Origin of the sequence: Shewanella algidipiscicola (genome assembly GCF_003605125.1) — a bacterium.
In the GTDB taxonomy this organism is placed as follows: Bacteria; Pseudomonadota; Gammaproteobacteria; order Enterobacterales; family Shewanellaceae; genus Shewanella; species Shewanella algidipiscicola.
The window spans coordinates 173014-226520 of the sequence record NZ_QPQT01000007.1; the positions used below are offsets into that span (position 1 = coordinate 173014).

The following is a 53507-nucleotide window of genomic DNA, read 5'->3' on the forward strand; positions in this document are numbered from 1 at the left end:
TTGACGGTAATGCAATCAAGCTGTGAGGTGGGGCACAGTTTTCTGTTTACGACTCCTTTAAGGTAATAGTTATTGGCGCACGCCAATAACTTGCCGGCTAACATCACTTATTTCATTCCTTGAGATTGGCATCATTTTTACTCATACATGGTTGATATTGTTTGTAAATCTAGTGGGTAAGATGGGGTGTTGTAGGCATAAGATAGATAATTAATGAGGTTGTTTTATGCCTAGACCCAAAAAATGTCGCCGTCTGTCATCTTGCGTACCTTGCAGCATGTTTAAGCCTAATGGTATGCCCGCGGTTGAGCTGACGAAAATACAGCTCGAGGCCGATGAATTTGAAGCGTTAAATTTAGGTGATGTGCAAAAGTTGAGTCAACTCGATGCCGCCGCCTTAATGGGGGTGTCGAGACAAACCTTTGGTAACTTATTAGCCAGTGCGCGTAAAAAAGTCGCTACGGCCATAACTCAAGGCCATGCTTTGTTACTTCCTCAACCGATAGATAGGGAACCATTATGATTATTGCATTGCCGATGAGCCGAGGCCGGCTTGCCACCCATTTTACTAAAGCGCCGTTGATTGGTTTTTTTAACCAATATCATCAGCTAATCACAACTGTAGAGAACCCCGCATTGGCTGGCGGATGTAGCGCTAAAAAAGCCCTGTTAAATCTGATCGGCGCGCAAAAAACCGCTATCGTTATCGTACAACATATTGGCGAACGTATGCTGGGTAAGTTGTTAGATGCGGGGATCAGTGTGAGCAAAGGCGATAGCTGTGACAGTATTGAGACCCTGCTTACCAATAGCTTGGATGTCAATCGACGTATGGTTGATGCATCCCAAGGACGGGCCTCACTTCATCATGCCAAGAAAGGCGGTTGCTGCGCCAGCAGCGGTGCTTGCGGTTGCGGGCAGAGCAAGCCTGATCAAGCCGCGCCATTATTGGCTCGAGTTGAGCCAATGAGTAACCTTGTGGCAAGTTATTCAAGGTTACGACCCGCAGGCAAGTAACTCTTTGTTATTGTCTATTGGCAGTTAATGCAGCGCATAAAGCTGCATTAACTCACTATCTGTCCAGCTTTAGTTTGTTATTAGACTATTTCATACTGGGTGAACCCTGCATCCATTTAATCTAGTCCAACATCTGATAGGGGCGAGCTATCGCCTCGTTAACATCCCTTATCGAAAACACCTTAGCAAAGCGGCCAAAAGCTTGCCCATAAAAATAGAGCTCTACCACTGGCAGGCTAAACACATGATACGCAGCGGCAATAGCCGGGTGTCTCTGGCAGTCGATATAAGCCCATTTCATTTGGTTAAACTCATCACGTAGCATGTCACCTATTCGCGGTTTAATGCTCTGACAAACCCCGCAATGGGGAGCGCCAAACAGTAATAGCACGGCGTTATTTTGTTGCAATAACAGCTTAAGTTCTGCGGCAGAGTGGATCTCAATTGGAGCGGACATCTTGATTGACCTTATGTATTCAAAAAGGCGATATAAGCCAGTATCGCTGGGGTAATCACCTGAAGCTAACTACCTATAAAGCGGTATTTTTATCGCATATCTTAGCGTAATTGCCCTAGGTAGATCACACTTCTCTATTTAGGAAAGTTTATCGGTTGTCGCTTGCGTCTGCTGTGGTTACACTGAAATTATAAGTTGTATTTATAATGTTTGTTTTGGTTGTCGTTATCGCCATACACACAGGTGAGTTTGATGTGAATTAGTCAGCATTTATAGCGTTAATCATGGAGTCAGAGTCACGTGAGTAAGTTTATCACTCAGTCGTTCCGCTTATGCGCCGTTATTCATGGGCAGATGTTATTAGGCTAAGTGACCTTGAATCAGTCAATTATGTTAGATGTTAAATTGGAAAAGTCATGTTGAATATCGATGATCCGCGTGAAACAGAGCAAACAGCCGCAATATGGCGTTTAGGTTTTCGGCCGTTTTTCCTAGGAGGAGCCGTGATCGCCACCTTGTACATTCCCTTATGGTTGGTGGCCTGGTTTTTACCGCAATTTAGTCTATTCCCTAGTCAATTTTGGCTTAAGGTGGTGCCATTATGGTGGCATCCCCATGAGATGCTATTTGGTTTCGCGTTGGCCATTGTCTGTGGTTTCTTGCTGACATCGGTGCAAACGTGGACCAACCAACCTAGCTTAAAAGGACGCCCACTAGCGTTGACATTCGCGTGTTGGCTGATGGCGCGGTTATTGTTGTTACTGCCTATGGCGCTGCCGCTATGGCTCCCCGCGTTATTTGATTCACTGTTTTTAGCCATCACGGCGATGACCTTATGGCGCTGTATATATAAAGTGAAGCAGTGGCATAACATCGGCTTCCCTATCATGTTATTGCTTGCTTTAGTGATTAATTTACTCAGTTACTATGCGCTCAGTGAGCGTAACTTCAGCTTAAGTCAGCAGATTTGGCAGGCGATGCTATGGTGGCTGGGGCTGTTGATCACCATAGTGGGTGGGCGTGTTATTCCCTTCTTTACGGCTATGCGAATTAAGCTGCCTAAGCCTAATCCTATCGTGATCTTAGACCGCTGCCTTATCCTGTTGATGTTGGCACTTGTGCTGCAAGCGATGGTTAAGGTCTTACCAGCTAATATCGAGCAAGGTTTGCTGGTCGTTGCCGCCTTGCTGCATTTGGTGCGCTGGTCCCGTTGGTATCCCCATAAAACCTTGGGTGAATCTTTATTATGGTCGCTGCACAGCGCTTACTTATTCTTGCCAATTACCTTGGCCGCTCTGGCGTGGAACATCGATGATGAGAATGCTTATCGTCAACTATTACACCTGTTTGCCATAGGTACACTCGCTGGCATCTGTTTGTCGATGATCTCTCGGGTGTCGTTGGGTCACACTAGTCGCAATATTTATCAGGGGCCCAATATGACTCTCGCCTTTGTAGGGCTAATCATGGCGGCGTTGCTGCGTGCGGTCCTGCCACTGTTGTGGCCGCAATATGCGCAGACTTGGCTGTGGTTGGCGGCGGGGTGTTGGACTGTCTCCTTCGGGCTGTTTGTGTGGTTTTATGTGCCGATCCTCACCCAGCCTAGGATCGATGGGCGCCCCGGGTAGGAGGCGCTGCTCAATATTTGTATTAAACGTAGTTAAAGAAGGATGATTTATAATGTTGTTTAATAAGGGTTTATTTAGCTCCACCCTAGGGCGAAACAAAGGGTTGTTATTAACGCTATTGGGTAGTGTTATGTGGATAAGCTATGGCTACGCCCAGACAGAGTCGGCCAGCCCTAAAGCGATGCAGGCTAAGTTTCCTAATCAATATATGAGTTGGGCGGCGACATCAGAGCAGGAGGAGCGAACCGATATGTTGGCCAGCTACCCCGCTGCTATTGTTTTATGGGCCGGCTCTGCATATGCCAAAGAATATCACAGCCCTCGTGGTCATCATTTTGCGGTGGCGGATGTGAGCCATACCCTACGTACTGGCGTGGCGCCAGCTGCTGGGGAAAAAGGCCTATCGGCGAGTTGCTGGACCTGCAAATCACCGGATGTGCCAAGATTAATCGATAAGCTGGGAGTTGAAGGTTTTTCGGCGCAAAACTTTACCGATCTCGGCACCGAAATGAACAGCGTGGTGTATTGTACTGATTGCCATGTTAACGGCTCTGCCGAATTAAGCTTACCACGTCCCCACGCTCAAGATGCCATGGCTAAGGTGCACCTGCCCTTTGATAAACAGGACAGCAATATGCAAGGGGCTCAAGTGTGTGGCCAATGTCATGTGACCTACTATTTCCAACCAGAGCGCAGTAATAAAGTCAATATTCCGTGGATATTTGGTAGCACAGCTGACCTTATCGAGAAGTATTATGATGCGCGTCGTTTTTATGAGTGGATCCACCCAGTATCGAAAACCCCTATTTTAAAAGCGCGCCATCCTGAATTTGAGCATTGGAGCCGCAGCCAACATGCTGAGGTTGGGGTCACCTGTATTAGCTGCCATATGCCACCGGCAAAGGACGCTACGGGGCAGGAGTTCACGAATCATCAAGTGAGTGACGCATTAGCCAATTATGAGCAAGTGTGTCAAGACTGTCATGGTAATAAATCAGCGTTAGTGGACAGCTTGCAACAGGCTAAGACGCAAATAGATGCCAAGGCTCGTGAGGTAGAAGGTTTGTTGGTGAAGGCGCATTATGAAGCTGGTGCTGCATGGGAAGCGGGGGCAAACTGGGCCATGATGAATGATGCCATCATGGCTATTCGACATTCACAATGGCGCTGGGACTTTGCCATGTCGTCACACGGCATATATGCCCATAACCCTGAAGAGGGCAACGAGTTGCTCGATAAGGCGATTGTTCAGGCTAATGAGGCACGCCGCCATTTGGCTGCAGTGTTGAAAGAGCTAGCCGTTACCCAAGTCAACTATCCTGATATATCGACGAAACAGACTGCTCAGCAGGCTGTAGGCATAGATTTAGATAAGTTGACCGAAGAGAAACAGGCGTTTATTAAACAAGAGATTGATGAGCACTGGCCAGCAGTGAGCCATCATGGTTACTCAATCGATTAATCTGAGTGCGTTATTGGCATTAATTATGGCTATGGACAATCACCCATCTGAAGCGATTAACTATGGTGACTTATGTATAGTCATTCAAGTTTATAGCCATTAAAGATGGGGGGAGCTTGCCAAGGGGGAATACCGATAAGGGCGCAATCGTGATAATGATTGCGCCTTTTTATGACCGTAATTAGGTTGATAAGGTGACGGCAAGGTCAACGTTATCCTTACCGATATACGGCTTAATATGGCGATTATTGAAAGGTATAGAGTAGGTTGAAGGTGGTGACCGTATCGGTTTGTTTCGAGCCTTCGGGCACCACTTCGGTGTACTTAACGTTCATACCTATTTTAAATGCCCAATCTTGGAATAGGGTATTTTTATAACTTAAATCTAGAGTTAAGGTATTGTTTTCTTTGCCTGCTTCGGCGGTCAGGTCGGCATTAAAACTAGTGTACTCATGGATGCGCTGCTCAAATTTGGCTGCGGTACGTAAAATGATATCACGATCGGCGGCGGGGTCGGGAATGTCATCGGTGACTGCTGGTAAATTATAACGATAACCAGGGCCAACCTCTAAACTAAGGCGGGTGTTATTGTCGCTGATCGCATCAAAACCATAGCCAGTTGAAACGGTAGAGCTGCGGGTATAACTACCGAAGCGGTCTTTAATAAAGTCGCCGCGAGCGAACACATAGCCGCTGTAAAATTTATAACTGGATTGTAACTGCAGATCGTACTTTTCCGAGGTGGTTTTTTCCGCATCGGCGGCGTAATAGGCTTTAATCACCCCTTCTTGACGGTATGCGGTTGTATCGTAAACTAATTTTGTTCGGCCATTAAAACTGCTGGAGTCGGTGTTACCTGTGTTGATTTGTAAACCTGCTTCGATTTCAGCGGAAAAATCACTGGGTGGCTCTTGGTAGTCGGGTGGAACAAGCGCCCAGGCGCTGTAAGAAAGAGTGAGTGTGACGAATAAAAGAGTTGCTCTTATCATTATTATTGTTCTTATTTTGTTTAAGTGAGCCCAGATTAGACGCTCGTCAAAACGACAGCCCAGTATCATACCGTTTCAATGCCCTGTCGGTAAAGTCCATCGGCTTAAGATATTGCTTGAATTTTGTCGGGTGTGCGGGTAATATTCCGCGGCTTAATTCAGTCACTTTAATTAGTTCCTTGCCTCTATTTGGTTTGACTGAGCCAACAACGAGGCTAGATAACCGTAAGGAGCAAAAAAATGCGTCATTATGAAATCGTATTTTTAGTTCACCCTGATCAGAGTGAACAAGTGCCAGGTATGATCGAACGTTACACGGGTATTCTTACCCAAGCTGGCGGTCAAATCCATCGTTTAGAAGATTGGGGCCGTCGTCAACTGGCTTACCCAATCATCGAATTGCATAAAGCTCACTATGTTCTTATGAACGTAGAAGCGACTGCAGAATCGGTTGAAGAGCTAGAAACAGCTTTCCGTTTCAACGACGCTGTTCTTCGTAGCATGGTTATGCGCACTAAAGGTGCCATCACTGAAGCTTCTCCAATGGCTAAAGCAAAAGACGAGCGTGATTCACGTCGTTCTAGCGAAGATCGTCCAGTTGCTGATGCAGCTGATGAATCTGAAGAAGCCGCTGAAAACACAGCAGAGTAAGTTTTTCTGTGTCCACCAATAACTTGGTGTTGTCTGGAACCATAACCCGTTCTAGAAGCTTTAAAAGCCCAGCAGGTATCGCGCATTGTGTGATTATGTTGGAACACAAATCGCAGTGTTATGAAGCTGAAATGCTCAGAAACGTATACTGTCAGATACAAGTCATATTGAGCGGCGAACGCTTTGAAAGCGTTACAGACAAACTGAAATCCGGGGTGGATATCGAGGTTCAAGGTTTTATTGCTCTGCAACAAGGGCGAAATGGCCAAAACCGTTTGGTATTACACGCTGAAAATGTCGAATTGAAAACTTAGGAGACTGTCACATGGCACGTTATTTCCGTCGTCGCAAGTTCTGCCGTTTCACTGCAGAAGGCGTTACAGAGATCGATTACAAAGATATCGCTACTCTAAAGAACTACATCACTGAAAGTGGTAAAATTGTTCCTAGCCGTATCACTGGTACAAACGCTAAATATCAACGTCAACTAGCTCGCGCCATCAAGCGTGCTCGTTATCTTTCTCTACTGCCGTACACTGATTTACATCAGTAATACCGCATTAATTTAGAGGAATATACAATGAACGTTATTTTACTTGATAAAATCGCTAACCTAGGCAACTTGGGTGACCAAGTTTCTGTAAAAGCGGGTTACGCACGTAACTACCTTTTACCAAAAGGTAAAGCTGTTGTTGCTAACGCTGCTAATACTGAAGTTTTTGAAGCACGTCGTGCTGAATTAGAAGCTAAGTTAGCTGCTGAACTAGCTGCTGCAAACGAGCGCGCTGAGAAAATCAATGCACTTGAGCCTGTTGTTATCGCTTCTAAAGCGGGTGACGAAGGTAAGCTATTCGGTTCAATTGGTAACCGTGATATCGCTGATGCAGTAACTGCTGCTGGTGTTGAACTTGCTAAGAGCGAAGTTCGTCTTCCACTAGGTGCTATCCGCACTACTGGTGAATACGAAATTGATGTTCAAGTTCACACTGAAGTGAAAGCTGTAGTTAAATTTTCTGTTGTTGCAGAAGCTTAATAACTTAGCTTAATCGCTTTAAAGAGAGCACCGCACTAACGTGATTAGGGCGGTGTTTTTTTATGCCTAAAATTAACGGTTAGCAAGCGGCTATTTAGCCTAGGCTATAAAAAACCACCCGTAGGTGGTTTTGATATGGCCTAGGCGGTTAATTACTGACGAGTGTTAGCTCATCAAGTAGATTATCGGCATGGTCCACCTCATCCATCATCCACAAGATATATCTAAAGTCGACGTGCACTGCACGTGTAATGGTTGGGTTAAAGAACCAATCTTTCGTGATCGCCTCATAGGTCGAGTCAAAATTAAGCCCTATCAGTTCACCTTTGCCGTTAAAGACCGGTGAGCCTGAGTTACCTCCCGTGGTATCGACACTGGACAGAAAGTTAACGGGCACCGAGCCGAAGCTTTCTGGCTTGTCTAGGCAAGAGAAGAGGCGGCATAACCAAGAGGCAGGGTCTTGATAAACCGACTCCACTTGGTGGCTGCCATAGCGTTTCGCTGTAATGGCATCCAATACCTTTTGCGGCGCATTAAACGGCGCCACACCAGTGTGTTTAGCCGCAAGCCCTTCTAAGCGAGTAAAGGGCTGTTTATAGAGGGCATCTCTGGATTGATAACCATCAACCATACCATAGGTGATGCGTAAGGTTCCGTTGGCATCGGGATACACAGGCCAATCATTCGCCTTGTAGTAGGCGATGACCGCTTGCATATAGTCGGGGCGGGCTTGAGACAGTTTACCGGCCAAGGTCTTTTGCGCTTGCTCTTGTGTCATATTGGTGTCGTACAAGGCAACGGCTAAGCGAATAAAGGGATCGCGACTGGTTTCAAAGGCATTAACATCGGCATTCATCCAGGCTAAACGTTTAGCCGGGTCTGTGAGTGATGTTGATGAATATAGCTTATCTAGTGTGTCGGCTAGAATAATGTCGCTGTTGTTAAGATTGAGCATCTCATCTAATGCCGCGACTCTATGTGCTTGCGCCAGATACGCGTTAAGATCCTGCAGCCATAACGTCTTATCAACGGAAACGGCAAAACGTGAGTCGATACGTTTAAGACGCGCTTTAAACATCTTCATGTCACGGGTTTGATAACCCTCTTCACGCTCTGCATCGGGCTTGGTTTGCTCTTTGGCTAAGCGGTAAAGCTGATTAGCCGCAGACAACAAGGCACTAGACTGAGCGTTGTCGAAGAAGTAGCGCCGTTGCTGCGCTGCACGTTGCTCAATCAATAAGGCTTCGAGTTGGTCAAATTTGGCTTGGTAGTGCTGATACTCACTATTGTTTGCTAGCCAGTGGCTAAAGTCATCTTCACGTGACTGTTTGATGCCCGCAATATCGGTAGCCTTGAAGCCATCGAGTAGACCGTTGTACTTTTTCATGCGGTTAGCCATAGACAATAGCGTGCCTGCATATTTGATGGCTACATCCGTATCATGTTCTCCCATGGCTTCGAGTGTATTGATACGTAGTTGATAGCGCGATGCGAGGGTAGGGTAGAGCCAGTCACTGGCAAATTTAAGTTCGCTGGTGAGGCGGTAACGGCTGGTCGAGCCCGGATAGCCTGCCGCAAATACGCCATCACCGGCTTTGACGCCATCGCGGTTAATCTTAAGGTAGCTTTTAGGGGTAAAGGGCACGTTGTCAGCTGAATATGCCGCAGGCTTACCATCTTTGCCTACATAAGCGCGCAAGAAGGTAAAATCGCCCGAATGGCGCGGGTATTCGTAGTTATCGATATCACCACCAAAGGCGCCCACGCTCTCTGGCGGGGCATAGACCAGACGCACATCACGAATGATTAACTGCTTGATAAGGTAGTATTCTAAGCCATTATGAAAACTGCGTACCGAGCAGCGATAGTTTTCATCGCTCTCACACTGCTTAATTAAGGCCTTACGATTTGCTTGGATGGTTTCAAAGCGTTTTAGCGGGTCATCACTCAAGCCCGTTTTGACCTCGGCACTGACATCGGTGACCGCCTCGGTAATATACAGGCGCTCGTTAGGACCTGCCGAGGGTTCATCGCTCATTTTTTTGGCTAAGAAGCCGGTTTCGATGTAGTTATGTTCTTTTTTACTGTTGTATTGGATAGCCTGATAAGCACAGTGGTGATTAGTCACAACTAACCCTTGGGGGGATACGAAACTGGCGGTACAATACCCGAGGCCAACGACAGCATTCATTGGATATTGGGTCAGATCGGCGAGTTGCTCTGCTGCAATGTGGATACCGCGTTCGCTAAGTTTATCGGCGATTGACGGCATCTGATAAGGTTGCCACTGCCCTTCATCGGCGATGGTGATGCCCGATGACAGCATTAAGGCTGCAACCAATGCTTTGCGCATGTTTATTCCTTAATTATTATAGATGTGTTTGTTGGATTAACTGGCGTAGGCTGCCAGTTATGGGTTTGCTTGACCCCAGTTTTATATCATATTTTGCCTAATTGTTGGAAATTTGGAGAGTAAATGGCACAGCAAGGTAGTTTTCAGGCTAAGAAAAAGCCCAGAGATTTACAACTCGACGCATTAAAGATGCCGCCACATTCGATTGAGGCCGAGCAATCTGTGCTGGGTGGCTTGATGTTGGACTCCGATGCGTGGGATAAAGTGGCTGAGGCCGTGGTAAAAGAAGATTTCTATTCCCGTTCTCACCGGATGATCTTTATGGCGATGGAGTCTTTGGTGGCTGCCGGCCAACCGATAGATTTGATCACCGTATCAGAGCAGCTCGAACTTGAAGATAGCCTTGAAGATGCCGGTGGTTTTGCCTACTTAGGTGAAATTGCTAAAAATACCCCAAGTGCAGGTAATATTTTATCTTACGCCTCCATTGTGCGTGAGCGCGCGGTGGTGCGCGAAATGATTAAAGTCGCCAACGAGATCGCCGATGCAGGCTTTAACCCCGAAGGACGAAACTCGGGCGAGCTGCTGGATTTAGCCGAGAGTAAAGTCTTTAAAATCGCCGAGCAACGCACCAATGCCAATGAGGGGCCTGAAGGCATTAAGACCATTTTGGAAAAAACGGTCGATAAAATTGAAGCCCTATACAACAACCCGCATAACGGTGTCACCGGGGTGTCGAGTGGCTTTGGCGACTTAGATAAGATGACCGCCGGTTTCCAATCGGGTGACTTGATTATCGTGGCGGCGCGTCCCTCTATGGGTAAGACCACATTTGCGATGAACCTGTGTGAGCAGGCGGCATTGAATGAAGGCAAACCGGTATTGATTTTTAGTCTCGAGATGCCTTCAGAACAGATCATGATGCGTATGTTGGCGTCGCTTGGACGTGTCGACCAAACCAAGATCCGTACCGGTCAGCTTGATGATGACGATTGGGCTCGGGTGTCGTCGACCATGGGCATTATGCTCGAGCAGGGCAAGATGTATATCGACGATGGCTCGGGGTTAACGCCAACCGAGGTGCGTAGCCGCGCGCGGCGGATTGCCAGAGAACATGGCGGCTTGTCGATGATCATGATCGATTACCTGCAATTGATGCAAGTCCCTGCTTTGTCAGACAACCGAACGCTGGAGATCGCCGAGATCTCTCGCTCGCTTAAAGCGTTGGCCAAAGAGTTGGAGATCCCGGTGATCGCCCTGTCACAGCTTAACCGCTCGTTGGAGCAACGCGCCGATAAACGCCCTGTAAACTCGGATTTGCGTGAATCGGGTTCTATTGAGCAAGATGCGGATTTGATCATGTTTATTTATCGTGATGAAGTGTATAACGACGACTCACAAGATAAAGGCACCGCAGAGATCATTATTGGTAAGCAACGTAACGGCCCCATCGGCCGGGTGCGTTTGGTGTTCCAAGGCCAATATTCGCGCTTTGATAACTATGCGGGTCCTCAATTCGAAGAAGATTAATAGCGAGCGGGGCAGGATGAAAGATGATTTATCTTGCCCCGCAAGCCGTTAATTTGCGCTATGTTGTTATAGGTTACTTGCTTCTAAAATAAGGTTATTGTTTGAAACCCTTTCCCCGTGCAGAGATCAGTGCCGCGGCGCTGAAATCGAATTTACGCCGATTACGCGAGCTCGCTCCCCACAGTAAGGTCATGGCCGTGGTTAAAGCTAATGGCTATGGTCATGGTTTATTGAATGTCGCTAATTGTCTATCCACCGCCGACGGTTTTGGCTTGGCAAGATTACAAGAGGCGCTCGAACTCAGGGCCGGTGGTGTTACGGCTAAATTGCTATTGTTAGAAGGTTTTTTTCGTCAAAGTGATCTGGATCTACTCATCACCCATGACATAGATACCGTGGTGCACCACGAGTTTCAAATCGAGATGCTCGAGCAGCAAACACTAGCCAAGCCGGTTACCGTATGGCTAAAAATTGATTCGGGTATGCACAGGCTGGGCTTTAATCTGGCCCAGTTCAACGCCATTTATGCCCGTTTAATGGCGTGCCCGCAAGTGGCCAAACCTATCCATTTGATGACCCACTTTGCCTGCGCAGATGAGCCTGATAATCCAGCTACGGCGAAGCAAGCCGAGCGTTTTAATGAGATGACCCAAGGCCTCCCAGGGTTTCGCACCTTAGCTAACTCTGCCGCAGCATTGTACTGGCAGCAAACTCAGGCCGATTGGATCCGCCCAGGTATTGCCCTTTATGGTGTCTCACCCGTTGCCAATGACTTTGGCAGTAATCATGGTTTAGTGCCTGCCATGGAGTTGATGTCGCAGCTCATTGCAGTTCGTGATCATAAGGCCGGCGATCCTGTCGGCTATGGCAGTTATTGGCATGCCAAGCAAGATACCCAATTAGGCGTGGTGGCCATTGGTTACGGTGACGGCTATCCGCGTAATGCCCCAGAGGGTACCCCAGTGTGGGTCAATGGCCGCTTAGTACCTATTGTCGGCAGAGTATCAATGGATATGCTCACGGTGGACTTAGGCATAGACGCCACTGATAAAGTTGGTGATGCAGTAATGTTGTGGGGCAAGGCGTTACCCGTTGAGGATGTTGCCGAGCATATTGGTACTATTGCCTACGAGTTAGTGACCAAGTTGACCCCGCGCGTTGCAGTGTGCATGGATTAACGACTTATTAGCGATTATTTCAATAACGATTAAGCACCTTAACGACCTCAGTCGTTAAGGTCTGTTGGCGTTAGCGTTCGAAACAGATTTCGATATAAGCGTTGCCGAATTCGCTACTAAAAGGCATAACGATTTTTTGTCCATCTGATTTATGAGCTATGGTATGCGCCTTACCCGATACCACGACTGGGGTGGCCATCTCAAAATTATAGCCCTTTTCCCCTAATAGTTTTTTTGCTCCACCCGTCACCATGTTGGTTAATTCGCCGACCAGATCGGTGATCTCCTCGTTGATATTTTGCGGCTTTTCCCCCAGCATTTTATGCATGATCTCAAGTATCAATGGCGCTTCGAAGGTGATTGATAACGACCCCTTTGTCTGCGGTCCAACCATGCCAATAAGTCCTGATACATCTCCCTTAGCGATATTATCTTGCTTTAAATTTGGCTTACCCGGCGTTAGTTTCATGTTTGCCATGGTCTCCAACACATTGAGTAGCGAGGCTAAAAAGGGGTTAATAAAGTTAACATTCATGTCGGACGATGCCTTATTTAAACAAGGATGAATTCAAGGCTATACGCCTTGGTAAAGTGGGCGTTATAACGCGGTGGTTTGACCACCTTAGCATAGGCGCACCAATACCTCGCAAGGGCTTTATCGGACTTAAGCGATTGTTTGACGCTTTTATAGGCGGCATTTCAAGCTTGTCATTAATTTGTATTTTATCTGTTGGGTAAACGTGTCAAATAGACGCTGATAGTAAGGCAAAGTCGCAAGGAGAAGCGGTCGTGACATGTTTAGAGGACATTAAAGGCAAGTTTGCTGGTTCTTTTTATGCCTCAATTGACCGCAAACCTGTGCATTCTCTAGTGGCCGAGGTAAAATGCCCAGTCATGCCCTTTACTGTGGCTTGCTAAACTAGGGGATACCGTTTTTTATGTCGTTACATATCATGCCATCAGTCATCAATCGTACTTTCAGCATTGCGCCCATGCTGGATTGGACGTATTTTATGGTTTAATGCTGGTTGTTGACTGGCGTGGGGCTCAATAGGGGGCCTGCAAGTTGTGTTTTTAAATAATGGGACCCCACCTATCATGTTGTTGAAAAGTGAATAGTGCAGTACTAAAATGTGGTTGAACGTAATTGCATTTGTATTTACGGATTTGTGCGTGTATAACGTTCGTCGATAATCGATTTGTGTTGATCTTTCACTATACTTAAAGGTAGGTTGGGTTTAAGGAAGCAGTCGATAAGGAGGAGTATCTATGAATAATAAAAAATCTAAAGAAAAAAGTAGCACCTCATCTAGTAGTGCCAAAGTTTATCAACTTAATGATAACGGCGAGTTTCGCCTTAATTTGGCAGATCGCAATAGTCGTAAGCGTATTATGAGTAAGATTAGTCGTTTCAAAGGTTTCCCTGTTACTGCTTAATATGGAGTGTTCATGGGAGCTTTTGCCGTAGCTTTTATTCTTATCTCTGGTTACTTGTACGTATCTAATTCCAAATACCAGAAATACATTACTCGAAGAGAAGATGGCCACAGGTATTACTTTCGCTGTGGCTCTTTCGGTATCCTTTTTTGTGTAGTAGGGATTTTTTTTGCGGTTGTATGTGATTATTACAATTGGCCCTCCGCTGCCCTTGCCCTTATAGATACCTCTATTGAAAAGTTGTCCGGCCCCACCTCAAAACTGACAGTTCAAGAGTATCTAAATGCTAAATTATTGGCAGGCTCAGCTTTCGCTTTACCTATTGCTTTTGCCATAGCATGGATTGAAAACTACTTTAGAGATGATGATAAATCAAGAAAGTATATTAATGATGTAAAAAGTCCTGCTCTTGAAAAGTTTCTGTTTGAATGTGGAGAAACTGTTAGTTCAGTATTGATCACTTTGGCAAGTAGAAAAGTCTATGTTGGGCTTGTACATGAGATTCCTATAGAAGCTGGAGAAGTTGAGCACTTTACTATTTTGCCCATGCTTAGTGGCTATAGAGATAAAGATAGGTTAACTGTTAAATTTACAACGAACTATTTTGTTCATTATGAAAATCAACTAGATGATGCTGGTGACCCTCGTGATGAGGGGGTCTGTTTAGATGACTTTATTGAAGTTATCCCTGTATCTGAAATGGTTCATATTGGTAGGTTTGATATTGATACGTACAAAAACTTTGGAAAACCACTGGATGGAAATGGAATACATATGTCTTCAATCCCGTGGGTAGAGCCTCCGAGCTCTCCCATAGATAGTGGAAAACCAACAGATGTGCATTTGAGTTGAAATTCAGATTAAATGGGGCTCTAGATAGGAGCCCTTTTTTGTGGGCGGTGTTTAGGTAGGGCTGATGCCTAGTGACAAGACAAGTACCAGGTATGTCATCGCTTTGACTGCTAACCATGCCTTGGGTGAGAATATTGGTTTGTTTAGGTATCTGATTAAATAGGCAAGCGCTAAGAACGTAAAGCCGCTTATCGGGTTGAAGAAAAAGCTTGTTTCACTTATCCCAACTGATAACACTAGAAAGATGAAAGTGGCCTGAACGTAATGAAACTTGCTTTTAGAATGGCGTGGGTTAGGTACTTCAATAGTGTCGGTTTTTAGCATATTACATCCTTGTAATTTATGGCTTGTCCTTAGAGTGTAGAAGTTATGTCTAACTATACCACTTGTATGTTTGGTTTGTTGAGCATCGCCCTAAGGTGATTTCAACTTGTTGGCATCTGCTTCACTTTCAGTATTTTTCGCTTTTCATCAAACTTTGGATTTCAGGAGCCTCAAGATTGATTGTTGTGCGTTTGGCTTGTATATCAATAATGATATCGGGGGAGACATGTTGGGGCTTAGTGATTTGTTTTGTGATTAATGGGACACCGTTAATTAAGTGGTGCCCCACCGAGATATAAAGTCGAACATCCGCCATTTACTTATTCGGGTATATTGTCACGCTCAATCCAAGGAAGTGTGATCTTATCTGGCGTGGTGTCAAATTTAGTGGCTAGAAACTCTTTGAGACGGTCCTCATCTACATAGCCATCAGGCATAAATTGTTCACGATTCTCACGCCATGCTTTCCAAATAGCCATTTGTTCATCGGTTAATTGCACGCCTGAGGCGCTAACGTTCCATTTCTTCCCATCGCAGTCATTACCACTGTTTCCGCAACCATCAGGTATATATGTAGCCATTGCCAACTGATTTCCTTGACCAGCAGTGAACGGTGCAACCTCGAGCCATATTTGAGCTAAGTCAGCACCAGTTTGCTTCTGAAGATCCATGGCGGCGACTTTTGCAGTTTCGGCTCTGTCAATTTGTGTTAGGGCGGACGGAGATATGATTATCCATCGTAGGCGCTTTCTGCCTGAAAAGCTGGTGTCATTCTTGTCGATTATTTGATACTCATGTGCAACAGGCTTAGTTATTGTTGAAGTTTGCTCAACAGGCTCCATAAATACGCCAAAGAGGAAGAAGAAGGCGATGGCGCCAAGACCATAGAATTTAAAAACTTGTCCGCGAGTTGCTTTGCCTGCCCAAGAGGGTTTAAGTAATCCAATCACACAAATAGCTGATGATGCTAAAAATAATAATGCTAGAACGGTATCCATTCGTTTATTTCCTTTTATATTTAAATCAAAGTGGTGCTTATATGCTCTGGGGGTATTCACTTTTTAGGTAAGCGTCCGCCGCTGGCTAAGCACTCTTTGATTGTTTCGTATGGGGTATAGTTTTTAGTGCGTTTATAAGAGCGACTGGATTTGTCGTGGCAAATATCGTTTTTGCTCTTTTTTACATTGGGTTCATTGGCATCTTCGTTGGCGAAGCTGGCAGGGGTAAATAAACATAACGTTAAGCAAACGAAAATCCATCTCATTAAAAAACTCCCTTTAATTACTTCTGTAAAAACTCGCTATTTAAAAATCATTACAGCGCCTTACCAGTAAATACGACTTTGCCGACGATGGTGCAGTTACCATTGATTTCGACAAATTTATTCGGCCAGTCGGGGTTTAGGGCTTTGAGGTATTTTTTATTGCCATCGATGATCAGCTGCTTGAAGGTGGCTTGGTTTTCATCATCCAGGCGCGCCACTACATAGCTGCCGTTCTCCACCTGTGCGTCGGGGTCAACATAAATCAAATCGCCTTCTTCAAAGCGAGGCAACATGCTTTCGCCTTCCACTTTAACGATAAACGAGTGTTGACTGCATTTGATTGGGCAAGGATAAAGCTCAACATCGAGGGGGGGTAATTCTTGTATTTCGGTCCATACCCCTGCTTGCACCATACTGATCAGCGGTAAATAGTTACCGGCACTGGCGACCACAGTCGCGTTATCCATCTCACCGACACCAAACCTTAAAAATTCAGGAGAAGTTTGTAAGGCTTCTGCTAACTGCTCAATATTTCTCGGGTTTTTAGTTAACCCAGCTTCTATTTTTTGCAATGCAGCTTGAGTTGTTAAAGCTTTTTCAGCGACTTGACGTTGACTTAAGCCAAGTTGAAGGCGTCTTTTTTTTATTCTTTCTGAAATATCCATAAATCCTCTAAAAAGATCAGTTACTTAAATAAAGCAAAAACATCCTATACAACTTTTATTCATTATTAAAACTTTTACGACTCTTTACAACTGACTTAAAGTTGTGTTTAATGACAACCAAAAGTAGTCATGCGGAGTTAAAGTTTTATGAGTGGCGTTGAAAAAGCCGTAAAAATTATCGGTGGACAAACAGCAACCGCTAATCACTTCGGTATTAGTCAAAGTCATGTTTGGAAGTGGATTAATGTTTTTAAACAAGCCCCTGCCAAATATGTAAAAAAGCTTTCTGCACTGACTAACAACGAAGTCACGGTTGATCAGCTGCTTGCAGATCATGAGAAAGCAGAAAAAAAAGAGGGGATGCAATGAATATGGCCTTTGCATTACTGGCGCGTTTTGAGTCACCGGTGGTAGCGCTTAAGGATATCAGCGACGAGTTTTTAGGGTTAACCCCTAAAACCGCAGAGCAAAAGGCCAAGGCGCAAAAATTGCCGTTCCCGACTTTTAAGCTGCGTGACTCGGAGCGCTCACCCTCGCTGGTTAATGTGCAGGATTTGGCCGCGTACATGGACAGCCAGTATGCGTTATCGCGTAAAGACTGGGACACGATTCAGCAAGCCAAGCGCTAATACAACAGCTTATAGGCACGGCAACGCAGGAGGATTTATGAGTTATCGGCAAATAAAAGGCACCACGATTGAAGTACCAGATTGGGTACAAGTACCGGCTTTTGCAGAGTTTAGTGAAGCAAAGCTGGAGAAGAGCCGCCGCGCGATTGCGTATCTACGCAGTAAGCATTTTGGGAATGGAGTTGGTAAACGAAAAACAAGATTAGCAGAAAAAACAAAGCCACAACTGCGCTAACAGTTATGGCCGATACCATTTAATGAGGACACACCAAATGATGAAACAAAGCATAGCAGCAAATATTACCCCAGCGCAAGCCATTACTAATGAGGCTAACCGCCTGATTGCCACCCTTAAGCTTGCTACACCAGCAGATAGCGAAATGGTTGAAGTGGCGCTTGAGTCACTTAAGGCGGTTGCTGAGGTTATCGCCCCTAGCTTGGCTAAAACACTTGGTATTCGCATTATTGCTATCCGTAATAACATCCACGTCAACCAAGTACAGGTGGCTTGATATGACTACACAAACAACGGCGGCCAATGGGTCGCAGTTTGAACACCCTTCTTTTGACTTAAGTAACCCACAACACCTCGCCATGCGTAAGGTGATAGCTGATCTTCACTGGAAGCATGCAGCGGCTCTACAGCGTGGAGTACTCACTACTGCAGCTCGCTATCGAGGTATGGCGAGTGGCCTAGAGAAAGCCGCCCGTTTTATTTTAAAGGATGATGATTTGAGCTGGTTTTGCTTTCGTCTGGTGTGCTCATTTGAGGATATGGAAGAGCTATATAGAAAGAGGGTGGGAGCATGAAACTAGCCCATGTCGATTTATCAGAAATCAGAGTTGTCTCGCTTTATGTGATCACCTGTTTCATGTGTGAAAAACAACTTCATCTAGCAGCGAGTGAAATTGATGCCAGCGTTGGTGACGCAGCCGCAATGGCAGCATCTCAGGGTTGGCATAGCTACGAAACCGCAGATGAAAGCTGTTCTGTTGTCTGCCCAAGCTGCATTAAAGAAACGCAGGAAAACGAAGGGGAGGATTAGGCATGTGTACGTTAGCCGCAGCAGAACGAATGTTAGCCACTGGCAAGTTTTACAGCGCCGGCATGTTAGCCGCCGAATTAGGTATTTCGGCCGCGAGTGCATCAGGCAAGCTATCTAACATTCGCTCTTCAAAAAAATATCAGTGTGTGGTGACGCCTTTACCTAACCGTAAGGTCAAGGTGATCGCCATTAATGGTAAGTCTGTTTCTAAACAATCCATGTGGGACTTGGTGTTATTTAACCGTCCATTACAAAGCGGGGTGCATGCATGAGCCCGTCGCATTTAAATCAGGGCGAAATACTCGCCGAACTTGGTTATAAGCCACGCCCCGTTTTTAACGGTCGTCATCAAGCAGGTTTGCGTAGTGACGGTTTACCTTACGCTAGCCGTAGCCAAGTAAGTGAAGCCAAGCGAGCGCAACGTGCCCGCGCTCGGCGGATTGAGGATATTGAGTTAGCCAGAGAGTTGGGCATTAGCCTGCAAGATTTGAGGGGGGAATGATGAATATTAATGAGCACTCGGATTTCAAGATTACAAAAGTAATGAAGCACTGCCCTGAGTGTGGAGAAAACACAGAGTTTCATTGCGGCCTTAGGCATTTCACTGGTGATGACGATGGGTTAATGCCAGCGCAATTCGAGGTCTGTCAAAAGTGCGGTTTCGACTTTGTAACGGATGGGATCGTTGGTTAATGGGTAGATTTATTGGGATTGACTTGGGCAGAGCCGAAGCTGAAAGAACACTAATTATTTCAAAGGGTAAAATAATGAATGACGTTGAAAATTTAGAAAAAGTTAAAGTTGCGGGCAATATTTCCGCCAGCGTGCAGGCTCAGAGCTGGTTAGATAATGGCACAGTGATTTTAGACACTGAAACCACAGGGCTTAAATGGGGCAGTGAAATTGTAGAGATCAGCATTATCGATGCCGTAAGCGGTGAGGTGTTACTCGACACTTTAGTTAAGCCTGTTGGCGTTATCCCTGACGAAGTGATTGCTATCCACGGCATTACTAACGAAATGGTGGCCGATGCGCCGTATTTTAATGAGGTGTCGTTGCGCGTGGCGGACATTATTAAAGACCGCCCAGTGGTCGCTTATAACGCCGCATTTGATAGAAATATGCTTGGTTCTGCACTGTCGAATTTTAGTGAAACAGATCCGCTTACCCATCCGCTGTTTAAGACTATGTCTAGTTATCAATTCCACTGCGCCATGTTGGCGTATGCCCAGTACAAGGGCGACTGGAACCACGGCCATGGTGATTTTAAGTGGCATTCGTTAGTCAATGCCGCCAAGCAGCAGGGCATCACGCTCGAAGGGACGGCGCACCGTGCGCTGTATGACTGCCAGCTTACCCGCGAACTGATTTTAAAGATGGCGGCTGAGTAATGGCTAAAAAGTCGCACCGTTTCGCGCATTTGTTGCAGCACTTTCGCGCTAATCGGGCGGATTTATTGATCCGCTTGAGACAGTACCAAGAAGACCCAACAGAACTAAGCCTCGCAAGATTAGCTGCGGTATTGGGCGCACTTGAGTGCCTTTACTGGCAGGCGCTTGGCTGTGACGAAGTGTTATTAGCTAAAAAAATTGCGCGTACCACCGAGGCGACAACAGCTTACACCACTGACGCTATTGGTTGTATCACTAGCATTTTTTCAGCAAAACGCTAGCCGGAGCTGCATTACCCAATGAGCGCGCGCACCTCTTCTAATCCATTTCCTTTCAAGCGGCGTTTGCAGCATTTGCCAACGCCGCTTACTGATGAGGTACTAGCTGTATTTGCTGTTGCAGCGGAGCGCTTGCCTGTTGCATCGGTGGACTTGTGGGAGGATGAGGTTGTTGACGTGCGGGAAAAGATTGATACAACTCGTTTGTATCAGCCTATTTTTGATAAACCTGCAGAGCGTTTTACTGCGGCAAAAGGCTTTGAAATGCTTGCGCCGCTGTCATTCCATGTGCGCAATAAAGTACAAAAAACCTATCAGCAACGTGTTAATCGCGGTGGCATTGTTGCTGGCTCGGCGTATTTACGCGAAACCATTCAAAAGTTAACAGTGGTTTGGCATAAGTACCCATTTCATAAAATATCGGGCATGAAGTTTGTTAAGCATTCAGCGAAGGAGCTTGATGATAATGAGGATTTGGGCCCTGAAAGCTGCGCATTAGTTGCGGCCTCGCCATTTAGTGCATTTAGATTGTTGCGCCATCGCAAATCGACTGAGCTTAAGCAGGTAGCATCACAAATGGCCGACGCTTGCATGGTGCAGATTAAGGCAATTGCAGCTGCCGACCACAGTGACATGGCTTATTTTAACGCCTATGACGCAGCTGCCGAACTCTGCAAAACATGGAGTATCGAGCCGCCATACTGGCAAGCGGCGCACGTTGACCGCATTAATGAAGCGGCTGAGTGCGCAATATTACGGATGACCTGCCCAAAATGGTGGGGCAAGAAGCTATTAAAATTGCGGGATCAGTGTTGCGAACACCTTTGCCTAGCTGTTGGCCTCATCACCCAGAAAACCCCCTTTATCAGCGATGAATGCTTTAGTGAGTGGCAGTCACAGCAAAAGACGGCTATGCAGTGGCTTGAAAGCACAATGATTGAAAATGATGATGGGGTGATCTTACCGCTGATTGAAGCGGCAATGGCGGGCAACGCTAACCCGACAAACCGTGTCACAGAGCTGATTGTGCGTAATCGCGGCTTAGAAGAAATCGCCGAGGCTGCAGGCATGATTGCGCTGGCGGTAACGCTCACTTGTCCGAGTAAATACCATTCAAATTCACATAAGTGGGATCTTGGCAACGCCAAGCGAGCACAGAAATACCTAGTTAATACTTTTGCGAAAATGCGCTCAGCATTGGGTTATCGCAATATTCCGTTTTTAGGGTTTCGTGTTGCTGAGCCGCACAAAGACTCGACGCCACATTGGCATATGGCGTGGGTGATTAAGCCTGAGCATGAAGCGGCAGTTAAGGACATTATTACCAAGTACGCCTATCAGGTTGATGGTGATGAACCTGGGGCTGCTGAGCACCGGTTAAAAATAGAGCCAATCAGAAAAGATGCTAACGGCAAAAGCGGCATTGCTGGTTACTTCATCAAGTACCTACTTAAAGGTATTCCAGGTGATCACATGCATGGCCAGCAAGAGCTTGAACTGGAGTCCGGCCAAACTATTGAGGCGGCTTCCGCCCGTGTCGCGGCGTGGGCCAGTCGATACGGCATTCGGCAATACCAGTTTTATGGTGCTGAGTCCGTGCAGATTTGGCGCGAATTGCGCCGCCTGAAAGTAGGCCCTCAATCGCCTGAGATTGAAGCGGTAAGGGCTGCAGCTTGTAGCTCGGATTGGAAAGGTTATGAAGAGGCGATGAAGCATGCACAGCTGTCACTCAATTATGAACTCACTCCCGAGGGCAACCAATACGGCGAAGTAACAAAGCGCGTGCAGGGCATCAACGGCATCGCTTTTGGTAAAAAGCGCTTAATCATCACCCGTGGCGAGCGTTGGAAGTTGCGTAAAGCTAATGAAGATGAACAGAAAGCATATAAGGAACTTAAGCAACGCCGCAAAGACCTGTTCACCGTTAATCGCGCCATGAATGCTGAAAGCCGGCTTTCAAGAAAAGAACTCAAAGACGCTATGCCAAAGTGGAGCATGGCGCTGTTGCCGTTGCCTTTTGGCTCTCCTTGGACTTGTAGGAATAACTGTACAGACCCTGTTTTGGAGGAGGTTGATAGCCGAATTATCAGGCACCTTGCGCAGGTAGGCATTACTGACCCTGCCAACATTGAGCGGTTATTGTTCGATGGTTGTCGAGTGATGGATGCTGACGGCGGGGAATGGTGGGTTGATGATGGCCAGCTGCGGAACGAACCGTATCGATATCGTGAAATTGAAGACATTCCGCTAGATGAGCTTGTCTCAGAAATGCAGTCGTGGGAAAAAACGATGGAGTATTCAGCATGAAAACACTGATTCAAGGTTGTGAAAGCGCCGAACAGTTTGAGGTATTGCTTAAGCTAACGGGCATCACCAGCGAAGATAAAAAGAATGCGCTGCGTGCTCACTTAGTTGAAGGCCTACCAGCTAAGCGCGCGTATGCCCGCTTTCATGTTACCCAGCAGCATTTTAGCCAGGCATTAATGCTGCTAAACAAAAAAGCAGGCTTGGCCATGCAGTATGCGGCGCTGCAAAAGAGCAAAGGTGAGCAGAACTTTAACGAGCTGCGACAGCTAGTCATTGAATCAAATCAAGTTGGCAGATTTGAGCCGCTATTGACGGGAGACCTTCAGAATCCGCCTATTGATGCTCCAGAATTCAGATAATAAAAACCACACTAGATAAGTAGTGTAAAAATAGAGATATAAATAAATTGGATTAGCCTGAACTCAACCTGTTAATACTCAAATCTCGATGCAATCAGATTCGACAGGTTGCTTTAACTCATTTCTTTGCGCGTTTTTCCTGCCTAAAATTAATAAAACCCATAAAATCATGTGGATATACTTATCCAAAATTAGTTAATAGGTTTGGAAAACGCGCATGCGCATTTTCCCGGATAGTGTATTTGATAAAAAGCTGATAAGTTCTTTGCATACATGTAGTTAACTGTGCGCGTTTTCACTGGTCTAATGAGGTAAACAGCGCAGCGCATAAATAAAATGTTAAATGAATAGGAGTACACTTTTGGATTGGAACGTATTTTTTAGCACTATCAGCCAAACATCTGGCGCCATAGTGGGGATTTTTGCTGCGTTTTTGATTACAAAAATAGTTTCAAATCAAGCAGAATTTTCGCAGGACAAAGCAGACGCTTCAAACTTCATATTAAAGTCTGAAGCTTTATGTGACGAGGCTAAGTCGCGATATTTTAAGTGGTATAATGAGCGAATTAGAGATCAAGAGCTCTGTGATATAGATGAAGCGTTTCACGAAAAAGGCGAATTGTTAACCTCAGCTGAATACTTAGAGAAGTATAATTTTTCATCTTTTGATGCTAAGGGAGATATTGTTCCATTATTAGAAGAAAAAGTAGCGGAGTTTCACTCTATAAGAGAAAAAGAACAGGCAGAGCGAGACAAGTTCGAAAGCAATACATTTGGCATTGCATATGCAATGCCAAAGTTGATGTATATAAAACCACTATCAGTCGTCAGTATAAATACAACGCCTGAGCGAGAAGAAATCGATAACTTATTAGTTAGAACTCTCCATCAAGTTAAAGTCAATAAGTCTCATGTCGAAAAACTTAGTTCAGGGCAAGATTCGTCTAATCTGATTAACTTTTCAATAATTTCTGTATTGCTATTGTTTTTCGCTGGTGTTGTATACCCGCTGAGTTTTCTTCCATTGGAAGTAAATGCGGAGATAAGTTTATCGATAGGGGCATTTTGGGATATTCTCTTTTCCTTAAAAGGAGTAATGCTTTCATTGATATCCGTAATTTTCTCTGGGCTAATGTTAGTATTTTTAAAGGCTAATATGAAGCTCAAGCACACTGATGATACGATTGAAAAGTTGGCTAAGTTTAGCCAATTAGAAAACTATTCAAACTATTATAAAAATTATATCGATAACACAGGTACTAATGGCCAAGAATTCATTTAACAAACTGTTCAAGAGTGATTCGCAACGCGTGGCATTTTTACTATGCGTTGCGTTCGGTGTTTAAGGTAGTATGCGGCGGCTTTTGTATTGCGTTGCTCACATCTTAACAGGGCGTTAGGTATTTTCATTGCGATCCGAGGAGTAATAAGTATGGCCATAGGAACAGTAGATACCAAAATACTTTGGGGCAGAGCTGGAGGGCGATGCTCCAAACCAGGTTGTGATGAAGATTTGACCTCATTGGTAGCATCGGGGAACTATGTAGTTGGAGAAATGGCTCATGTAATAGGCAGTAAACCTACTGCTGCTAGGGGCACTCCTGAGGGAGGTGCTGATACATATGATAACTTGATTTTGCTATGTCCAACTCACCACACTCATATAGATAAAGCACCGGAGGGTACTTATCCCGTTGAGATGCTCCATGAGTGGAAAAGAAATCATGAAGCAGAAATAAGTAGCGCAGGGAAAGCCACAAAGTTTGAGAACTTTGATAAGTTAAATATCGCTGTTGCTCGACTGCTGGCTAGCAATAAGGCTACGTTTGATGCATTTGGTCCAAAGAGTGAAGCTGCTCAATCAGATCCCAGCTCTAATGCCTATCTTGTCTGGGAGTTGCGAAGAATTGACAAAATTCTGCCTAACAATAGGAAAATATTAAACCTTATCGACGCAAATGAAGAGCTTATTGAAGATATGCAGACTATTCGGGCTATCGAAAAGTTCCGTGTACACGTAGAGTCGTATGAAAAGCACGTATATCAACGGCTCGACTCCTATCAATTATTTCCTAACGAATTTTCAGAGGTTTTCGCATAATGTCAAATGGTTCAAATTCATGGGGGGTGTCATTCAGCCGAATTGCGTGGCTAGAATCGGCTATCCAAACTCACGGTAATGTTATTCGTTACTCACGTCATGACGACATCATTATGGAGTTTGACAGGAAAGATGGCAGTTCAATTACATTGATCTGTCTTGATGAATACACTTTGGGTGAGGCTGCAGTACACCGAGTTTTGCAAGAGTTTCCAGATGTAAATTATATATCTGTAGGTGGTAATTGGAATGGGTATACGATTGAAGCGAAACAGCTTTGCCTATCCAAAAATATTGGTCTTTTCAATTCGAGCGAATTAACAGGAGCGTTGTGGAAAAATGAGTTCTGGTTATATCATCAGAAAGATGACAAGGGAAATCCAGTCTATCCATACAAAAAACAGCAACCTGTTTAGTGTGTATGGTTTTGGTTCGTTTTTTCGCAGTAGCTATGCAAACGATTGTGACTTGCTGCTTGTGGTTAAGAATGACACTGAAAACTTAGGACAACTTCATGCGGACTTGTCCAATATTTTTTATGAGCTGGGTTCAAAGTTATCTATTGATTTTGATTTAACCATTCTTACTGAACGAGAGCATAAAGCTTCCCCACTTAGAGAGCATGATCGTTTGGTAGAAATTTCAGTTCCTAAGGTACCAAATACCTAACAAACAATTTAAGTGGATTCTCAACGCGTGGCAGTTTTACTATGCGTCAGGTAAAGTGGTTACTGTGTAATGCAGCGGTTTGGCCAGTGCGTTGTTCACCACTTAATTGAGCGTTATAAGCCCATTGTTATCATGGAGTTTTAATGGATCAAAATACAATAATTGGATTAATTGGTGGAGCTTTATTAGCTTATGTTATTCCTAAACTGAGCCCTTATATTGACAAGTATTTAAAACAGGCTTTTGGATTTCTCTTAAACACAGTACTTAAGCCTCTTAAAGGCTATTTTAGAAAGAAGCAGTTAGTTAGGCTTAAAGAATTCCGTATAGCTAGAGTTAATCACTCTGCGGTGACTATGCAGGTTGTAAGGGCTCATACATATTTTCTTCTCTTCTGGGGAGTTATAGCTTTTTATCTAAATCTATTAACTGAGCCTGCATTTCCTGCCATTTTAGAGAAAAGTTTTGTCTTTGGTATGCTCTTAACCAGTCCCATATATGTGTTTGAGCTATTATGGCTATCAGCAGATCATAAAGCCAAAAAGCTAGTAAAAAGTAGAGGCCAGCTGGGTTTGCGGTAAGTGATTTAAGTTAAATAAAACAGTCTGTTATGTTGGGATTTACTCCTCGTTGTAACCAACAGTTTTTGTCCGCTTAAGCAGGCATTTATCCCTACATTTTGTAATTTGAGATACATGTTGGTAGGCATGTGTCTTAACTCATTTATCTTCTATAAATATTCTTAGGTCTGATCACACTGGTTATCATCGAACTGAAAGCCTCCAAGTAATCGTAAAACGAATCAGAAATGTCTAATGGATCTCGGGGATCGCTAAATGATCGCAATCGCGTTTTTTTGCGTTTTTTGTAACTGGGGTTCACCAGTGTAAGCAGCAAGCGCTGGCGCGGTTTTAGAGGATTGCATTACTGCGTTTTTTTCACCCGAAAAAGCGCGCAGGCGTGGCGTGGGTCTGACGGCGCGCGCTGGGTTGAAAGTGGGGGTAAACTGCAGGCAATAAAAAACCGCCCGAGGGCGGTTGATGGGAATGGGGTTCCGATAGTTACTTGGCTTCGGTTGCGACCGCCAGTTGGTAAGGCTTGAAGCGGACTATCTCTTCGCCGGCCCATTCGTTGATAGCTAGCAGTGATTGGCGAATACAATCCAGCTCGTTTGCATCAAATACCTGTGCCGCCTTGCCGGCATCACCAAAGCCGCCGGTATTGTTGGGCACTATCCCCATGAGTTGAGGCGGTACGCGGTGCGATGCCAGCTGGTCGTCACGGCTGACGTTCTTAATACTCAAAAACTCATCATTCGCGGCAACTTCTGCCACTGGGATTAATTTGATCCCGTCCTTATTGCCACCTGGTGCATGCAAAAACAAGTTGCGGAAGTTGCCAGGGCCTTTGCTGTTTCTTAGGGATTCACGCAGCTTGGCGACATCTTTCTCGTTCACTGTTGAGTCGGTGAGGTACATGATAAATCCAGCGTGACTACCGTTCTCATAGTACCGACGCCTAAACAGGGTCGCGCTTTCATTTAGCAGCGATGAGTTCATGCTAGCCACATAGTCGGGGATACCATAAACCTCTTGGTTTAGGTCAGGATCTTTTACATGAAAGATTGATGCTTCGGGAAACTCCATCTCCTCGTGAAAGTTAGGTACCCACCAATACTGATTAGGTTTAATGCCTACTCGAGTATATTTAGCCGGCGAGGCTTGATACTTCAATGCTCCGCCAAGGCGGTTCCTAATGACTTGCACATAGGCATTATCAAAAACCAAATAGTCGAGCACAATGGCAGAAAAGTCATACAGGCTGAGCTTAGGATGCGGGATAAAACAACTTTTTAGAATGTTGCGCTTTACCTGAATCGCGCTGGCATGATGCACAGAAGCACGATAAATGCGGCTAAGGCCAGTCAAAGACAGCGGCGGCTCGTAGTATTTACCGTTCGACATGGCCTCAAGATAGTCAAAAATCTCCCGTTGGCTCAGCACTGGCATAGGGTCGCCAAAGGTAAAGGTCTCAATTCGTTGCTCTTGCGGCCCTTGCTGTTGTTGCGGTTTGGCTGCCATGGTTCGAGCCTTTCTATATTTTGCCATTAGTCGTAAATCTCCAACGTCGATGTACTGGTGCCGCTGGTATCCAGTGGCTCATTGTAAAGCGCATGCATTGCCGCCCACGCGATATCGGCGTGGCTAATTTCTTCGCTGCGAGCGGATTCATAGGTAACTTGTTTGCCGCTAGCGGTCAGGGTTTTACGGATGCTCATGAATGCCTGGGCGAGGTCGGTCCAACCTGCGTCATATTCCAAGCGGCCTTTGCTGATCACGTCATAGGCCTTGATCACCATCTGACTTTTCAGCACAGGGTTGTAGAGGAATGGCGTGACCTGCGGGAAAAACTTCTTCACCAGTTGATACACTGCCTCACCAAGGCCAGTGGTATCGATACCGATAAAGGTCACGTTGTATTTATTGCAGATATCCTGAATTGCTTTGGCCTGCGCCTCAAAGTCCATCCCGTTCCAACGGTGTTTTTCTATCACACGGAACTTACCGCCTGGCACAGCAGGCGGGCAAATCACAATGCAGCCAGCGCTATCACCTTTGCCGCCTTTGTTCGGGTCGTAACCAATCCATACTTCACGGTGCGCGAGCGGTCTTGGTGCAAAGGGTTTGTAGTCTGTCCACACTTCCCACGAGTCAACCATGCAGCGCTGCATCATCACCATAGGGAACACCGACATAGTGTCGTCGATGAACTCGCACATCAGCAGGTTTGAATATTCGTCAGGACTGTACTCTAAGTGCAGTGTTTCTGGGTCGAATAAGTTGCAACCTTTGCGGATAGCATCATCGACCGTGACCACTTGCCGCCATTGGCCATCCTCACACCTGCGGCCATTTGCTAGGGCACTATGGCTCACATCAATCTCAATGCGATCGGCTTTAAGGCGGCCACGGTTAAACAATGTGCCAGTCCAAAACGGGTAGGCGTCGTGGGTAATCGATGACGGAGTCGAAATATAGGTTTGGCGCCATTTTGCATGGATAGCCATACCAGAGGCGACCTTTCGGAACTCTTGAAACTTGTGGATCCAAAAGTACTCATCCAAATACAGGTTGCCGTGGTAAGACTGAGCCGTTCTGGCATTGGTGCCCAAAAAGTACAGAATGGCGCCATTGTGCAGCACAATTGGGTCGCCTTTAAGCTCAATACCAGTGACATCCTTTACGAACTGGATGATGTACTGCTTAAACACATGGGCCTGCGCCTTACTGGCCGATAAAAATATTTGGTTACGGCCAGTATCTAGGGCATCAATAATGGCTTCATGGGCAAAAAAGTAAGTCGCGCCAATTTGTCTCGACTTGAGAATGTTGCGTATACGTTGGGTTAAGCCTGCGGTGTACCATTCCTTTTGGTAGGCAAACATCGAATCTTGGAATGCCTCAATCAGCTTTTCCAAATCATCTTCGCTAACGAAGTTCTTCACCGGTTGCTTTTTAGATCCTGCATTGCGGTTTTGTACGTTCGGATTGAGGTCTGCCTCATTGCCGCCATTGTGATAGCGAGTAATACGGGCAATTCGCTCCAGCTGCCGACCGAGTAGGTCTATCTCTTTAAAATCCTTACCGTCTTTATCCTCTTTGTTGATGAGCTGCAGCATGCGCATCTCAAGCGCAGAGTCCACCCTGTCAATGGGTTTGGCATCTTCCCAAGCGTCACGTTTTTTCCAACTCGATACCGTACTCTCAGGCAATTGCAGGTGCTGGCTAATTTCTCGGACGTGCCAACCTTGCCAAAAAAGATTTTTAGCATATTGGCGTTGATTCTTATCTGTAGAGGTTTGGGGATTCAGTTTCATGGCGCCAGTGTAAATAGCCTAATAACTAAAACCCTGTTGTTTAAGCGGTATCGGTTTCCTTATACCGCCCGAAGCCCTTGCTCATCATCGCCTTGCTCTTGACCATACAGGCAGCAGTTAACAGACCTAATTCAACCCCAAAGGGCGACAAAATGGCTAAGAAATCGAAATTTTTCCGTGTATTTACTGAAGGACATACAACCGACGGACGAGTCGTTGAGCGTCAGTGGATCACCGATATTGTAGAAACCTATAACACGGCAAAGTATGGCGCCCGTATTTGGCTTGAGCATATTCGCGGTATTACCCCCGACAGCGCATTTAAAGCCTATGGCGATGTGACTGCGGTAAAGGCTGAAGAAGTCGATGGCAAATTAACCCTGTTTGCGCAAATCGAGCCAACAGACGAACTGATCGCCATGAACCAGAAAAAGCAGAAAGTGTATACCAGTGTTGAGATTGATCCCGACTTTGCCAAAACGGGCAAATGCTATCTATCAGGTTTGGCAGTAACCGATTCCCCCGCATCCCTTGGCACTGAAATGCTGGCGTTCTCCGCAACCTGCAAAGACAACCCGCTTAACTCGCGTAAGCAACGCCCCGAAAACCTATTTACTTCTGCAGTGGAAGTGGATTTTGAATTTGAAGAGGTCAGCGACGAGCCCGGGCTATTTGCCAAGGTTAAAGCGCTGTTAGGTAAAAACAAGGCAGAAGCAAAAACCGACTTTGCCGATGTGCATCAGGCCGTTGAAGAAATAGCCCAAGCCGTTGCTGATGCTGAAATGCAATTTGGTGCAAAAGTCAGCAAAGGCATGGAAGATTTGACCAAGTTGCAAACGGATTTTAATGAGCTCAGCACGCAATTCAATGCACTCAAGGGCCAGCTTGAAAAAGAAGAGCCAACAGGCCAACGACGTTCACCCGCAACCGGTGGCGACACCAATATTAAAACCGATTGCTAAGGAGCAAACATGCGCAATACCACCCGTACACTTTTTAACGGTTATCTAGGCCAAGTTGCCACGCTCAATGGCGTAGAAACAGCAACGGCCAAATTTACCGTTGAACCAACAGTCCAGCAGACGCTAGAAACGCGAATGCAAGAAAGCTCGCAATTCTTGGGGATGATTAACGTTGTACCTGTCACCGAAAAGTCAGGCGAAAAGTTAGGCCTTGGCATTAACGGTACGATTGCTGGCACGACCGATACGACTCAAAGCGATCGCCAAGCCATTGACCCAACCGATTTAGATGCGCTGGGTTATGACTGTACACAAACCAACTTCGATACGGCGCTTCGCTACGCCAAGATTGATATGTGGGCCAAGTTCCCTGATTTTCAGGCGCGCATCCGTGATGCCATTCTGAAACAGCAAGCACTCGACCGCATCATGATCGGCTTTAATGGTACCAGTCGCGCGGCAACCTCTAACCGCGCAAATAATCCATTACTGCAAGATGTAAACATCGGTTGGCTTAAAAAAATTCGCCAGCATGCACCGCAGCGCCATATGGCAGAAGTGGTTGAAGGCTCCGGTAAAATTGTTATCGGCACCGATTACGCCAACCTCGATGCTTTGGTATTCGACATGGTTAACAACATGATTGATCCATGGCATCAAGACGATACTGAGCTGGTTGTGATTTGTGGCCGTAAATTGCTGGCTGATAAGTACTTCCCGATTATCAACAAAGACAACGTCCCCACGGAAACCATGGCCGCTGACATGATTATCAGCCAAAAGCGCATTGGCGGATTAGGTGCCGTGCGTGTGCCGCATTTCCCTGCTAACGCCTTGCTGGTCACGCGCCTAGATAACTTAAGCCTGTACTGGCAAGAAGGCGCTCGCCGTCGCAGTGTGATCGATAACCCTAAACGCGACCAAATTGAAAACTACGAATCATCAAACGATGCCTATGTAGTTGAAGATTACGGCTGCACAGCGTTTGCCGAAAACATTGAGATGGGAGCATAGCCATGACATCACCCGCCCATAAACGCTTTCATGGCGTGTTAGCCGCAGCGCGGGGAACGGATTCCCCCTTAAGCGCTCGCTCCGAAAACACCTACGAACTCATGCTTATGCAGCTTACCGAGCATCGCCGCATCTTAAAAACAGTGCAGGCGCTCGCACGTAAGCAGCAGGCCAAATCGCAGTTCTTGCCTGAATACGATGCCTATATTGATGGCACCATTAAGGGCGATAGTGGCGTGCAGGATGAAGTGTTCGTGACTGTGCTGCTGTGGCATATCGATGTCGGCAATATCGACCGCGCGATTGAACTAGCTGCATATGCGCTTAAGCATGATCTGGTTATGCCAGACCGCTTTGAGCGCAATCTGGCTTGTACCATTGCCGAAGAAGTTGCCGAAACCGCCGCGCGCGTGATTGAAACCGAAACACCGATAGCCAGTTCGCAGCTAAACGCTGTGCTTGAGCTTACGGCCGAGAGCGACATGTACGACGAAGCGCGCGCTAAGCTGCTGCGTCAAATGGGGCAAGCATTTGAAGCGGAAGGCGAGTTAACCGCTGCGCTCGACGCCTATCAAAAAGCATTAGCCCTAAACGATAAAGTGGGTGTGAAGAAGTTTATCGAGAAAGTCACTCGTGATCTTAAGAACGCCGACAAACAAACAACCGAAAGCACTGAGCCCTCTGAATCACAAGGCAGTGCTGGTTAACCGAGCGACCCTCGCAACCCGTGCGGCGCTGGCCAAGTAGCGTTATCCAATTTCACTACTTAAGCCAGCCCACCGCACAACCTAGCCGCAAGCAGGTAAACATGAGTTTTATCGCCCCAGCCACTAGCGCAGCACCAAGCACGATTACCAACAGCCCGTTTTGGCCTGATTTTCAGTTAGCGACATTGCGCGATGCCATGCGCCTTGATGGCACAGTGACAAACGCACGACTTGAGCACGCAGTCATCAATGCAGCACTGCAGACAAACAGTGATCTCAAGGATTGGCGTATCGGGCAGCAAATCTTGGGCTTTGACGGTTTAGAACAGGTGCCAGCCGAGCAAATCAACGGCCAGAGCATCTATTTGCAATTGTATTTACGCGCGGTGTACTGCCTCACCAAAGCCAATCTTATTGAGCGTTATAGCGATTTTGAGAGCACGGCCAAGGGGCTAAAGGCGGGTGAAGTGCTCGGCGATAGCGTTGACGATCTTCGCCGTGATGCACGCTTTGCTATTCGCGACATCTTAGGCGAAAGCCATGTCACGGTGGAACTCATTTAATGAGTAGCTTGCAGGCAGTGCGCAGCATCGAGGGCGATACAGTCGATAAGATTTGTTATCGATACCTTGGGGTAACGGCGGAGATCACTGAGCAAGTGCTAGACGCTAACCCGCAGCTTGCTGCCATTGGCCCTATATTGCCAAACGGTACGCTGGTACTTCTTCCTGTGCAGGTGGCCGCGCCGACACAGCCAAACTTTATTCAACTATGGGATTAATGATGAGCGAGCCAATTTCAGCGACATCAGCCACATCAGCAGTCGTCACCGCCAGCGTGCTGACATTAGTGCCAGGGGCTGAACCTGCAGTCATGATCGGCGCGTTTACCGGTGCAGTGTTGTTCATTATTTCGAATGACGCCGCGGGGAATTACCAGCGTATCGGACTGTTTATTGTGTCATTTTTGGGCGGCGTACTGTGCGCCAATTGGGCAGCCAATGCCTTGAGTGCATTACTGCCAGATGCCTTGCAGGTTAATGTGGGTATGGCGGCACTCATTTCATCCGCCTGTGTTGTGCGCATGCTGCAGTATTTTATGAAACTCACCAATAACCCAGAAAGTTGGCTTAATGCCCTGCGCGGGCTTAAGGGGAAATGATGCTAATCATTAATGCCGTTATTTGTAGCTTAATTGTGTTGCGCCTGGCTTTGTTCGTACGAACAGGGCGGCATCGCATATTCATCAGTATTTGTGCTTACTTGATCACTGTTGCCGCAGGTATTGAGGTCATCCACACAGTGTATGGCATCGCCACAGTGCCGAGTTATGCGGAGGTATTTCTAAAAGCCACGCTCTGCATTGCCATTTTCCAAACGCGGGGCAATGTTGCGCATCTTCTGCAACCAAACTCGAAAAAAGTTGGTAGCAGGCTAGTGCGCATTCCCCGTGCACAAACATTAAAAACCAAACATAGGTAATCGAGATGACTCTAAGAAAAGGCAGCAATGGCACGGCAGTGCGTGATTTACAACAACGGCTCAATGCCGCTGGTGCGTCATTAACGGTAGATGGTTGGTTTGGTGATGCAACCCAAAAGGCCATCGCGCAATTTCAAGATAAGCATGACTTACCGAGAACCGGCTACGCTGGCGTAAGAACGTTAGCGCTCCTCGCTGGAGAAAGCCGTAACAAGTTCATTCAAAGCTCACAATTATTGGCAGCAGCTAGCCTGCTTGGCGTCTCGTTTTCTGCAATGGCCAGCGTGGCAGAAGTGGAATCCAACGGCTTTGGTTTTTTTGCCTGTGGTAGACCAAGTATTTTATTTGAACGGCATGTATTTTATCGTGAAGTGTTGGAGCAAGATGCAGCAGCAGCGGCAGAGCTGGCAACGAAGTACCCGAATATTTGCAACCCAGCCCGTGGCGGTTATACCGGCGGCAGTGGTGAGTACCAGCGTTTTGCGATTGCGTACCAGTTTAATCCAGAGGCGGCGATTTGTGCCTGTAGTTGGGGCATGTTTCAGATAATGGGCTTTCATTGGCAAGCCTTGGGCTATCCATCGCCGCAGGCCTTCAAGCAAGCCATGGACATGTCAGAGGGTGAACAGCTCAATGCCTTGGTTAAGTTTATCGAAGCAGATCCTGTGTTGCATAAGGCACTCAAAGCGCGTAAGTGGGCAGAGTTTGCCAAGCGCTACAATGGCCCCGCCTATAAAGAAAATGACTACGACATTAAATTAGCGCGCAAGTATCAGCAGTTTACTGCCGCGAGCAAGTCGCAAGGCGCTGAAAATGTTGTCGCTGCTTAGCCGGTTTATCCAGCCATTTGCAGGCTATTTAATTGTCGCCGCCATCGGGATTGCGTTCACTATGGCAGGCGTGATTTATCTGCAGCAAGAGCGGCTTAGTCAGTTGCAGCAGACGCAGGGCGTAATGCTGCAATCGCTGACTCAAACGTCGCAGTCTTATTTTGACTTAAAGCAGATATCGGCAGAAAACCAGCAGGCGCAGGCGCTTTTACGTGAGCAACTTGCCAGTGTAAATAACACTAGTCGGTTCAGAAGAACCAAAATCGAGGAGTTAAAACGTGAACTTAGCGATGTTAAAGCCTGGGCTGATACTGTCCTGCCTGATGCTATTAGCCGGTTGCACCAGCGCCCCGCCATTAGTGGCAGTGCAGAGTACCGTCGTTGGTTGTCCACTCGTGATCCCTTGCCTGTTGCCGGCGAGCAACCCAATAAGCAATCAAGGGATAAGCAGTGAGCTAGATACCTGCGAAACGGCTTGGCATGACTGCGCCGCACAAATCGATATGATTATCGAGTGCCAAACTAAACAAGAAGCTAAACAGAAAGTTAAGCAGCAAGCTAAAGCCTTAAGCCAAGCGGAAGGTCATCACCATGAATAAGCCGGCGCAGCTGCGTGAGCTGTTATCTAGCCACGTTCCCCACTTACAACAAAACCCTGATTGCCTGCACGTATTCATCGAGAACGGCAACATCATCGCCACCGGTGCGGGGCAAAACCTGAGTTTTGAGTATCAATTCAACTGCGTATTAATCGTGACGGACTACGCCGCCCATGCTGATACGCTTATCGTGCCTATTTTAGGTTGGCTGGCCACACAGCAACCAGAGCTGTTATTGAATCCAGACAAGCGCGAGACAGGTTTTAAGTTCAAAGCCGAAATCATTAATCACACCACTGCCGACATCGAAATTGTGCTGGCATTAACAGAGCGAGTAAAAGTTGTTGCGGGTGAGGGGATGCAGCTTGAAGTGACACACTTACCAGAGCCCGTTTTCAATGACGAAGCGATTGATTGGACGCTTTACACCAATGGGATTGAAGTACCATGGCCACCGACGATTTAACCCAGTTAAATGAACTGTTTGACGGGCTAATACAACAATTATCCCCTGCCGCGCGTAAGCAATTAAGCCGCGATATTTCAAGACGCTTACGAGCAAGCCAGGCGCAGCGGATTAAACAAAACAAAGCACCAGATGGCAGCGCATTTGAGGCGAGAAAGCCGCAGCCTATATGGGCGAAAAGGCTTGGGGCTATTAAAAAGAAGCTGATGTTTCAGAAAATCATCAGGCAAAAATACTTAAAACCTGAGTATTCAGCATTAGCAGCCAGTGTTGGGTTTACGGGGTTTATTTCCCGCGTAGCGACCGAGCATCAATACGGGCTTAGGGGAAGGATAAACGAGCGGATATCGGCACAATACCCGCAGCGTGAGTTGTTGGGGTTCACGGTTGAAGAGCAGGACATGATAGAAGAGGCTATTGTTAGGCATTTAGCGACGATGGTCTAAATCTCTCCACCAACTAATATCTCAAACAGCTTTTGGACATTTTCGAGTTAAAGCCTTAACTCTAACCTGTCAGTTTCGGATAAAAATTTCTATGAGATAACGCCCTGTTAAGGTGTGAGCAACGCAACATAAAAGCCACCGCATACCACCTTAAACACTAAAAGCAACGCATAGTAAAAATGTCACGCGTTGCGAATCACTCTTAAACAGTTAGATGAGAGCTGTCGCTGCCATTTTCCTAGCTTGTCGCTCGAGTTCTGAGTTAGTCAATCGCGATAATAACTGCACATAATTAAGTACTTTTGAGTCGGTACAAGTAAAGTCCAATAACAGCTCAATTAGGATATTGCGTAAAAATTTTGCTGAATCAAGATAAACTTTTAAACAATGAACTTTTGCTGGGTTTTGTAAGATTTCTCCAACATCAACGTGAGCAACCAACTTGTGTCTAAAACTCAACGCTATCTTGTGATATTGAGCCCACTCATCTTCTGTGATATCGCAAGCGTTACATATATTTGCTCTCATTGTCGACAGGGAAAGAGAGTTAATGTTTTTCCAGTGCGTGTCCTCTTTATGAGCACCAAAAACCTGACACCAACGTAATATAGAAACAAATACAGCATTATTTCTTGTTTGTGCCCAATAAGAATTGAATAGAATATTACCCTCTGACGACTCTATTCGTTCTGGAACATTATTAAGTTCATCGTGCATTGAAAGGTTTATAACTATGTCTCTACAACATAATTCCATAACTTTTATCAACTCAAACTGTTCTCTATCCATAATGCTACCACTCAAGTCAATGTTCTCATCTAACAGCTTATTATTGAGACCTTGCAAGGTTCGCTACCTTGTAAGGTAGGAGGCCAAGCATGTATAGACACACTAGTAAGACTCAAAAAAATTATCGTAAATCATACAGTAAAGTAAATGCTGCTTAAGCACAATACGATCAGGGTGATGTATTAGCTCAACTCATTCCTGAGCTTCGTAGAGTTATTGACATTACCGATTTCGACAATGGTGTATCAACTACGCACACGTTAGAGTTATATAAAACCAATCGTATTGACTGCTATAGAGTAATAGTCGATGGCAAGCTTTGGAAAGAGCGTATTGGGTGGAGCAACATTCTTGCAGGCATTAGAAAAGCACTACCAAGATTATCTAGAGAATGGTAAGCCTCTAGAACAGTAGGCACTTTGTAGCATTACTAAAATTAGGTCAACAGCCCAATATCAAGCAGAGCTAGTTCAGCCATACGAAACAAGGAAAGGGGCAGAAAAGATTTTAAACTTATATCTTGCGCTATAACTTCCCACATACCACCCAAAGCCTTTGCGGCTCGCCATACAACTGGCAACCATAGCCGCATGAACACTGCTGCAGCTATTGCTGAACTCACACGCCGTATCGATAACCTTTTACGTATTGGCACCGTTGCCGAAGTAAAGGGCGATTCGTGCCGCGTAAAAACCGGTGAGTTACTTACCCAGTTTCGCCCCTTTTTCACCCGCCGTGCCGGCAAGGCAAAAACCAGTTGGCGCCCTACAGTAGGCGAGCAAGTGATGCTGCTATCGCTTAGCGGCGATCTAACAAATGCTTACATTCTGCCCGCGCTTTATAGCGATGAAAACCCAGAGCCTGACGATAACAACAATCGTGAACGCACTGTTTATCCAGACGGCGCGGTGATTGAGTACGACCCAGATACCAGCGCGCTTAAAGTTACCGGTATCAAAACCGCCACTGTACAGGCGAGCGAGCGGGTGACTATCGATTGCCCCAACTCGGTCTTTACGGGCAACTTACAGGTTAAGAAAAAGCTCACCGTAGATCAGGGCGCCAAGGTCTCGGGCGCGATTGAACACAACGGCAAAATGACGAACTCAGGCGGCGTAAGCATCGATGGCATTAACTTTGGTACCCATAAACATGGTGGTGTCGATACTGGCCCAGGCACATCCGGAGGCCCTCAATGACCTCAAATAAAAACTGGCAAGGCATGAGCCGTTTTGATGGACGCGGTTTAAGCGAGTCGCAGCATATTAGCCAAAGTATCCAGGATATTTTAACCACCCCACTGGGGTCGCGGGTGATGCGTCGTGACTACGGTAGCGCCATTTTTGAACTCATCGACCAACCCCAAAGCGCCGCGGTAAAGCTGCAGATTATGGCGGCGGCAGTTATCGCGCTAACCCGTTGGGAACCGCGTATTCGCATCACTGAGATAGAAGTTATTGCCGGCGACCTTAACGGAAAAATGCAATTTAACTTGCTGACAGACCGCATCGATATCCAGCGGCAACAAGCGTTTGAGGCGACCTATGGCTGAGCTCATTGACCTTTCTAAAGTCCCAGTTCCTGACATTATCCAGCCGTTGAGCTTTGAGCAGCGCTTTGCGGCGCTTAAGCAAATATTGGTCGGCATTGATCAAGGTTATCAAGCTGTGCTGGCACTGGAATCTGACCCTATTACCAAATTACTGCAGGTGTTCGCTTACCGTGAAATGCACTTGGTTGCGCAAATGAATGATGCGACTCGCGGTAATATTTTGGCCTCATCAACGGGGAATGACCTGATTGCGTTAGGCTCGCGTTATGACCTCACACCATTAGTGATCCAAGCGGGAGACGCAACTGCAGTGCCGCCTATCCCAGAAATTATTGAGGATGAGCAATCCTTTAAACGTCGCGTACAAATGGCATTTGATGGACTGAACACCGCCGGCAGTATTGATGGTTATGTTTTCTTTGCGTTGGGCGCCGATGGCCGCGTGGCCGATGCTAACGCTGTCAGCCCTGAACCCTGCGACATGGTGGTGACTGTTTTATCTATCGAGGGCGATGGTGTGGCAAGTGCCGATTTACTCATAAAGGTACGCGCTACATTTGGCTTGAGTGCGGATGGGTTATCCCAATCAAATACGCCATCCAAGGTCAGGCCGCAGGGCGACAGAGTTACCATTCAATCAGCCGAGATCATTAATTATAACGTTGAGGCTCAATTACAGATATTGCCAGGGCCAGATGCGCAGGTTGTGTTAGCTGCTGCGAATAAAGCATTGGCCATCTATCAAAAAGAGCAGCGGCGTTTAGGTGCGGCTCACACTCGTTCGGGTATTTACCGCGCCTTGCATCAGCCTGGTGTGAGTAACGTAAAACTGATTAGCCCATTAGAAGATATTGCTGTACTCGCTCACCAAGCGGCATTTTGCAGCGCTAGCAATATCACCATTGGGGAGGGCTAATGAGCTCCTCATTGTTACCTCCAAATGCGTCAACACTTGAGCGTGATATCGAACAAGTGATCGCCAGCTCACTGGATTTACCCTTGTCGATTGCTGATTTGTGGGACCCGTTTCGTTGTCCGTTGTCATTACTGCCTTGGCTCGCATGGGCCTACTCAGTCGATCAGTGGGAAGACAGTTGGCCTGAAAGCGTTAAGCGCCAGGTTGTTAACGATGCTTTCGATATTCATCGCCACAAAGGCACGCCATATGCGGTGCAACGGGCACTTAATAGCTTAGGCATTAAGACCAATATCCTCGAATGGTGGGAAAGCGCTGGCAGCAATGTGCGCGGCACCATGAAAGTGCTCGCGTTAGTTAACGACAATATCACTGACGAAAATGAAGGATTGATAACCGCAAAAATGCTCGCCATGGTGACAGAGGCCATTCGAACCTCAAAGCGTGGCTCGATCCATTTTGATGTTGAGCTTGGTATCTCATTTGAAGAGTCACTTTCAATTGCTGCGGGCATTAGCCCTAGTGTGGGCATATCTGATATCGATGCCGATTCTAATGGCGTTCGCCCTGATGGTGTTATTGCCTTAGCTGGCATATTTGGCATCGAGCATCGTATTGACTGCATCGATACCAATTACCAGTTATCTCCTGTGCTACCTGACGAATTGTTATTTACCCACAAGCTTGCGGCGGTGTCGCATCAACTAATCATCTCTGAACACGAATTAACGGGAGTTGTGTAATGGCACTAACACTGCAATTTACTGAAGCTGGCCTTGCCGCTTGCTTGTCAGCAAAAGACAAAGGGCTGAGAGCCGAGATCACTCACATGGCGTTTGGCTCAAACGCCTATACGCCCTCTAAAACCCAAACCAGCTTGAGCGCTGAAAAAGAGCGCATTGCCATTTCTGACTATCAAGATGGTGGCAAAAGCCTACGGATGGCTGGCGTATTTGATGGCGCACTAGAGTACGCCATCAAAGAGATAGGGTTTTACATTGGCACGACTTTGCTTGGCGTATACAGCGCACCAAATAAGACACTGGGCTACCGAACCCCAGCTGTAAAAGTCGTGCAGTGGTTTACGTTAAATATTGAGGCGCTGCCAACAGACAGCATCACAGTGGTAGTGGGCGCTGAAAACCTTAACCTGATTTTAGACAAAGAGTTTATCGCGGGCTGTACGGCATTTTTACAAAATGCGGCGGCAGTAATTAAAAATGCTCACTGGAACATGCAACTCAGTGAGCGCATTAGACAACTAGAGGGATAATTATGAGCTCGATTGCTGAAGAAATTGCGGGGCTAAAAGTCGCGTCCGCAACACAAACTGCCGCATCACAGGCGTTATCGCAAGAAGTCGCTGGCAAGATGGCGGCTATCGATAAAAAAACCAATGACTCCATTGCTAAGGTCGAATCAACCTACGATCAAAAAGCGGCCGGACTGACCATTATCGCCACCGACGGCTACAAAAAAGCTATCGAGCACAATTCTGGCGGTCGCAATACCGTGGTGTATGACGCTCAGGGTAATCCTAACATTATGTGCGTTATCCCACGCTTCAATATTGAAGACCTAGGGCTGGTTGACTTAAACCTTGGCACAGGGGTTCACCCTGCGTTCCAAACTAACGGCGTACCCCGCGGCGAGATATTAATCGGCAAATATTTAGCCTCAACAGCCAATGGTGGCAGTGCCGTTATTGGTGGCGTACAGCCGCGCACATCCGTTAACTACGATGTAGCAAAAGAGCTGTGCACACGCAAAGGCGCAAATTGGCACATGATGTCAGTGCACGAGTGGGCAGCTATTGCGCTATGGTCCCTCGCTAATGGAACCGTACCGCGCGGCAACACAAACTACGGTCGCTCGCACGAGAAGAAATGGGAAACCGCACGTCGCTCCGATAATGGTGCACCAGGGGACGTGAGCGGCACGGGTAGAACGGACACGGGCAAAGGGCCATCTACTTGGAATCATGACCATACCAATTTTGGCGTGTGTGATTTAGTGGGCAACGTTTGGGAATGGTTAGATCAATTTAAGCTAGACGATGGCCAGGTTATTACCACGCTGGACAATAACCCTGCCGTGGCGGAAGCCAACTGGCATAAACACGCTGCCTATTTTGATTCACCTACCGATGACCAAACTGGCACGGGCAGCGCTGGCGCGCCAATTCTCAGTAATGCAGTGACTAAGCGCAACGGTCCGATGAATGACGATTCAAGCGATTACCCATATCTAACCGCCTCGCACTTTGCTGCAATCACTAAAGCAGTGAGCTACGTGCCTAACGAGCTATTGCGCAAGCTGTTAATTGAATCGGCCACTACGGCTACCGTTGGTGGTTACATTGGCGCGAGAAACTACGGCGACCGGTTCCCTGTCCGCGGTGGCGACTGGAGCTACGGCGCGAACGCCGGGCTGGGTGCGCTCAACTTGGGCCATCCGCGCTCGGGTGCGAGCAGCTACATCGGTTTCCGTCCAGCTTTCTTTGTGTAGTGAAGCCTGAATCTTTGTGTGCTGCACTTATTTTTCGAGAAGGCGCAGCGGTTCACTCACGATTGGCGGCAGATTGACCGCCTTACTTATTGAAAATAAACGGCCAAGCCGTTCAGGAGAAACAGCAATGAATGAAAAATTCACCTATTTATTTAACGGCGTATCGCACACTGATGTGTCGCGTGAATACATGAACAACTTAGGCATGAGCACTGAGCAGGTTAATTCTGTGCTCGCTCAGCGTGACTTTGAATTGTCACAAAACATCGAAAAACGTAAGGCTGCGTATCGAGAAGAGTCAGACCCGCTTTATATGGAGTGGCAATACGACCAAGCGCCAGAAAGCGAGCAACATTGGCGCGATAAAGTGGTCGAGATCAAGCAGCGCTATCCTGTCGCTACTGATGAATGATCAGAGGTTTTTAGGTCAATAAGCGACTCTTACCACTCAAACAGCTAGCACCGCTCCGGTGTGCTCTGCAAGCTTAGCCCTGCTTAGTTTTGCAAAACCCACAGCACCGGAGCTTATTATGGATTATCACCACGGGGTCCGCGTCATTGAAGTCAATGATGGCACCCGAACCATTCGCACAGTATCAACCTCTGTCATCGGCATTGTCTGCACCGCCAGCGATGCCGATGCAACGCTATTCCCGCTAAACACCCCAGTATTGCTAACCAATGTCATGCAAGCCATTGGTAAAGCTGGCACCTTAGGCACATTAAAGCCCACGCTAGAAGGCATTGCTGATCAAGTCAATACGCTCACTGTCGTGGTGCGTGTTGAACAGGGCGCGGATGAAACCGCCACAACGGCGAACATTATTGGCACCGTAACGCCATTGGGGCAATACACTGGCCTCAAAGCACTACTGGCGGCCCAGTCTTTGTTGGGCGTTAAGCCGCGCATTCTTGGCGTGCCTGGATTAGACACTTTACCCGTTGCCACAGCGCTTGCAGCAACCGCCAAAAAACTGCGCGCCTTTGCCTATATCAGCGCCTACGGCTGCGCCACCAAAGAAGAAGCCGTGGCTTACCGTGAAAACTTTGGCGACCGTGAAGTGATGGTCATTTGGCCTGAGTTTGTTGCGTTTGATACCGTTGCGGCTGCCAGTGTTAACGCGACAGCGACCGCTCGCGCATTAGGTCTGCGCGCGCGTATCGACAAAGAAGTCGGTTGGCACAAAACGCTATCGAACGTCACGGTTAGCGGCGTTACTGGTTTAAGTCAGCCGGTGTTCTGGGACTTACAAGATCCTTCTACCGATGCAGGCTACCTAAACAGTAATGACATCACTACGCTGATTAACCAATCAGGTTTCCGTTTTTGGGGCTCACGCACTTGCTCAGAAGATCCCTTATTCCAGTTTGAAAACTACACCCGCACCGCCCAAGTGTTGGCTGACACCATTGCCGATGCGCACATGTGGGCCGTCGATAAACCGATAACTCCTACATTGGTTAAAGATATTATCGAAGGTATTAACGCCAAGTTCCGCGAGTTAAAAGGCCTAGGTTACATTGTTGACGGCCAAGCCTGGTACAGCGAAGACGTTAACGACGTCAGCACGATTAAGGCTGGCAAGTTGTATATCGATTACGACTACACCCCAGTGCCTCCGCTGGAAGATTTAACCTTCCGTCAAAAAATTACCGACCGCTATTTAGTCGACTTCGCGTCCGCAGTTGCAGCGGCCTAAGGATACCCCATGGCTTTACCAAGAAAACTCAAGCACCTAAACCTATTCGGTGATGGTGACAACTGGATTGGTTTGGCGGAGGAGTTTACCCCCGCCAAACTCACTCGCAAATTTGAGAAATATCGCGGTGGCGGCATGCCAGGATCCGTAGATATTGATATGGGGCTAGATGATGACGCCTTAGGTGTCGAATTCACCTTAGGCGGCTATGAATCAGAGCTGGTTAAGAAGATGTCAACCAGTAAGATTGACGGCCTAATGCTACGCTTTCTGGGTTCCATTCAGCGCGATGATACAGGCGAAACTGAGTCGGTAGAAATCGTTTGCCGTGGTCGTTACAAAGAACTCGACCGTGGCACTTTCAAAATGGGGGATAACACCCAAACCAAAGTCAGCATGACCTGTACTTATTACAAAGAAGTCGCAAACGGTGAGGTGCTGTGTGAAATCGATATCATCAACATGATTGAAATCGGGGCAGATGGTGTCGACCGTATGGCAGAGCATCGTAAAGCCATTGGTTTATAACGCTAACCACAAACCTTAGCCCGCATCGGAGAGCCGTTTGCGGGCATTCTTTAATTAGGCGGCACTGGGCGTCCTGCCCTCTAGCCGCATACCGGCCATCCTAGCCATAACAGAGGGTCTAACAATGTCAGTCAATATTACCCATAAAAAAGTAACACTCGATCAAGCAATCACACGCGGTAAAGAGTCCGTTACCGAGGTCACTTTACGCAAGCCTAAGGCTGGCGAATTGCGCGGATTATCGCTATCTGATCTGCTCAATCTTGACGTTAACGCTATCTCGACAGTGCTGCCTCGTATCAGTTCGCCAATGATCACCAAAGATGAAGTACTCAACATGGACCCTGCTGACTTAGTGCAGATTGGTGGAGAAATTAGTAATTTTTTGGTGCCGAAGAAGTTACAGATGGACAGTCAGAGCGAGAGCGACAGTCAAGCATCCCTGAGTGCATAGATGACACCATGGCGGATATTGCCATTATCTTTCATTGGCCGCTATCCGAGATGGCGGCAATGGACATCGATGAGCTTCTAGGCTGGCACGATAAAGCGCTGGATAGATGGGAAAGGATTAACAAGGTTTCGCATGACTAAAAAATTAGAGATGCGCGTGTTATTGGCGGCAGTGGATAAGATCACTGGGCCATTAAAAAAGATGCGCCAAGCCAGCGGCATAACCGCCACTCAATTAAAAGAGACGCAAGACCGAGTTAAGTCTCTTAATAAACAGTCAGCTCAAATCGATGGCTATCGTAAGGTGAGCCGCAGCCTTGGTATTACCGCCAATGATTTGGCCAAGGCACAAAAGGAAGTGAAACGCCTAGCGCTTGAGATGCGGAGCAGTCAGGCGCCAGCTAAAGCGCTGGTTAAAGAGTATGAGCAAGCTAGGGCGGCAACGGTCAGGCTGAATACTCAGCATAAAAACTTAACCATTAGCCAGCACCGGCAGCGTGAAGCGCTCCGCTCTGCGGGGATTGATACCCGCAATCTTTCGCAGCACCAACGCACGTTGACTGCTGATCTTTCTCAGGCTAACAAACAACTTGACCAACAAAAGCGCCGCCTACAACAGGTTTCGGCGCAACAGAAAAAGCTATCCGCAGCACAAGCCTCTTATCACAAAACCAAAATACTTCAGGGCAACATGGCAGGTGCGGGCGCAACATCTGCAGCTTCAGGTGCAGCCGCGCTCTATGCTGGCTCGCAGGTGTTACAACCAGGTCTAGATTTTACCGCCGCACAATCCAAAGTTCAGGCATTAACTAGGCTAGATAAGAACGACCCGCAACTTATCGCGCTGCGCAAACAAGCGCGCGAACTTGGCGCCTCAACCAGCTTTACCGCGAACGATGTATCACAGGGGCAGTCATTCTTAGCTATGGCGGGCTTTGATGCTAAGTCAATTAAACAAGCCATGCCTGGCATGCTCAATTTAGCCAAGGCCAACGATACTGATCTCGGGGCGACAGCAGATATAGCCTCAAACATATTGTCCGGCTTTGGTTTAGGTGCAGATCAAATGAATCATCTTGGGGATGTGCTTACCGCAACCACAACCCGCGCCAACGTTGACTTAACCATGCTGGGTGAAACGATGAAATACGTTGCACCTGCCGCGCGTGATTTAGGTGTGAGTGTAGAAGAAGCCGCCGCTATGTCAGGGTTACTCGGTAACATTGGTATTCAAGCGAGCCAAGGCGGCACGGTAATGCGCGCCATGCTCAACCGTTTGGCAGGGCAAACTGGCCCTGCCGCAGCAGCCATTGAGCAGTTAGGACTAAAGACCAAGGACAGTGCCGGCAATCTGCGTGCAATTCCCGACATCTTGGCTGATGTGGTCAAGGCCACTAAGACGATGGGTAACGCTGACCGTGCCGCAATACTTAAAACCATCTTTGGCGAAGAAGCCGGCACAGGGGTCAGCGAGCTAATTAAGCAGCAGGGCGATGGCGCCATCACCTCATTTGCTAATGTATTGCGCAATTCAGCGGGTGAGAACGCGCGAGTGGCCAAGACCATGGCAGATAATGCCAAGGGTGATATCGATACCCTTAAATCTGCGTGGGAAGATGTCGGTATCGAAATATTCGAAGGTAACAACGGAGGTATTCGCAGTTTTATCCAGCAAATCACCGGAGTTGTTAATGGCATCGGTAATTGGATGAGGGCGAATCCTGAGTTAACGGGCACGCTATTTAAAGCGGCTGCAGCTATGGCTATTGTCGCGGCTGTCGGCGGTTCGATCACCATCATGCTTGCGGGCATCTTAGGCCCGATGGCCATGCTTAAATACAGCACATCGATACTTGGCATTAAGTCATTGCCGCTGATGGGGGGCGCACTCACTAAGTTGGGTGGTGCATTTAAGTGGGTTATTGGTGGATTAAGGGCGTTATCTTTGGCGCTGGTGTCTACGCCAATTGGTTGGGTGATCTTAGGTATTACTGCGTTAGTCGCTGCTGGGTATTTACTGGTTACTCACTGGGACACGGTTAAGGCGTGGATGGTTGGATTCTGGCAGACAATCACCTCATTGGTCGATAGCGGTATTATTGCTGTTACTAACCTATTTAATGGCTTACCAGAGCCCATTAAAGCTGTGCTTTCTGGCATATGGGAAACCATGAAAGCCGTTTTTTCATGGTCGCCACTCGGGCTGATTGTGAACAATTTCAGCGAAGTCATCACGTTCTTTACTGGATTGCCAGCTAAATTTAACAGCCTGGGCGAGATGACGATGGACGGCTTGGTTAAGGGGATCACTGGCAAGCTGACCGAGGTAAAAGAAACCATCACCAATGTGGCCAGCAATGCAATTGGTTGGTTTAAAGATGTGCTCGGTATTGCTTCACCCAGTAAAGTGTTTGCGGTAATGGGCGATCAAACTATGCAAGGGCTAACAGTAGGCATTAGCCGAACTCAGCAGGAGCCGTTAGCCGAAGTAAATAAACTCAGCAAACAAATGGCAGGCACTGCTTTTGCGCTGGGCATCTCGCCACTTCCAGCCACCGCGATGCCAAATTTGCAGGCAATCTCAGACCAAACCCGTACTATCAGAGACGAATACCAAGGCGCTGATTATTCGGTACCAGATGCAATTCGTTTGGTAAAAGAGGGCGAGCTACCCGCCAGAAAAGCTAAGGATGGCGATAGTGATACCGAATTAACATCTAAAACAACGACAGATAGGCTCAGCAGAGGCAGCGACACTGCGCTGCGTCAAACTCTATTGTCACAACCTACTCACATCGATGCAGGAATACACGCGCCTATTACCATCCATGCCACCGCCAATATGGATGCGCAGGATATAGCGCGATTAGTCAGTATTGAACTAGATAAACGTGAACGTTCCCAACAAGCACGTTTACGCACCAGCTTGAAGGATCTCTATTAATATGAGCATGATGACACTCGGTTTTTTTGTATTTAGCCGGCTAACTGTGCCATACCAAACATCACAGCATGACATGGTATGGCGTCACCCTACCAATAGCCGCGTTGGCGCTAGACCATCGGCACAGTTCTTGGGGGTTGGGGACGAAACGTTAACGCTTGCAGGTGTGTTATTGCCGGAGATAACAGGTAGTGAGCAGAGCCTTGAAACATTACAAAAAATGGCGGATACAGGTAAAGCCTATCCCTTAATTGAAGGGCGCGGCACTGTTACAGGCTTTTTTGTGATCGAAAAAATCAGCAAAGGTCGTAGTGAATTTTTTAATGATGGTGCAGCCAGGCGAATTGAGTTTACTGTCGAACTTAAGCGTGTAGATGAAAAAAATACCAACTTAATAGCGAATGAAAAACTCATTGGTATCGGAGCAAGTAAGCTTGCAAGAGGCCTAGTATGACGGCGGTACTTAAACAACTCACATCAAGTGACCAACCAACACCAGACTATCAAATATTGGTCAATGGCAAAGACATCAGTCCCAAAGTGAAAGCGAGGCTTATGTCGCTGCGTCTCATCGATAATCGCGGTTTTGAGGCCGACAGTATTGAAGTGCAGCTCGATGATTCAGACAGTGAGCTGGCGATGCCACCAAAGGGCGCAACCATGCAAGTACGTATTGGCTGGAAGGGTAGTACATTGGTAGATAAAGGCTCCTACACCATTGACGAACTGGAGCACAGCGGTCCGCCAGATGTCCTAACTATTCGCGGAAAATCAGCAGACATGAGAGGTACACTGCAGCAAAATCGCGAGCAAAGCTTTCACCAACAAAGCGTGAAAAGCATTATCGATATCATCGCAGCAAGACATCAGCTTAAGAGTAAACTCAGCGAAAACTTATTTACAGAGATTATCGATCACATAGACCAAGCCAACGAATCCGATGCCAACTTTTTAAGCCGCCTAGCCGAGCAGTTTGATGCAATTGCAACGGTAAAGAACGGCAACCTGTTATTTTTACAAGCAGGCTTAGCCCACACCGCCAGCGGATTAGCGCTAGATAGTGTAAACATAACTCGACAATCTGGCGACAGCCATCAATTTGGCGTAGCCGATCGCGATGCTTACTCAGGCGTTGTGGCCTATTGGCAAAACGATAAAAGCGCCAAGCGACAAACCGTTAAAGCTAAAAAGCCAACCGAAGCGAAACCGAGTGATGTAAAAGTCATTGTGGGGGAAAAGGAGATCATGGTTGGCAGTAACGATAACGTCAAAACCTTGCGGCATATCTACGCCAACAAGCAGAACGCCGAGCGCGCAGCGCGTGCCATGTGGGACAAGCTACAACGCGGCGTGGCTACTTTCTCCATCACCTTAGCTATGGGCAGGCCTGAGTTATTCCCGGAGCTGCCGGTTAGCGTCAGTGGTTTTAAACCGCAAATCGACAACAGCGCCTGGCTACTCACCCGTGTCGAGCACAACATCACCGACACGGGTTACACCACAGGGATAGAACTAGAAGTTAAGAATAGTGAAGTGGCCGAGGTGGAATCATAAAATTTGGAATAGTGCCAACGCTAGACATGAACATCTTCTCAGCGATAATCACTATCCCAAATTTTATTTATTAACTAAATGGGGAATTCTTGTTCAGACATTTCTGGATATAAATTTTGTAGTCGAGCTCGTTCTATAGCGATTAACTGTACTTGTTCAAAATCTCGTTCGTGGTAAAAAACATGCTCATAACGAGGGCTTATTTCCGTATGCATTAAGTGCCCATAACCACGTTCTTCCAACATCTGATATAACTTTTTCGCTGTAGGCCTAGGGATTGTACTGTTCCAATATCTACCATTAGATTCAAGTGCTTCTATAGCGGTATCTAAGTAAACTCTTTTTACTGTATTTTCTAGTTCGACGTCTTCATTTCTCATAATGTAGTCCTATGGAATATTTTTGAATTTAAGCGAAACAATATCAGTTATGGAAGATAAAAATCTAAAAATAGATGCAATGTCTTGTGTATATAACCATATGCTCACCATTTAGAATGGTTGCACGCAGTGACTATCTGCAATACGGATAAGGAGACAACCATGACCTCACATAAACCAAGTCAAATCACTTACAGAGGGATTGCGTAATGGGTTGCGGTGCAGGCATGACCTGCCCACATTGTGACAGCCGCGCATTACAACGTCGAACTCGTGCTATCACACCGCTCACCCGTGAGAAAACCTATCGCTGCAATAACGACGAATGCGGTCACATATTTGTTAGTATTGAAGAAATCCAGCGCACTGTAGTAGCTCCGCGCATTCGTCGCGAAGGGATAAATCTGCAAATGAGTAGAATATCCAAGCCACAAGTCGAGCCAAGCCGCACAGAAGCTAGTTCCGCTCAGCGATAATCAATAGTAAAACCAAAACAAAAAGCCCACATCAAAGTGGGCTTTTTGTTATTCCTTAAACTTGTCATGCAACTTATGCGGAAACAGTTGAGTGTATACTTGCCATAGGATGTTTAAGTTTCTATGGCCTGTGACTTGAGCAACTTCTTCGATAGAGTAACCTTTTTCAAATAATCGGCTAGCACCTTCTCGACGCAAGTCATGATATCGCAGATCTTCAATGCCCAATTCGTTACGAACTCGCTGAAAACCTGCAGTTACAGATCTCGGGTTGTAGGGGAAAATCAAGTCATCATTTTTAGGTTGGTTTTTTGCGATATCAAATGATCCTGCGAGCAAAGGCACGATCATGTGATTGCCCTCTTTTTTTCTTGGGTCTTTTCTATCTCGGACTAAAACAGTTTTATGATCTTCGTTTAAGTCTTCCCAGCGTAATTTGCAAACCTCACCGATCCGCATGCAGGTTAAAATACTAAAGTCCAAAATATCGAGATAAGGTATCCTGGTTTTTCCATTGGGCCTAAAGTCCATCCTTGTTTGAAGACCACCTCTTAATTTCTCAAGTTCATTCTCTGTTGGTCGTCGTGTTCGTTTCTGGCTTTTTCCTACTAAGTTCATTTCAATAAGAACGGGCACAGCATCTTCGAAAATTTGGTGGTTGGCAGAAATATCCCAAACGGGCAGAGCCTTTTTCATAACGCTACGAAGATAGGCAATATCATGGTAGATAGTTGAAGGGCCTGCACCCGCTGCGCGTCGATTTTTACAATGTTCAATCAGATCACTGGTTTTGAGGGCGTCACTTTTTACCTTACTGATATCACAGTCCATAAGCATTTTAATGACATAGCGTTTAGTTCGGCCTGTCTTGCCCCATAAGTCGTGATCTTCAAAGTACAAATTTAACAGGGCCCCAAGGGACACCACTTTATGTTTGTTGAGTGCCCCATGATGTTCAATGGCATCACAACGAGTTTTACCCCAAGTGCGAGCAACTTCTTTTTTACTGAATGTTTTCGACTCACGATGTATAATTTCGCCGGATTCTTTGACGCGCACAGTACACCGGTAACTAAACTCGCCGCTTGCCTTTGCTCGTTTCTCTATTGTAAAAGATGCCATAATCAGTGAATTTCGCTAAATCGTCCTACCCCATTGTGGGGCCTATATGGGACACCATACAACGAAATTCAACGAAATTACAGACAATTCAGAGCAACTCGGAACAAATGATTGTATCAAATAAATCAGGCTGTAAGCCAGTAATGTCAATGAAACCGCTAAATAGAACCTTCTCCATTGCACCCATGCTTGATTGGACTGATAGGCATTACCGCTACTTTGCTCGCATCATGTCTGCTCAAGCTTTGCTGTATACCGAGATGGTGACGACAGGAGCGATTATCCATGGCAAGGGTGATTATTTAGCGTATAACGAAGAGGAGCACCCGCTTGCGCTGCAACTTGGTGGGTCGAATGCGTCTGACTTAGCCACCTGTGCCAAACTGGCTGAGCAGCGTGGTTATGATGAGATTAATCTCAATGTCGGTTGCCCGTCAGATAGAGTACAAAATGGCCGTTTTGGTGCCTGCCTTATGGCCGAACCTAAGTTGGTGGCCGAATGTGTCGATGCGATGCGCAGTGTAGTAGATATCCCCGTTACGGTTAAAACCCGTATCGGTATCGATGAGTTAGACAGTTATGAGTTTTTGACTGAGTTTATCGACACCGTTAGCGCCGCAGGCTGTGATACTTTTATCATTCATGCTCGAAAAGCTTGGCTGCAAGGCTTGAGTCCCAAAGAAAACCGTGAGATCCCTGAGCTAGATTATCAACGTGTGTATCGTTTAAAGCGCGATTATTCCGCGCTGAATATCTCCATTAATGGTGGCGTTAAAACCTTAGATGAATGTGCTGAGCATCTTAAACACTTAGACGGTGTAATGGTGGGGCGTGAAGCCTATCAAAACCCTTATATTCTGGCCGAAGTTGATCAACGCTTATGTGGTAGCGATAAGCCTGTGTTGAGCCGAGATGCCGTGCTAGAAAAGATGCTCCCCTATATCGAAAAACACTTACAAGCGGGAGGGCGCTTAAACCATATCACTCGGCATATTACTGGGCTATATCAAGGTGAAGTGGGCTCTCGCGCGTGGCGTCGTTATGTGAGTGAAAATGCCCATAAGCCTGGCGCGGGCATCGAAGTGATCCATCAGGCCAGAGCCAGCATGGAGGCTGTGTAAATTAGTACTCCCAATGTTATTGGATAACATCAAGGTTTAATCCATTTTCACCCTGTTATGCCCAGCGTAAGCCTTCACCTTGGTGAAGGCTTTTCTATGGTGTGGGCGCCGATCAGGGTGTTCAGCATAGAGAGTAGTAAAAATGACTACTGCCTAGTGAAACTCGCTAACTCCTTTCATTTCGCTTAATCCTTGTTTGTTATTTTGGATAATTCTATCTTCAATCTTTTGCATTTAATTCAAACGCTTAGCTTGTTGTTACTGAGTTGGCACGCCACTTGTATTGTCTTAATTATCACCATTAAATAGCAAAGGATAAGACCATGAACAAGTTCACTAGAATGTCATTAGTCGCTGCCACATTTATCGGGATCAGTTTTTCTGCAACCGCAGAGGATTTTATACCAAATGACATTAGCGCCACTTTGGAGCGTCAGTTAGCGGCGCAAATGCAAGATGCAATAACTCTAGTAAAACAAGAGCTAACTTTGTCACTGCAGGCGCAGTTGTCGGAGTCACTGTTCGATAGCGGTTTTGAGTCATCAAACCCGATTGAAGAGCCTGCAACGTCAGATCAACATGCAGTGATAGCCAGTGTGAGCCAAAAGGACTGAGCAGATGTATTTTTGGGAGCTGGCATTGATTTTATTGTTACCTGTCTTGGGTTTTGTGATTTGTGCGGCACTGGTATGCACAGTAAGAAGCCTGACGGGAAGTTAACTGCTCAATACCTTAATAGGAGTCACCGATGAAGATTGATGATCTAACTGACACCCTGAAGCGGCCTAGTAGCTTGATTTGTGGGGTCGCCGCAACCATGGCCGATAAATTTGCTTGGTCGTGCCTGTGGACTCGGGTGGTGTGGACGGTGGCAGTAGTAATGAATCCGGCCATGTTCTTAGTGATTTATTTTGCGCTGGCATTGGTATTGCCTAGACGAAAATCGCCTTATTAACCACATAGGCCGTGATTGATAGGTCATAGCAAGTGTTAAAGCAGATGATAATGATATTTATTGAGAGGATACTATGATGAAACTGAGATTAACTAGTACACAGAGCCCAGCCGCTATTGCCGTGGAATTAGGTGTGGTCATTGTGATTAGCCTGCTTATTTTCACCTTAGCGCTTTAGATTAAGCCTTGGATATTAAGTGAGTTAGAGCATATTTTAATGAGAGGGTGGGAATATTAGCATTTAACATGAACGCTAATATCGCAGTGACTCCTGTTACAGCGCAAGAGAGTTGATAGTAAGCCATGCGGTGGCAAAGGGCACAGATACTAGCTGACCTTGAACTTGGGTACAAAGAGGTTCGCATAAAACGCATCCAAAGTGCATTGTATGGTTTGGATTATCTAAACTGCATTGAAGTCGGGTGAGGTATTACCTAGTGATGTTGCCGGCTTAGAGCGACTAAACCGACGCTATGTCATGACTCACTTATGCTGTTACTTATTCAA

General features: G+C 46.6%; 70 protein-coding genes and 1 pseudogene (1 of these 71 running past the window's edge). 58 read left to right on the forward strand and 13 right to left on the reverse strand.

Features of this window, described 5'->3' with window-relative positions; all coding sequences use genetic code 11:
- Positions 1-226 precede the first annotated feature (226 nt).
- Together DVO77_RS09465 and DVO77_RS09470 are read left to right on the forward strand one after the other, a co-directional pair.
- On the forward strand, positions 227-523 hold the full coding sequence (locus tag DVO77_RS09465; RefSeq protein ID WP_110457141.1) for a DUF134 domain-containing protein: 297 nt from the start codon (positions 227-229) through the stop codon (positions 521-523).
- Complete coding sequence (locus tag DVO77_RS09470) at positions 520-1017, forward strand: NifB/NifX family molybdenum-iron cluster-binding protein (RefSeq protein ID WP_110457142.1); 498 nt, start codon at positions 520-522, stop codon at positions 1015-1017. The genes DVO77_RS09465 and DVO77_RS09470 overlap by 4 nt, the downstream gene beginning before the upstream one ends.
- 121 nt (positions 1018-1138) lie before the next feature.
- On the opposite strand, the gene DVO77_RS09475 is transcribed toward DVO77_RS09470, so the two are convergent.
- Positions 1139-1474, reverse strand: coding sequence for a thioredoxin family protein (locus tag DVO77_RS09475; RefSeq protein WP_110457143.1), 336 nt, complete (start codon positions 1472-1474; stop codon positions 1139-1141).
- 416 nt (positions 1475-1890) lie between these two features.
- Here DVO77_RS09475 and DVO77_RS09480 point away from each other — a divergent pair, with 416 nt between their 5' ends.
- Complete coding sequence (locus tag DVO77_RS09480) at positions 1891-3102, forward strand: NnrS family protein (protein ID WP_119978156.1); 1212 nt, start codon at positions 1891-1893, stop codon at positions 3100-3102.
- A gap of 130 nt (positions 3103-3232) precedes the next feature.
- Positions 3233-4564, forward strand: coding sequence for an ammonia-forming cytochrome c nitrite reductase subunit c552 (locus DVO77_RS09485; protein ID WP_249038148.1), 1332 nt, complete (start codon positions 3233-3235; stop codon positions 4562-4564).
- A gap of 245 nt (positions 4565-4809) precedes the next feature.
- On the opposite strand, the gene DVO77_RS09490 is transcribed toward DVO77_RS09485, so the two are convergent.
- Complete coding sequence (locus DVO77_RS09490) at positions 4810-5553, reverse strand: DUF481 domain-containing protein (RefSeq protein ID WP_110457146.1); 744 nt, start codon at positions 5551-5553, stop codon at positions 4810-4812.
- Between the two features lie 240 nt (positions 5554-5793).
- Between DVO77_RS09490 and rpsF the strand changes: the two genes are divergently transcribed.
- From rpsF to rplI, 4 genes are read left to right on the forward strand one after another with little or no spacing between them, the layout of a single operon-like run.
- Positions 5794-6204 carry a 30S ribosomal protein S6 gene (gene rpsF / locus DVO77_RS09495; RefSeq protein ID WP_110457147.1) on the forward strand — a complete coding sequence of 137 codons (411 nt, stop codon included), beginning with the start codon at positions 5794-5796 and terminating at the stop codon, positions 6202-6204.
- Between the two features lie 8 nt (positions 6205-6212).
- Positions 6213-6518: a primosomal replication protein N gene (priB, locus tag DVO77_RS09500; RefSeq protein WP_110457148.1), complete on the forward strand. Its 306-nt coding sequence runs from the start codon at positions 6213-6215 to the stop codon at positions 6516-6518.
- A gap of 11 nt (positions 6519-6529) precedes the next feature.
- Positions 6530-6757, forward strand: coding sequence for a 30S ribosomal protein S18 (rpsR, locus tag DVO77_RS09505; RefSeq protein ID WP_011867078.1), 228 nt, complete (start codon positions 6530-6532; stop codon positions 6755-6757).
- A gap of 27 nt (positions 6758-6784) precedes the next feature.
- Entirely contained in the window at positions 6785-7237 is a 453-nt protein-coding gene (gene rplI / locus DVO77_RS09510; protein ID WP_119978158.1) for a 50S ribosomal protein L9, read from the forward strand.
- A gap of 148 nt (positions 7238-7385) precedes the next feature.
- Here rplI and DVO77_RS09515 read toward each other — a convergent pair whose 3' ends face one another.
- A complete protein-coding gene (locus DVO77_RS09515) occupies positions 7386-9590 on the reverse strand; it encodes a S46 family peptidase (protein ID WP_119978159.1) in 2205 nt (734 codons plus the stop codon).
- A 123-nt stretch (positions 9591-9713) separates the two neighbouring features.
- On the opposite strand from DVO77_RS09515, the gene dnaB reads away from it, so the two are divergent.
- Positions 9714-11120 carry a replicative DNA helicase gene (gene dnaB / locus DVO77_RS09520; RefSeq protein ID WP_110457153.1) on the forward strand — a complete coding sequence of 469 codons (1407 nt, stop codon included), beginning with the start codon at positions 9714-9716 and terminating at the stop codon, positions 11118-11120.
- 101 nt (positions 11121-11221) lie between these two features.
- Positions 11222-12298, forward strand: a complete 1077-nt coding sequence (gene alr / locus DVO77_RS09525) for an alanine racemase (protein ID WP_119978160.1) — start codon at positions 11222-11224, stop codon at positions 12296-12298.
- Positions 12299-12368: 70 nt separating this feature from the next.
- Here the strand turns inward: alr and DVO77_RS09530 are convergent, their stop codons facing one another.
- On the reverse strand, positions 12369-12833 hold the full coding sequence (locus DVO77_RS09530) for a chemotaxis protein CheX (protein WP_119978161.1): 465 nt from the start codon (positions 12831-12833) through the stop codon (positions 12369-12371).
- Positions 12834-13567: 734 nt separating this feature from the next.
- Here DVO77_RS09530 and DVO77_RS19020 point away from each other — a divergent pair.
- Positions 13568-13735, forward strand: coding sequence for a hypothetical protein (locus DVO77_RS19020; RefSeq protein WP_162924174.1), 168 nt, complete (start codon positions 13568-13570; stop codon positions 13733-13735).
- A gap of 12 nt (positions 13736-13747) precedes the next feature.
- Complete coding sequence (locus tag DVO77_RS09540) at positions 13748-14587, forward strand: hypothetical protein (protein WP_119978163.1); 840 nt, start codon at positions 13748-13750, stop codon at positions 14585-14587.
- A gap of 644 nt (positions 14588-15231) precedes the next feature.
- On the opposite strand, the gene DVO77_RS09555 is transcribed toward DVO77_RS09540, so the two are convergent.
- The 3 genes from DVO77_RS09555 to DVO77_RS09565 are packed head-to-tail and all read right to left on the reverse strand — an operon-like array spanning position 15232 to position 16840.
- Positions 15232-15909: a DUF4875 domain-containing protein gene (locus DVO77_RS09555; protein WP_119978166.1), complete on the reverse strand. Its 678-nt coding sequence runs from the start codon at positions 15907-15909 to the stop codon at positions 15232-15234.
- A 56-nt stretch (positions 15910-15965) separates the two neighbouring features.
- Entirely contained in the window at positions 15966-16175 is a 210-nt protein-coding gene (locus tag DVO77_RS09560; protein WP_119978167.1) for a hypothetical protein, read from the reverse strand.
- A 50-nt stretch (positions 16176-16225) separates the two neighbouring features.
- The gene (locus DVO77_RS09565) at positions 16226-16840 is read right to left on the reverse strand and encodes a LexA family protein (RefSeq protein ID WP_119978168.1); all 615 of its coding nucleotides are present in this window, start codon (positions 16838-16840) and stop codon (positions 16226-16228) included.
- Between the two features lie 147 nt (positions 16841-16987).
- Here DVO77_RS09565 and DVO77_RS09570 point away from each other — a divergent pair, with 147 nt between their 5' ends.
- The 16 genes from DVO77_RS09570 (at position 16988) to DVO77_RS09660 (ending at position 26201) form a co-directional block, all read left to right on the forward strand.
- Positions 16988-17209 (forward strand): YdaS family helix-turn-helix protein, encoded by a 222-nt coding sequence (locus DVO77_RS09570; protein WP_119978169.1) that lies wholly within the window; start codon positions 16988-16990, stop codon positions 17207-17209.
- Positions 17206-17469: a pyocin activator PrtN family protein gene (locus tag DVO77_RS09575; RefSeq protein ID WP_119978170.1), complete on the forward strand. Its 264-nt coding sequence runs from the start codon at positions 17206-17208 to the stop codon at positions 17467-17469. The genes DVO77_RS09570 and DVO77_RS09575 overlap by 4 nt, the downstream gene beginning before the upstream one ends.
- 37 nt (positions 17470-17506) lie before the next feature.
- Complete coding sequence (locus DVO77_RS09580; protein ID WP_119978171.1) at positions 17507-17704, forward strand: hypothetical protein; 198 nt, start codon at positions 17507-17509, stop codon at positions 17702-17704.
- Positions 17705-17741: 37 nt separating this feature from the next.
- Positions 17742-17981, forward strand: coding sequence for a hypothetical protein (locus DVO77_RS09585; RefSeq protein WP_119978172.1), 240 nt, complete (start codon positions 17742-17744; stop codon positions 17979-17981).
- A gap of 1 nt (position 17982) precedes the next feature.
- A complete protein-coding gene (locus tag DVO77_RS09590) occupies positions 17983-18279 on the forward strand; it encodes a hypothetical protein (protein WP_119978173.1) in 297 nt (98 codons plus the stop codon).
- A complete protein-coding gene (locus DVO77_RS09595; RefSeq protein ID WP_119978174.1) occupies positions 18276-18515 on the forward strand; it encodes a hypothetical protein in 240 nt (79 codons plus the stop codon). Before DVO77_RS09590 ends, DVO77_RS09595 begins: the two co-directional genes overlap by 4 nt.
- 2 nt (positions 18516-18517) lie before the next feature.
- Positions 18518-18787 (forward strand): hypothetical protein, encoded by a 270-nt coding sequence (locus DVO77_RS09600; RefSeq protein ID WP_119978175.1) that lies wholly within the window; start codon positions 18518-18520, stop codon positions 18785-18787.
- Entirely contained in the window at positions 18784-19017 is a 234-nt protein-coding gene (locus DVO77_RS09605; protein WP_119978176.1) for a hypothetical protein, read from the forward strand. Before DVO77_RS09600 ends, DVO77_RS09605 begins: the two co-directional genes overlap by 4 nt.
- A gap of 265 nt (positions 19018-19282) precedes the next feature.
- The gene (locus DVO77_RS09615) at positions 19283-19906 is read left to right on the forward strand and encodes a 3'-5' exonuclease (RefSeq protein ID WP_119978240.1); all 624 of its coding nucleotides are present in this window, start codon (positions 19283-19285) and stop codon (positions 19904-19906) included.
- Positions 19906-20187 (forward strand): hypothetical protein, encoded by a 282-nt coding sequence (locus tag DVO77_RS09620; RefSeq protein WP_119978178.1) that lies wholly within the window; start codon positions 19906-19908, stop codon positions 20185-20187. The genes DVO77_RS09615 and DVO77_RS09620 overlap by 1 nt, the downstream gene beginning before the upstream one ends.
- A gap of 18 nt (positions 20188-20205) precedes the next feature.
- Positions 20206-22491, forward strand: a complete 2286-nt coding sequence (locus DVO77_RS09625; RefSeq protein WP_119978179.1) for a replication endonuclease — start codon at positions 20206-20208, stop codon at positions 22489-22491.
- The gene (locus DVO77_RS09630) at positions 22488-22850 is read left to right on the forward strand and encodes a PapB/FocB family fimbrial expression transcriptional regulator (RefSeq protein WP_119978180.1); all 363 of its coding nucleotides are present in this window, start codon (positions 22488-22490) and stop codon (positions 22848-22850) included. The genes DVO77_RS09625 and DVO77_RS09630 overlap by 4 nt, the downstream gene beginning before the upstream one ends.
- 361 nt (positions 22851-23211) lie before the next feature.
- Positions 23212-24132, forward strand: a complete 921-nt coding sequence (locus DVO77_RS09635) for a hypothetical protein (protein WP_119978181.1) — start codon at positions 23212-23214, stop codon at positions 24130-24132.
- Positions 24133-24282: 150 nt separating this feature from the next.
- Positions 24283-24951 (forward strand): HNH endonuclease signature motif containing protein, encoded by a 669-nt coding sequence (locus DVO77_RS09645; protein ID WP_119978183.1) that lies wholly within the window; start codon positions 24283-24285, stop codon positions 24949-24951.
- On the forward strand, positions 24951-25367 hold the full coding sequence (locus DVO77_RS09650; RefSeq protein ID WP_119978184.1) for a hypothetical protein: 417 nt from the start codon (positions 24951-24953) through the stop codon (positions 25365-25367). Before DVO77_RS09645 ends, DVO77_RS09650 begins: the two co-directional genes overlap by 1 nt.
- A 396-nt stretch (positions 25368-25763) precedes the next feature.
- Entirely contained in the window at positions 25764-26201 is a 438-nt protein-coding gene (locus DVO77_RS09660; protein ID WP_119978186.1) for a hypothetical protein, read from the forward strand.
- Between the two features lie 480 nt (positions 26202-26681).
- On the opposite strand, the gene DVO77_RS09665 is transcribed toward DVO77_RS09660, so the two are convergent.
- Together DVO77_RS09665 and DVO77_RS09670 are read right to left on the reverse strand one after the other, a co-directional pair.
- Entirely contained in the window at positions 26682-27728 is a 1047-nt protein-coding gene (locus DVO77_RS09665; RefSeq protein WP_119978187.1) for a phage portal protein, read from the reverse strand.
- Entirely contained in the window at positions 27728-29497 is a 1770-nt protein-coding gene (locus DVO77_RS09670; protein ID WP_119978188.1) for a terminase ATPase subunit family protein, read from the reverse strand. The genes DVO77_RS09665 and DVO77_RS09670 overlap by 1 nt, the downstream gene beginning before the upstream one ends.
- 152 nt (positions 29498-29649) lie before the next feature.
- Between DVO77_RS09670 and DVO77_RS09675 the strand changes: the two genes are divergently transcribed.
- The 12 genes and pseudogenes from DVO77_RS09675 to DVO77_RS09725 all read left to right on the forward strand — a co-directional run bounded on the left by DVO77_RS09675 (position 29650) and on the right by DVO77_RS09725 (position 36002).
- Complete coding sequence (locus DVO77_RS09675) at positions 29650-30459, forward strand: GPO family capsid scaffolding protein (protein ID WP_119978189.1); 810 nt, start codon at positions 29650-29652, stop codon at positions 30457-30459.
- Positions 30460-30468: 9 nt separating this feature from the next.
- The gene (locus DVO77_RS09680; protein WP_119978190.1) at positions 30469-31473 is read left to right on the forward strand and encodes a phage major capsid protein, P2 family; all 1005 of its coding nucleotides are present in this window, start codon (positions 30469-30471) and stop codon (positions 31471-31473) included.
- 2 nt (positions 31474-31475) lie between these two features.
- The gene (gene gpM, locus DVO77_RS09685; RefSeq protein WP_119978191.1) at positions 31476-32180 is read left to right on the forward strand and encodes a phage terminase small subunit; all 705 of its coding nucleotides are present in this window, start codon (positions 31476-31478) and stop codon (positions 32178-32180) included.
- 101 nt (positions 32181-32281) lie between these two features.
- A complete protein-coding gene (locus DVO77_RS09690; protein ID WP_119978192.1) occupies positions 32282-32743 on the forward strand; it encodes a head completion/stabilization protein in 462 nt (153 codons plus the stop codon).
- Positions 32743-32961 (forward strand): tail protein X, encoded by a 219-nt coding sequence (locus tag DVO77_RS09695; protein WP_119978193.1) that lies wholly within the window; start codon positions 32743-32745, stop codon positions 32959-32961. Before DVO77_RS09690 ends, DVO77_RS09695 begins: the two co-directional genes overlap by 1 nt.
- 2 nt (positions 32962-32963) lie before the next feature.
- Positions 32964-33341: a putative holin gene (locus DVO77_RS09700; RefSeq protein ID WP_119978194.1), complete on the forward strand. Its 378-nt coding sequence runs from the start codon at positions 32964-32966 to the stop codon at positions 33339-33341.
- Positions 33338-33661, forward strand: a complete 324-nt coding sequence (locus DVO77_RS09705; protein WP_119978195.1) for a phage holin family protein — start codon at positions 33338-33340, stop codon at positions 33659-33661. Before DVO77_RS09700 ends, DVO77_RS09705 begins: the two co-directional genes overlap by 4 nt.
- Before the next feature lie 5 nt (positions 33662-33666).
- Positions 33667-34491, forward strand: coding sequence for an N-acetylmuramidase domain-containing protein (locus tag DVO77_RS09710; RefSeq protein WP_119978196.1), 825 nt, complete (start codon positions 33667-33669; stop codon positions 34489-34491).
- Positions 34475-34945 carry an Rz-like lysis system protein LysB gene (gene lysB, locus DVO77_RS09715; protein WP_119978197.1) on the forward strand — a complete coding sequence of 157 codons (471 nt, stop codon included), beginning with the start codon at positions 34475-34477 and terminating at the stop codon, positions 34943-34945. The genes DVO77_RS09710 and lysB overlap by 17 nt, the downstream gene beginning before the upstream one ends.
- Positions 34845-35090: pseudogene (gene lysC / locus DVO77_RS19415) on the forward strand (Rz1-like lysis system protein LysC); the annotation flags it as partial. The gene lysB and the pseudogene lysC, both read left to right, overlap by 101 nt.
- Positions 35083-35556, forward strand: a complete 474-nt coding sequence (locus DVO77_RS09720) for a phage tail protein (RefSeq protein ID WP_119978198.1) — start codon at positions 35083-35085, stop codon at positions 35554-35556. The pseudogene lysC and the gene DVO77_RS09720, both read left to right, overlap by 8 nt.
- Complete coding sequence (locus DVO77_RS09725) at positions 35538-36002, forward strand: phage virion morphogenesis protein (RefSeq protein ID WP_119978199.1); 465 nt, start codon at positions 35538-35540, stop codon at positions 36000-36002. The genes DVO77_RS09720 and DVO77_RS09725 overlap by 19 nt, the downstream gene beginning before the upstream one ends.
- A gap of 210 nt (positions 36003-36212) precedes the next feature.
- Here DVO77_RS09725 and DVO77_RS09735 read toward each other — a convergent pair whose 3' ends face one another.
- A complete protein-coding gene (locus tag DVO77_RS09735; protein WP_119978241.1) occupies positions 36213-36791 on the reverse strand; it encodes a hypothetical protein in 579 nt (192 codons plus the stop codon).
- Positions 36792-37381: 590 nt separating this feature from the next.
- On the opposite strand from DVO77_RS09735, the gene DVO77_RS09740 reads away from it, so the two are divergent.
- The 14 genes from DVO77_RS09740 (at position 37382) to DVO77_RS09805 (ending at position 48946) form a co-directional block, all read left to right on the forward strand.
- Positions 37382-37990 carry a phage baseplate assembly protein V gene (locus DVO77_RS09740; RefSeq protein WP_119978200.1) on the forward strand — a complete coding sequence of 203 codons (609 nt, stop codon included), beginning with the start codon at positions 37382-37384 and terminating at the stop codon, positions 37988-37990.
- Positions 37987-38343 (forward strand): GPW/gp25 family protein, encoded by a 357-nt coding sequence (locus DVO77_RS09745; RefSeq protein WP_119978201.1) that lies wholly within the window; start codon positions 37987-37989, stop codon positions 38341-38343. The genes DVO77_RS09740 and DVO77_RS09745 overlap by 4 nt, the downstream gene beginning before the upstream one ends.
- Complete coding sequence (locus DVO77_RS09750; protein WP_119978202.1) at positions 38336-39259, forward strand: baseplate J/gp47 family protein; 924 nt, start codon at positions 38336-38338, stop codon at positions 39257-39259. The genes DVO77_RS09745 and DVO77_RS09750 overlap by 8 nt, the downstream gene beginning before the upstream one ends.
- Complete coding sequence (locus tag DVO77_RS09755) at positions 39259-40002, forward strand: phage tail protein I (RefSeq protein ID WP_119978203.1); 744 nt, start codon at positions 39259-39261, stop codon at positions 40000-40002. Before DVO77_RS09750 ends, DVO77_RS09755 begins: the two co-directional genes overlap by 1 nt.
- Positions 40002-40532: a phage tail protein gene (locus DVO77_RS09760; protein ID WP_119978204.1), complete on the forward strand. Its 531-nt coding sequence runs from the start codon at positions 40002-40004 to the stop codon at positions 40530-40532. The genes DVO77_RS09755 and DVO77_RS09760 overlap by 1 nt, the downstream gene beginning before the upstream one ends.
- A 2-nt stretch (positions 40533-40534) precedes the next feature.
- Positions 40535-41767 (forward strand): formylglycine-generating enzyme family protein, encoded by a 1233-nt coding sequence (locus tag DVO77_RS09765; protein WP_119978205.1) that lies wholly within the window; start codon positions 40535-40537, stop codon positions 41765-41767.
- Between the two features lie 127 nt (positions 41768-41894).
- Positions 41895-42179 (forward strand): hypothetical protein, encoded by a 285-nt coding sequence (locus DVO77_RS09770; protein WP_119978206.1) that lies wholly within the window; start codon positions 41895-41897, stop codon positions 42177-42179.
- A 118-nt stretch (positions 42180-42297) separates the two neighbouring features.
- Positions 42298-43467 (forward strand): phage tail sheath protein, encoded by a 1170-nt coding sequence (locus DVO77_RS09775; protein WP_119978207.1) that lies wholly within the window; start codon positions 42298-42300, stop codon positions 43465-43467.
- Between the two features lie 9 nt (positions 43468-43476).
- Complete coding sequence (locus DVO77_RS09780) at positions 43477-43995, forward strand: phage major tail tube protein (protein ID WP_119978208.1); 519 nt, start codon at positions 43477-43479, stop codon at positions 43993-43995.
- Between the two features lie 124 nt (positions 43996-44119).
- Positions 44120-44449, forward strand: coding sequence for a phage tail assembly protein (locus tag DVO77_RS09785; protein ID WP_119978209.1), 330 nt, complete (start codon positions 44120-44122; stop codon positions 44447-44449).
- 8 nt (positions 44450-44457) lie between these two features.
- Positions 44458-44589 carry a GpE family phage tail protein gene (locus DVO77_RS09790; RefSeq protein WP_014358022.1) on the forward strand — a complete coding sequence of 44 codons (132 nt, stop codon included), beginning with the start codon at positions 44458-44460 and terminating at the stop codon, positions 44587-44589.
- Positions 44582-47392: a phage tail tape measure protein gene (locus tag DVO77_RS09795; protein ID WP_119978210.1), complete on the forward strand. Its 2811-nt coding sequence runs from the start codon at positions 44582-44584 to the stop codon at positions 47390-47392. Before DVO77_RS09790 ends, DVO77_RS09795 begins: the two co-directional genes overlap by 8 nt.
- Before the next feature lies 1 nt (position 47393).
- Complete coding sequence (locus tag DVO77_RS09800) at positions 47394-47846, forward strand: phage tail protein (protein WP_249038145.1); 453 nt, start codon at positions 47394-47396, stop codon at positions 47844-47846.
- Positions 47843-48946 (forward strand): phage late control D family protein, encoded by a 1104-nt coding sequence (locus DVO77_RS09805; protein ID WP_119978211.1) that lies wholly within the window; start codon positions 47843-47845, stop codon positions 48944-48946. The genes DVO77_RS09800 and DVO77_RS09805 overlap by 4 nt, the downstream gene beginning before the upstream one ends.
- A gap of 74 nt (positions 48947-49020) precedes the next feature.
- Here the strand turns inward: DVO77_RS09805 and DVO77_RS09810 are convergent, their stop codons facing one another.
- Positions 49021-49326, reverse strand: a complete 306-nt coding sequence (locus DVO77_RS09810) for a hypothetical protein (RefSeq protein ID WP_119978212.1) — start codon at positions 49324-49326, stop codon at positions 49021-49023.
- Positions 49327-49553: 227 nt separating this feature from the next.
- On the opposite strand from DVO77_RS09810, the gene DVO77_RS09815 reads away from it, so the two are divergent.
- Positions 49554-49802 (forward strand): Ogr/Delta-like zinc finger protein, encoded by a 249-nt coding sequence (locus DVO77_RS09815; protein WP_249038149.1) that lies wholly within the window; start codon positions 49554-49556, stop codon positions 49800-49802.
- A 48-nt stretch (positions 49803-49850) separates the two neighbouring features.
- Here DVO77_RS09815 and DVO77_RS09820 read toward each other — a convergent pair whose 3' ends face one another.
- Complete coding sequence (locus DVO77_RS09820; protein ID WP_119978214.1) at positions 49851-50924, reverse strand: site-specific integrase; 1074 nt, start codon at positions 50922-50924, stop codon at positions 49851-49853.
- A 143-nt stretch (positions 50925-51067) separates the two neighbouring features.
- On the opposite strand from DVO77_RS09820, the gene dusA reads away from it, so the two are divergent.
- From dusA to DVO77_RS09835, 3 genes are all read left to right on the forward strand, one after another.
- Positions 51068-52045: a tRNA dihydrouridine(20/20a) synthase DusA gene (gene dusA, locus DVO77_RS09825; RefSeq protein WP_119978243.1), complete on the forward strand. Its 978-nt coding sequence runs from the start codon at positions 51068-51070 to the stop codon at positions 52043-52045.
- Positions 52046-52368: 323 nt separating this feature from the next.
- Entirely contained in the window at positions 52369-52659 is a 291-nt protein-coding gene (locus DVO77_RS09830; RefSeq protein ID WP_110457157.1) for a hypothetical protein, read from the forward strand.
- 134 nt (positions 52660-52793) lie between these two features.
- A complete protein-coding gene (locus tag DVO77_RS09835; RefSeq protein WP_119978215.1) occupies positions 52794-53000 on the forward strand; it encodes a PspC domain-containing protein in 207 nt (68 codons plus the stop codon).
- A 495-nt stretch (positions 53001-53495) separates the two neighbouring features.
- On the opposite strand, the gene DVO77_RS09840 is transcribed toward DVO77_RS09835, so the two are convergent.
- On the reverse strand, positions 53496-53507 hold the end of the coding sequence (locus DVO77_RS09840) for an enoyl-CoA hydratase (protein WP_119978216.1). It continues 726 nt past the right edge of the window; only the last 12 of its 738 coding nucleotides appear in the window; its start codon lies off the right edge, out of view; the stop codon is at positions 53496-53498.

Excerpts from the sequence above, each read along its gene's own strand:
- DVO77_RS09740 (WP_119978200.1), top strand. The coding sequence starts at position 37,382 with ATGAACACTGCTGCAGCTATTGCTGAACTCACACGCCGTATCGATAAC.
- DVO77_RS09585 (WP_119978172.1), top strand. The coding sequence starts at position 17,742 with ATGATGAAACAAAGCATAGCAGCAAATATTACCCCAGCGCAAGCCATT.
- DVO77_RS09670 (WP_119978188.1), bottom strand. The coding sequence starts at position 29,497 with ATGAAACTGAATCCCCAAACCTCTACAGATAAGAATCAACGCCAATAT.
- DVO77_RS09785 (WP_119978209.1), top strand. The coding sequence starts at position 44,120 with ATGTCAGTCAATATTACCCATAAAAAAGTAACACTCGATCAAGCAATC.
- DVO77_RS09575 (WP_119978170.1), top strand. The coding sequence starts at position 17,206 with ATGAATATGGCCTTTGCATTACTGGCGCGTTTTGAGTCACCGGTGGTA.
- DVO77_RS09540 (WP_119978163.1), top strand. The coding sequence starts at position 13,748 with ATGGGAGCTTTTGCCGTAGCTTTTATTCTTATCTCTGGTTACTTGTAC.
- DVO77_RS09475 (WP_110457143.1), bottom strand. The coding sequence starts at position 1,474 with ATGTCCGCTCCAATTGAGATCCACTCTGCCGCAGAACTTAAGCTGTTA.
- DVO77_RS09735 (WP_119978241.1), bottom strand. The coding sequence starts at position 36,791 with ATGGATAGAGAACAGTTTGAGTTGATAAAAGTTATGGAATTATGTTGT.
- DVO77_RS09490 (WP_110457146.1), bottom strand. The coding sequence starts at position 5,553 with ATGATAAGAGCAACTCTTTTATTCGTCACACTCACTCTTTCTTACAGC.
- DVO77_RS09605 (WP_119978176.1), top strand. The coding sequence starts at position 18,784 with ATGAGCCCGTCGCATTTAAATCAGGGCGAAATACTCGCCGAACTTGGT.
- rpsR (WP_011867078.1), top strand. The coding sequence starts at position 6,530 with ATGGCACGTTATTTCCGTCGTCGCAAGTTCTGCCGTTTCACTGCAGAA.
- dnaB (WP_110457153.1), top strand. The coding sequence starts at position 9,714 with ATGGCACAGCAAGGTAGTTTTCAGGCTAAGAAAAAGCCCAGAGATTTA.
- DVO77_RS09665 (WP_119978187.1), bottom strand. The coding sequence starts at position 27,728 with ATGGCAAAATATAGAAAGGCTCGAACCATGGCAGCCAAACCGCAACAA.
- DVO77_RS09705 (WP_119978195.1), top strand. The coding sequence starts at position 33,338 with ATGATGCTAATCATTAATGCCGTTATTTGTAGCTTAATTGTGTTGCGC.
- DVO77_RS09790 (WP_014358022.1), top strand. The coding sequence starts at position 44,458 with ATGGCGGATATTGCCATTATCTTTCATTGGCCGCTATCCGAGATGGCG.
- DVO77_RS09720 (WP_119978198.1), top strand. The coding sequence starts at position 35,083 with ATGAATAAGCCGGCGCAGCTGCGTGAGCTGTTATCTAGCCACGTTCCC.
- DVO77_RS09560 (WP_119978167.1), bottom strand. The coding sequence starts at position 16,175 with ATGAGATGGATTTTCGTTTGCTTAACGTTATGTTTATTTACCCCTGCC.
- rpsF (WP_110457147.1), top strand. The coding sequence starts at position 5,794 with ATGCGTCATTATGAAATCGTATTTTTAGTTCACCCTGATCAGAGTGAA.
- DVO77_RS09600 (WP_119978175.1), top strand. The coding sequence starts at position 18,518 with ATGTGTACGTTAGCCGCAGCAGAACGAATGTTAGCCACTGGCAAGTTT.
- rplI (WP_119978158.1), top strand. The coding sequence starts at position 6,785 with ATGAACGTTATTTTACTTGATAAAATCGCTAACCTAGGCAACTTGGGT.
- DVO77_RS09615 (WP_119978240.1), top strand. The coding sequence starts at position 19,283 with ATGAATGACGTTGAAAATTTAGAAAAAGTTAAAGTTGCGGGCAATATT.
- DVO77_RS09625 (WP_119978179.1), top strand. The coding sequence starts at position 20,206 with ATGAGCGCGCGCACCTCTTCTAATCCATTTCCTTTCAAGCGGCGTTTG.
- DVO77_RS09675 (WP_119978189.1), top strand. The coding sequence starts at position 29,650 with ATGGCTAAGAAATCGAAATTTTTCCGTGTATTTACTGAAGGACATACA.
- DVO77_RS09630 (WP_119978180.1), top strand. The coding sequence starts at position 22,488 with ATGAAAACACTGATTCAAGGTTGTGAAAGCGCCGAACAGTTTGAGGTA.
- DVO77_RS09570 (WP_119978169.1), top strand. The coding sequence starts at position 16,988 with ATGAGTGGCGTTGAAAAAGCCGTAAAAATTATCGGTGGACAAACAGCA.
- DVO77_RS09710 (WP_119978196.1), top strand. The coding sequence starts at position 33,667 with ATGACTCTAAGAAAAGGCAGCAATGGCACGGCAGTGCGTGATTTACAA.
- DVO77_RS09775 (WP_119978207.1), top strand. The coding sequence starts at position 42,298 with ATGGATTATCACCACGGGGTCCGCGTCATTGAAGTCAATGATGGCACC.
- DVO77_RS09480 (WP_119978156.1), top strand. The coding sequence starts at position 1,891 with ATGTTGAATATCGATGATCCGCGTGAAACAGAGCAAACAGCCGCAATA.
- DVO77_RS09645 (WP_119978183.1), top strand. The coding sequence starts at position 24,283 with ATGGCCATAGGAACAGTAGATACCAAAATACTTTGGGGCAGAGCTGGA.
- DVO77_RS09465 (WP_110457141.1), top strand. The coding sequence starts at position 227 with ATGCCTAGACCCAAAAAATGTCGCCGTCTGTCATCTTGCGTACCTTGC.
- DVO77_RS09590 (WP_119978173.1), top strand. The coding sequence starts at position 17,983 with ATGACTACACAAACAACGGCGGCCAATGGGTCGCAGTTTGAACACCCT.
- DVO77_RS09690 (WP_119978192.1), top strand. The coding sequence starts at position 32,282 with ATGAGTTTTATCGCCCCAGCCACTAGCGCAGCACCAAGCACGATTACC.
- DVO77_RS19020 (WP_162924174.1), top strand. The coding sequence starts at position 13,568 with ATGAATAATAAAAAATCTAAAGAAAAAAGTAGCACCTCATCTAGTAGT.
- DVO77_RS09765 (WP_119978205.1), top strand. The coding sequence starts at position 40,535 with ATGAGCTCGATTGCTGAAGAAATTGCGGGGCTAAAAGTCGCGTCCGCA.
- DVO77_RS09565 (WP_119978168.1), bottom strand. The coding sequence starts at position 16,840 with ATGGATATTTCAGAAAGAATAAAAAAAAGACGCCTTCAACTTGGCTTA.
- DVO77_RS09650 (WP_119978184.1), top strand. The coding sequence starts at position 24,951 with ATGTCAAATGGTTCAAATTCATGGGGGGTGTCATTCAGCCGAATTGCG.
- DVO77_RS09470 (WP_110457142.1), top strand. The coding sequence starts at position 520 with ATGATTATTGCATTGCCGATGAGCCGAGGCCGGCTTGCCACCCATTTT.
- DVO77_RS09700 (WP_119978194.1), top strand. The coding sequence starts at position 32,964 with ATGAGCGAGCCAATTTCAGCGACATCAGCCACATCAGCAGTCGTCACC.
- DVO77_RS09780 (WP_119978208.1), top strand. The coding sequence starts at position 43,477 with ATGGCTTTACCAAGAAAACTCAAGCACCTAAACCTATTCGGTGATGGT.
- DVO77_RS09755 (WP_119978203.1), top strand. The coding sequence starts at position 39,259 with ATGAGCTCCTCATTGTTACCTCCAAATGCGTCAACACTTGAGCGTGAT.
- DVO77_RS09515 (WP_119978159.1), bottom strand. The coding sequence starts at position 9,590 with ATGCGCAAAGCATTGGTTGCAGCCTTAATGCTGTCATCGGGCATCACC.
- DVO77_RS09725 (WP_119978199.1), top strand. The coding sequence starts at position 35,538 with ATGGCCACCGACGATTTAACCCAGTTAAATGAACTGTTTGACGGGCTA.
- DVO77_RS09835 (WP_119978215.1), top strand. The coding sequence starts at position 52,794 with ATGAAGATTGATGATCTAACTGACACCCTGAAGCGGCCTAGTAGCTTG.
- DVO77_RS09770 (WP_119978206.1), top strand. The coding sequence starts at position 41,895 with ATGAATGAAAAATTCACCTATTTATTTAACGGCGTATCGCACACTGAT.
- DVO77_RS09750 (WP_119978202.1), top strand. The coding sequence starts at position 38,336 with ATGGCTGAGCTCATTGACCTTTCTAAAGTCCCAGTTCCTGACATTATC.
- DVO77_RS09815 (WP_249038149.1), top strand. The coding sequence starts at position 49,554 with ATGACCTGCCCACATTGTGACAGCCGCGCATTACAACGTCGAACTCGT.
- DVO77_RS09660 (WP_119978186.1), top strand. The coding sequence starts at position 25,764 with ATGGATCAAAATACAATAATTGGATTAATTGGTGGAGCTTTATTAGCT.
- DVO77_RS09760 (WP_119978204.1), top strand. The coding sequence starts at position 40,002 with ATGGCACTAACACTGCAATTTACTGAAGCTGGCCTTGCCGCTTGCTTG.
- DVO77_RS09795 (WP_119978210.1), top strand. The coding sequence starts at position 44,582 with ATGACTAAAAAATTAGAGATGCGCGTGTTATTGGCGGCAGTGGATAAG.
- DVO77_RS09620 (WP_119978178.1), top strand. The coding sequence starts at position 19,906 with ATGGCTAAAAAGTCGCACCGTTTCGCGCATTTGTTGCAGCACTTTCGC.
- DVO77_RS09830 (WP_110457157.1), top strand. The coding sequence starts at position 52,369 with ATGAACAAGTTCACTAGAATGTCATTAGTCGCTGCCACATTTATCGGG.
- DVO77_RS09745 (WP_119978201.1), top strand. The coding sequence starts at position 37,987 with ATGACCTCAAATAAAAACTGGCAAGGCATGAGCCGTTTTGATGGACGC.
- lysB (WP_119978197.1), top strand. The coding sequence starts at position 34,475 with ATGTTGTCGCTGCTTAGCCGGTTTATCCAGCCATTTGCAGGCTATTTA.
- DVO77_RS09820 (WP_119978214.1), bottom strand. The coding sequence starts at position 50,924 with ATGGCATCTTTTACAATAGAGAAACGAGCAAAGGCAAGCGGCGAGTTT.
- DVO77_RS09555 (WP_119978166.1), bottom strand. The coding sequence starts at position 15,909 with ATGGATACCGTTCTAGCATTATTATTTTTAGCATCATCAGCTATTTGT.
- DVO77_RS09680 (WP_119978190.1), top strand. The coding sequence starts at position 30,469 with ATGCGCAATACCACCCGTACACTTTTTAACGGTTATCTAGGCCAAGTT.
- dusA (WP_119978243.1), top strand. The coding sequence starts at position 51,068 with ATGTCAATGAAACCGCTAAATAGAACCTTCTCCATTGCACCCATGCTT.
- DVO77_RS09530 (WP_119978161.1), bottom strand. The coding sequence starts at position 12,833 with ATGAATGTTAACTTTATTAACCCCTTTTTAGCCTCGCTACTCAATGTG.
- DVO77_RS09805 (WP_119978211.1), top strand. The coding sequence starts at position 47,843 with ATGACGGCGGTACTTAAACAACTCACATCAAGTGACCAACCAACACCA.
- DVO77_RS09800 (WP_249038145.1), top strand. The coding sequence starts at position 47,394 with ATGAGCATGATGACACTCGGTTTTTTTGTATTTAGCCGGCTAACTGTG.
- DVO77_RS09595 (WP_119978174.1), top strand. The coding sequence starts at position 18,276 with ATGAAACTAGCCCATGTCGATTTATCAGAAATCAGAGTTGTCTCGCTT.
- DVO77_RS09580 (WP_119978171.1), top strand. The coding sequence starts at position 17,507 with ATGAGTTATCGGCAAATAAAAGGCACCACGATTGAAGTACCAGATTGG.
- gpM (WP_119978191.1), top strand. The coding sequence starts at position 31,476 with ATGACATCACCCGCCCATAAACGCTTTCATGGCGTGTTAGCCGCAGCG.
- DVO77_RS09810 (WP_119978212.1), bottom strand. The coding sequence starts at position 49,326 with ATGAGAAATGAAGACGTCGAACTAGAAAATACAGTAAAAAGAGTTTAC.
- DVO77_RS09695 (WP_119978193.1), top strand. The coding sequence starts at position 32,743 with ATGAGTAGCTTGCAGGCAGTGCGCAGCATCGAGGGCGATACAGTCGAT.
- DVO77_RS09485 (WP_249038148.1), top strand. The coding sequence starts at position 3,233 with ATGTGGATAAGCTATGGCTACGCCCAGACAGAGTCGGCCAGCCCTAAA.